Source organism: Halomonas sp. AOP13-D3-9, from assembly GCF_052379125.1.
Classification (GTDB): domain Bacteria; phylum Pseudomonadota; class Gammaproteobacteria; order Pseudomonadales; family Halomonadaceae; genus Vreelandella.
In genome coordinates this window covers 113381-171051 of sequence record NZ_JBQSYH010000006.1, presented here as the reverse complement: position 1 = coordinate 171051, position 57671 = coordinate 113381, and the positions used below count along the sequence as shown (strand labels likewise).

The window sequence follows — 57671 nt, the reverse complement described above, 5'->3', positions numbered from 1 at the left end:
TTACCGTTATGGGGGCCTGTGTGCTGGTGTATGCCGGCGGCTACCTTAAAGGTCACCCTGATCTACCACGCTTTCATATCGCCTTAGTCGCTTTCATGGTCTCGATGCTGGGGCTGGTATTAGCGGATGGGCTGTTGACGCTATTTATTTTCTGGGAATTGACCAGCATTACCTCCTATTTGCTGATTGGTTTTAATCACGCTGACATTAATGCGCGTAAATCAGCACGGCAGGGCTTATTCGTCACCGTGGCGGGCGGTTTGGCATTAATGGCTGGGTTGGTGCTGTTAGGGATTGCCAGCGGTAGCTGGTCGCTGGCGGAGATTCTGGGCCAGGAAGCCGACCTGCGCGAACATGCGCTCTACACACCCATGCTGATCTGTTTGCTGCTGGGCGCTTTCACCAAATCGGCGCAATTTCCGTTTCATTTCTGGTTGCCTAACGCCATGGCGGCGCCGACCCCGGTTTCCGCCTACCTGCACTCTGCCACTATGGTGAAAGCAGGCATCTATTTATTAGCACGTTTACACCCGGAGCTTGGCGGTACGGCGATGTGGGTCGGCATTCTTTCCGTGGTCGGCGCAACCACGATGCTGGTCGGGGCGTTTTTAGCGATTCACCACACCAATATCAAAAAGCTGCTTGCCTACTCAACCATAATGGCGCTGGGCACGCTGACGATGTTATTAGGCATCGGCAGCGAGTACGCGATGACCGCCTTCGTCACCTTCCTGTTAGCGCACTCGCTCTATAAAGGCGCGCTGTTTATGGTCGCCGGTATTCTTGATCACGAAACCGGTACCAAAGACGTCACTCAGATGGGCGGGCTACGCCAGCTGATGCCGGTCACCGCCACGGTTGCTTTGGTCGCAGCACTCTCGTTTGCTGGTGTGCCGCCGTTACTTGGTTTTATCGGTAAAGAGTTAATGCTTGAGTCAGTGCTCGGCGCCGATAGCTTCCGAACGCTAGTGGTATTGTTCGCCTTTCTGGCTTCAATATTGACTATCGCCGTTGCTTTTATTGTGGCGCTACGCCCTTTTTACGGTAAACGTCACCATACACCGCTTGAGCCTCATGAGGCGCCGTTTAGCATGCTAATAGGGCCTGCGTTACTCGCACTGGGATCGCTTTTACTGGGCCTGATGCCCGCTTTGTTGGGTGCTGATGCGTTATTAACGGCAACCGCCACGGCGATATCTGGGCAAGCGTTAGAGGTGTCGCTGTCGCTTTGGTATGGCATCAATGTCGCGTTGATCATGTCGATCATTAGCCTTGGCCTCGGCTTTTTACTGTTTAAGCGTTGGGATAGCGTGCGAGGCAAGCTTGCTGTGCTGGCACCGGTGATGCGTCATGGCCCCGAAGCAGGCTATGAAAGCATGATGAATGGCATTGTGCATTTCTCGGAGTGGCAAACACGGTTACTGCAAAACGGCTATATGCGTAACTACATCCTGGTGATGTTGACTACCCTTATTGGACTGATTGGTAATTCAATTCTGCTGCGCCACTCTCCGCAATTCGCCTTTGACCTGGATGTTCGTTTCCATGAGGTAGTGGTAGCGGGGAGTATGGTGATGGGAGCGCTGTTCGCGACTGTTTCCCGGTCTCGGCTGGGGGCAGTGGTGTCTGTCGGGATAATGGGGTTTTCTATCGCGCTGATTTTTATTCTGTTTAGTGCGCCGGATTTGGCGATTACCCAACTGCTGGTCGAAACCTTAACGGTCATTTTGCTGGTGCTCGTGCTGTTCCGCCTGCCGCGCTTTTCGAATCTTTCCACCAGTCTGGAACGTATACGTGACGGCGTGGTGGCCGCAATGGTAGGTATCTTGATATGCCTGCTGATTATGACTTCGTGGAGCATTCAACAGTTTGAACCCATTTCGACCTATATGATTGAGAACAGTGCGCCTTTGGCCTACGGCCGCAATATCGTCAACGTCATTTTGGTCGATTACCGTGCCTTGGATACGCTAGGCGAGATGTTCGTGTTAGCCCTCGCCGCGATCGGTGTTATCGCCATGTTAAAGCTGCGTCATGGAGAAAACAGCGACGCAAAAACCGCCGAGAGCAGCAAAGTGGCTGCCAAGGAGCCTTACGATGGTTAAGTCGGGCACGATTATTCTTAATACTGCTGCGCGCTTTTTAATGCCCCTGCAGCTGCTGTTTTCTGTTTTCCTGCTGTTAAGGGGGCACGACGAGCCGGGCGGCGGGTTCATTGCCGGGCTGGTAGCAGCGGGGGCGTTTACTCTCTACCTGTTTGCCTTCGGGGTAAGCGCCACAAAAGAAGTGCTGCGCATGGTCGACCCCCGTGACCTGATTGGCATTGGCTTATTGCTGGGGATGATTTCGGTGGTGCCGGCTTGGTTTATGGGCCAACCCTTTTTGACCGCCCAATGGTGGACCATCCCCATCATCGACTTTAAAGCGTCTACGCCGCTGATTTTCGATATAGGCGTCTATTTCGCCGTGCTGGGTTCGGTCACCGGTATGGTGATGACGCTTATGGAGGTCGACAAGGATGAACCTTGAGTTAACAGGAGGCAAAGCATGGAACCATTAATGGCAGTGGCCATTGGCCTGCTCTATGCGACGGCTATTTTTATGATGTTACGCCGCTCTATCGTTAAATTGGTGATTGGCTTAATGCTGCTCTCTAATGCTGCCAATTTACTGATTTTTACCACGGCGGGCATGACCCGTGGGGCACCACCGCTTATCCCTGAAGGTATGATGCAGCCCCCCAGCGGCGTGGCCGACCCCTTGCCCCAGGCGGTCGTGCTGACAGCGATCGTGATTGCTTTTGGGGTGCTTGCCTTTGCTGTGGTGTTGATTCGACGCGCCTACGAAGTGGTTAAGGCCGATGATCTCGATAAGATGAAGGATACTGATACGTGAGGCCTGAAGTTGCCCTTCCCGTCCTCTTGCCCTTGCTATCAGGGGCAATCTCTCTGCTGTTTTGGCGTTCGCGTCCCATGCAGCGCTTTATGGCCGTAGCAGGCAATGTTGCGCTGTTGATGGTTAGCCTTTGGTTGTTTGTAGCGACGTTGTCGGATGGCTACGTCACTATGCAGATGGGGAGCTGGCCAGCCCCCTTTGGTATTACCTTGATTGCTGACCTGTTTAGCGCGGTGATGGTATTGATGACCGCGATTATTGGCTTGGCAATGGGTATTTACTCGCTGGCCACTACTGGCCGAGGCCATGAGAAATTTGGCTACTATCCATTAATGCATTTGTTGCTCGCCGGCGTGATGGGCGCCTTTTTGACCGGTGATATTTTTAACCTCTACGTATGGTTTGAGGTAATGCTGGTAGCCTCTTTTGCGTTGTTAATCCTGGGTGGCGAACGGGCGCAGATGGAAGGGGCGATTAAATACGTCACCCTTAACCTGTTGGCATCGGTCATCTTCCTGACCGCGGTAGGGCTGCTTTATGGCATGGTAGGCACCCTCAACATGGCAGACATCGCGCTGCGCATGGACGAGGCGGAGCATACTGGCATGGTCGAAGTACTAGCGGTCATGTTTATGGTGGCCTTTGGGATCAAAGCCGCTGCCTTTCCGCTGTTTTTTTGGCTGCCAGCCTCTTATCACACTCCGCCAGTCGCCGTTTCAGCTCTGTTTGCTGGGCTGCTCACCAAGGTGGGTGTTTATGCCATGTTCCGTGTTTTCACCCTGATGTTTGATCAAACCATGGGCTATCTCCAGGACATCATGCTCTGGGGTGCTGCTTTTACCATGGTCACGGGTGTGCTCGGTGCAGCAGCTCAGCATGAATTCCGGCGTATTCTGTCGTTTCATATTGTCAGCCAGATTGGCTATATGATTCTGGGCTTGGCTCTTTATACACCGTTGGCTATCGCCGGGGGGGTGTTTGCCATCGTGCATAATATGGTGGTAAAGACCAACCTCTTCTTGATCAGTGGTATCACCCACCGTTTGCAGGGCACCTACCAGCTTAAAAAAATGGGCGGGCTGTATCGGGAGCGTCCGTGGTTGTCGGTAGCGTTCTTCCTTTCAGCCTTCTCGCTGGCGGGGATACCACCGCTGTCAGGCTTTTTTGCCAAGTTTGTGATTGTGCGTGCCGGTTTAGAGATTGAAGCCTATTGGGTTACCGGCATCGCGCTGGCCGTAGGACTAATGACGCTCTACTCCATGGTGAAAATTTGGAATGAGGTGTTTTGGAAGTCTCTCCCAGAAGATAATCACGTTCCTGAAACAACCACACCTACTGGCGATGACGGGCGGTTGCTAAAGCCCAGCCTGTGGATGATGTATTTGCCGGTAATGGTGTTGGCGTTATTTTCACTGCTCATCGGTGTGCTTGCCGAGCCCATTATGTGGGTGATGATGGGCATTGGTGATCAGTTGTTCGAACCCTCGGGGTATATAGAAGCCGTGCTAGGAGCATCAGCGAGCGTCGAAAATGTGCTGCTGGAACCTTCCACCACAGCAGAAAAGCAACCTGAGGCTGACGCCGGGGAGGCAGTGCAATGACTGGGGCCATTTGGAACCTGCTGCTAGGCCTTGCGTGGGTGCTTTTAAGCGGTGACTTCAGCGGCTTAAACCTCCTTGTCGGGCTAATATTTGGTTACATTACGCTGATACTCATTGAGCCTCAGCTCGACTCCCTGAAGGGCTACCCGGCGCGAGTCCCGCGTTTTATTGGTTTTATCGGTTTTTTTCTTAAAGAATTGGTGCAAGCCAACTTGCGCGTCGCTTTCGATATTGTCACTCCCCCTTGGCATATGAAACCTGGGGTCATTGCGATGCCGCTTTCTGCCCGCACTGAAATGGAAATTACCCTGGTGGCTAATCTCATTTCACTGACACCCGGCACTTTAAGCCTGGATGTGTCGGATGATCGCAAGGTACTGTATATCCATGCGATGTTTTTAGATAACGAGGAGGAGCTGCGGCGCAACTTAAAAGAGATGGAGCACCGGGCTTTGGAGCTGTTTCGCTAATGGATACTGTCATTTTAATAAGCCAAGTCATTATGAGCCTGGCACTAATTCTTACTTTTGTTCGTGTGGTGCGTGGCCCAAGCCTGCCTGATCGCGTCGTGGCGTTAGAACTGTTTTCAACTACCGTGGTGGGCTTAGTTGGGGTTTATGCCATCAAGTCGAACGTGGCTAGTTTTCTGGATGCGGCCATTGTGATTGCCTTGATGGGGTTCTTAGCGGCCATTGCGTTTGCACGCTTTCTGGAAAGGGGAGGCCCGCGAGATGATTGATTTTATAAAAGGCACATTGATCATCGCTGGCGCGCTGTTTATGTTGCTTGCCTCCGTCGGGCTGCTGCGGCTACCTGATCTGTTAACCCGTATGCATGCCACCACCAAAGCCGCGGCGCTCGGCGTCATTTTAATTATGTTGGCAGCCGCCATGCACTTTGCTGAAGTGGGTATCGTGGCACGTTCGTTTGCCATCATTGTGTTTATTTTGATGACCGCACCGGTAGCCGCTCACGTGATTGGCCGTGCCGGGTACTTTGTCGGCTCAAAGCTGTGGAGCGGTACTGTAAAGGATGAGTTACGCCCTAACTACGACCCTTTAACCCACGAGCTGAAAAGTGGCCTGGAAACCCAGGAAAATGCCAAGCGACAACCCCGTGAGACTGACCCTGACTAGGCTTGACTAGAGCTGGTCACATCGTTAGCGATTGAATAACGCAAAAAAGCCACCTTCGGGTGGCTTTTTTGCGTCTGGGATAGTGAGTGCTCAAGCAACCCTAATTATTTCGACAGAAGCAAAGTCTGTACAATAAAATAATGTACAATAGTTGTACTGTATAAGATAATGCGTTCATGTTTATTAACATGCTACGCAAAAGTGTGATGAGACGAGAGCATGCGACGCAAACAACATCTGCCGCAAAAAACTTGCGCTCATTGCCAGCGACCGTTCACTTGGAGAAGAAAGTGGGCGCGCTGTTGGGACGAGGTGCGCTACTGCAGCGAAAGGTGCCGCCGTAGTGCTAAGGCCTGCTGACGTTTCATCGAGATAGTGAGTGAAACGTCAGCAGGCCCTAAGCAGCTAATGCGCTTGGCACCCAGTTCTGGGTAGTCATGTACCCCTAGGAGGCACAAGCATGTACAGCACGATTGATATAGTCTGGTTGCAAGACGACCTGCGTGTTGCTGATAACCCGCTTCTACATTTCACCTCGCCCCCTAGTTATCTGCTGTGTCTTTATGTGTTAGATGAGCAGTGGTTCTCGCCGCTAATTGATGGCGAATCGACACCACGTATAGGGCCTGCGCGCTTGCGCTTTTTATGGCAAAGCTTAATGGAGTTGCGCGGGGAGTTACTGCAGCGCGGTAGTGACCTGCTGGTACGTATCGGTAAGCCAAGTGATGTGGTGATTGAGCTGGCATCAACGCTTAACGCCCGGCAAGTACGTGTAGCCGACCATGCTGGCGTTGAGGAAACCGCGCATATTGCCGCAGTTGCACAAGGTTTGCCCAGCCAGACTGCGCTAGATTGTTTAGAGAGTGGACGGCTGATTAATCGCCAGTCACTGCCTTTTGAACGCGAAGCGCTGCCTGGCAGCTTTTCTGCCTTTAGGCGCAGCGTGGAGGATGAATGCGCTGTCCCCGCCAGCCGCTGCGCCCCAGTAACGCTGCCCCCCTGGCCGGAGGCAGCTAGAGGTTTCCCACCGCTAAAAGCCGTTTGTGAGCAGAGCGCCAACTGGCAGCCTGATCCGCGCCAGGGTTATGCCTATTGGGGAGGGGAATCAGCGGCGCATGCGCGGCTGAAAGATTACCTTTGGCGCCAACAGGGCGGCGAAGCGTACAAAAAAACCCGCAATGGGCTGCTGGGGGCTAATTTCTCAACCCGCGTTTCACCCTGGCTGGCGCGTGGTTGCCTGTCGGCTCGCCAAGTCAATGACGCGGTGAAAGCGTGGGAAGTGGAAAACGGCAGCAATGAATCGAGCTATTGGATTACCTTCGAGCTACTCTGGCGAGAGTATTTTATCCGCGCTGCCCAATTGGAAGGTGAGAAGATGTTTGGCGCTCGGCAGACCGACAAGCCGTGTGCTGCTTTCAATGCTTGGCGTAATGGCACCACGGGGCTGCCGTTTGTGGATGCCGCGATGCTGGAACTTCGCCACACAGGTTGGCTATCCAATCGTGCCCGACAAAACGTTGCCAGCTTTTTGGTCAAAGACTTAAAGGTTGATTGGCGTTTGGGGGCATTATGGTTTGAGCACTGCCTGATTGATTATGACGTTGCCAGTAACTGGGGCAACTGGCGCTATATTGCTGGGGTTGGGCGAGACCCACGCCAGGATCGTTACTTTAATGTACTCAAGCAGGCGGGGCATTACGATCCTCAGGGGCTTTATGTGGCTCATTGGCTGAAGTCGCTTGAAAAACTGCCTCACGGTTTAGCGCGTCACCAGCCCTGGCGTTCAGCTCCCTTGGCGTTTGAAACTCCCTGCGTGGTACCCGAGCAGTGGGAACGGTGGTTAATTCCTCGCTGTGAAGTAGGCACTTCAGCCGAGCCGCACGCTGTGGCGAGCGTTATAAAGTAATTATCACCTTCGGGCAGCCCCTAGTATCTACCTCTTTTCTAGGCCATCATTCCAGAGATGCCAAGGACTGCCTAAGGATCGATATAATGTCTCGTAATTTCTCTATTGGGCGGCGCTGTAGCCCTCTTTTTTGTGTTTCCATAGTCGCAGCGCTAAGCGCTCCTTTTGCGGCAAGCGTAGCGGTCGCTAACCCTCAGCTAATGTCAGAAGTCGATACCCAGGCTGCTTCAGAGGTTAGCTACGCTAATTTCCAACAGTGGCTGCGAGATTTTCGCCAATATGCTGCTGGCCAAGGAATCAGCGAAGCGACGCTAAGTAACGCCCTGGATGGCGTTCGTTTCCGTGAGCGTGTGATTGAACTGGACGGCTACCAGCCTGAGTTTGTCCGCCCTATTTGGGAGTATCTTGATACTGCGGTTTCATCCACGCGTATTACTAACGGCCAAGAGAAATTGGCTGATCACCGTGATACCGCGCAGCAAATGGAGCAGCGCTATGGGGTGCCCGCTGAAATAATCGTCGCCATTTGGGGTATTGAGAGCAATTACGGCAGTAATTTTGGCGATTTTTCGACCTTGGAATCTCTCGCCACACTGGCTTACGATGGTCGGCGCCGAGACTTTGCTCGCGGCGAACTGCTCGCGGCTTTACGTATTATTGATCAAGGTGATATCGCCGCTGAACAGATGAAGGGCTCCTGGGCTGGGGCCATGGGCCATACCCAGTTTATTCCCAGCAGCTTTGAAGCCTATGCGGTTGATGGCGATGGTGATGGTCGGCGTGATATTTGGGACAGTATTCCCGATGTTATGGCGTCTACGGCCAACTATCTTGATCGGGCTGGATGGCAAGCCGGCCAGCCCTGGGGGGTTGAGGTACGCCTGCCCCAAGGCTTTGATTATGCCCAGACCGAGCGACGCAGCAGCGCCGAGTGGCGCAGTCAGGGCGTGCAGGCTCAGCAGGGCGAACTACCGAACTTTGATAGCGCCGCCATTGTGATCCCTGCAGGTGCTAACGGCCCAGCCTTTTTGGTAGGTGCCAATTTCCGAGCGATTTTACGCTATAACAACGCCACCAGCTATGCGCTGGCCGTCGCGACTTTAGGCGATGCGATCGCTGGGCGCGAGGGCATTCAACACAGCTGGCCGCGGGAGCAAGCGCCACTCACCCGTGACAATGTGCAAGAGCTGCAGCGCGCTTTAAACCGTGTAGGCTACTCAGTAGGCGGTGCGGACGGCATTATGGGGCCTAATACACGGCAAGGTTTGCGGAACTTTCAGCGTGATCAAGGGTTAATACCAGATGGGTTTGCGACCCAGACGCTGCTAGAACAGCTACGTCAGCGTTCACAGTAAGACGTATTGACAGGGTGCTTTTACTTTCCAAGGATGATGTTATGCAGTTGATAGGAAAAACTTTTTTTAGCAGTGTGATATTGGGGGGCGCGTTGTTAAGCACTGTGTCTGCCTCCACGGCGATGGCTGGTGATGACCAAGTATTCGGCTGGGTGGAAAAAGCCACCTTGCAACCTTGGGATATCGAGGTGAAAGCCAAGCTCGACAGCGGGGCATTAACTTCTTCGCTGGACGCCCGCGATATTGAGATGTTCGAGCAGGATGATGAGGAGTGGGTGCGCTTTCGATTGAAGCTTGAAGACGAGGCAAGTGGCGAAGTCTTTAGCGATCAAATCGAGCGGCCGCTCTACCGCGAGCTTACCGTGCGCGGCGCAGGTGGCCGTGATGAACGCCCCGTAGTGCTGATGGAAGTTTGTATGGGCGATACCATTTACGAAGAGCAGTTTAGCCTGCGTGACCGTGAAAATATGAACTATCCGCTGCTGCTTGGTCGCCGCACCATTAGCCACCTTGGCCTCCTGGATGTGCGTGAAACCTTTTTGCAAGAGCCGGGGTGCGGGGAAAACGCGACCGTTGTGCCCCACGACCCGGAAGATGATCAGTCCTGATGGGTTCATCCTTAAGATGTTTAAAACAGCCGTGACAGAAGTGCGGTCACGGCTGTTTCAACGCGTAAAATGCGTGGGCCAAGGTGCATTCCCTCGCAGCCTGCCAAGATGAGTTGCTCTACCTCCCAAGCAATAAAGCCGCCCTCAGGGCCTACCAATAGCAAGGTGGGGTCACTGATGCCTCTGGGGCAGGCATTGGGCATGCCTGGGTGGGCCACTAGTCCCCGGCGCTCGCTGAGCAATTCAGGCAGTTGCTGCTGCAAAAAAGGACGAAAGCCTTTACTTAGGGTAACCGAGGGTAGCTGGGTGTCGCGGGCTTGCTCTAAGCCAAGCACCAAGTGCTGGTGAATTTTATCCGGGCGTAACTCTGGGGACTGCCAGTAGCTCTTCTCAACCCGCTTAGTATGGAGGAGGGTGATCTCTTTAACACCTAGCGCGGTCACGTGCTCCAAGGTACGTGCCAACATGCGCGGGCGGGGTAGGGCCAATACCAAATGCACGGGGAGCGGTGGTGGTGGCGGTTCGACGAGGGTTTCCAGTTGGAAATAGGCACGCTCAGCGGTGAGTTCTTTTAGCAGCGCTTTACCCATCGCGCCGCCTTGAACACCGACGGTGAGCAGGTCGCCGGGTGCCGAGCGATGGACATCCCGAAGGTGTGTCAGTCGGCGTGGATCGGTAATGCAGACGTGGCCATCGTCAGTGAGATCGTTGGGATTGAGCAGAATCAAATTCATAATGATGGTCTATTGGTCACAAAGCAGGCACGGTACGCCTTGCTAAACTATTAAGGTGGCTTGCATGGGCGCGTAGTGCAGGCACAATATCAGTAACGGGAATAAAAAGTCCCTATCGCGTTTAAGGAGATGCGCCGTGCGCGTGATTCGCAAATATGCCAACCGCAGGTTGTACGATACTCAGCAGAGCCGCTATGTGACGCTGGAAGACCTGCGCCGTTTAATCATCGAAGAAGAACCGTTTCGGGTGGAAGACGCCAAAAGCGGAGAAGATCTAACGCGGACTATTCTGCTCTCTATCATTATCGAGCAGGAGCAGGCTGACAGCGAAGCAGAAGTGTTTTCTAACGACCTGCTGGCGCAGTTAATCCGGGTTTACGATATGACCTCACCGCTGCCGCTGTCGCGTTACCTTGAGCAGGGAACGCAACTGATGTTGGAGCAGCAGAAACGTCTGCAGAGCCAGTGGAAGCAGGCAATGCGTAACACACCGTTGGAATTTATGCGCGAGCTCGCCGAAGAGAACATGCGCTTTTGGCAAAATACCTTGAACCAGCCGGGTCAAGCCGATGAGTCGGGTAATACCGAGCAGCATGAGGGCGAAGCCAACGATGCCAGCAAAGATAACAAACCCTCCTCCTGACCCCACTTGGTGTTGCGCTGTGGCATAATGCCGCCGATATACGCTCTCCCGTTTGAGAAGGATGCACATGAAGGTTTTGATGATAGGCGGCGGTGGTCGCGAGCACGCCCTGGCTTGGAAATTGGCGCAATCGAATCTGGTTGAGCAGGTGTTTGTCGCCCCCGGCAATGCGGGCACCGCGACGGAAGCAACGCTGACCAACGTAGCGATTGCTGCAACAGATCTAGACAGACTGGTCGCCTTTGCCCGGGATGAGCAGATTGGCTTAACGGTGGTGGGTCCAGAAGCCCCCTTGGTAGACGGCGTTGTTGACCGTTTTCAGGCGGCTGGTTTAACTATCTTTGGCCCTACTCGAGCGGCCGCCCAGTTGGAAGGTTCAAAATCATTTACCAAGGACTTCTTGGCCCGACACAATATTCCTTCAGCGGACTATCAAACGTTTACTGAAGTTGACCCAGCGCTTGCCTATTTAGGCAAAATGGGCGCGCCGATTGTGATTAAAGCGGATGGTTTGGCGGCGGGCAAAGGCGTCATTGTGGCGCTGAGCGAAGCCGAAGCTGAGGCGGCTATTCGCGACATGCTGGAAGCTAACGCCTTTGGCGATGCGGGCGCGCGTGTCGTCATCGAAGAGTTTTTGGAGGGCGAAGAGGCGAGCTTTATTGTCATGGTGGACGGTGAAAATGTCGTCCCCATGGCTACAAGCCAAGACCACAAGCGTGCCTATGATGGTGATACCGGCCCCAATACCGGCGGTATGGGCGCCTATTCGCCAGCGCCGGTGGTCACGCCTGAAGTTGACGCACGTATCATGGAGCAGGTCATTCTGCCCACTGTGCGTGGTATGGCCGCAGAGGGCAATGCCTACACGGGGTTCTTATACGCCGGCCTGATGATCGACGCAGCCGGTAACCCCAAGGTTATTGAGTACAACTGCCGCTTTGGTGATCCTGAAACCCAGCCGATTATGCTGCGGCTAACCTCTGATTTCGCGGAACTCTGTTTAGCGGGTGCCCAGGGCAAGCTAGCTGGACAACGCTGCGAATGGGATCCCCGTGCCGCTGTGGGCGTGGTTTTGGCGGCTGGCGGCTACCCAGGCAGCTATCGCAAAGGTGATGTGATTCACGGTTTGGCAGCGGCCGAGCAAACGGGCTGCAAAGTATTTCACGCGGGCACCGCGCAAAATACCCAGGGCGAGATCACCACGGCAGGCGGCCGTGTGCTATGCGTCACGGCACTGGGTGACAGCGTCTCTGAGGCGCAGCAGCAAGCGTATCAAGGCGTTAACGCTATTCACTGGGACGGTGTTGAGTGTCGTCGTGATATCGCCTTTAGGGCGATTACCCGCGAGGGGTAAGCAGGCCTTACGCCAAGCTAAGACTAACGAGGAAACAGGCATGGAGCGTGTCAAGCTGGATTTTCCCGCTGAGGCGGTCATACATCGTCACCCTTTGACGGTGCGGGTAACCGACATGAACTATGGCCGCCACTTGGGGCATGATGCGTTGGTCTCGCTGCTTCACGAGGCGCGCATTCAAGCCTTCGCGGCCCTCGATCTGCCTGAGTGGGATATGCACGGGTATCCTACGGTGGTCGCTGATCTCGCCGTACAGTATCAAAGTGAAGCGCGCTGGCCCGATGCGTTAACAATTGCTACCGCCGTGCCTGAACCGCAAGGTAAAGCATTGACGATTTATCAGCGTATTTATCAAGCGGACTCCCAGCAGGTAGTTGCCACCGCGAGAGTCAATCAGCTATTGATCGATGTGACTACCGGGCGTCCTGTCGAGGTGCCTGAGCCGGTGAAACAAGCGCTTTCTCATGCGAGGTGTGGCTGATGTCACGGGAGTATCCGATTATCGCGGTGACCGGCTCTTCAGGGGCGGGGACGACCACCGTTCGGCGCAGCTTCGAGCGCATGTTCCTGCGCGAAGATGTGCATGCGGCGATGGTCGATGGTGATGCCTTTCACCGCTATACCCGCGATGATTTGCACCGCATCTTCCGGGAAGAGCCCGAGCGTAAGGATGAGCTTTCGCATTTTGCCGTAGAGGCGAACTTGCTGGACCGCTTGGAAGGGCTGTTCAGTGAGTATGGCGAGCACGGCTCGGGTACTTTTCGGCACTATATTCACGCCGAAGATAAGCAGAAAATCGAAGCGGGCTGCCGGGTAGGTACCTTCACCGAGTGGCAGTCGCTGCCTTGTGGCACCGACCTGCTGTTTTATGAAGGCTTGCACGGCGGGCTGGTTACCGAAGAGTATGATATTGCCCGCCATGTGGACTTGTTGGTAGGTGTGGCGCCGACCATGAATCTTGAGTGGATTCAAAAAATTGACCGCGACACCAAGCTGCGTGGCTACTCACAGGAAGCGGTTATCGACACTATCCTGGGCCGGATGGATGACTATGTACGCTATATCCAACCGCAGTTTTCGCGTACGCACATCAATTTTCAACGTGTGCCGACTGTCGATACTTCTAACCCTTTTGAAGTGCAGGATATTCCCACCGACGCTGAGTCCTTCGTGGTCATCCGCTTTCGGGATCCCTCCACCGTTGATTTCCCTTGGCTGCTGGCGATGATTAAGGACTCGTTTATGACCCGCCCGCATACGTTGGTGGTGCCGGGGGCGCGGATGTCGTTGGCGATGGAGCTAATTCTTGCGCCCTTGGTTCGCCACTTATTATCTCAGCGGCGTTTTCGTTAAGTGACAAGGAACTCATAAAAGGAGAACGGTATGGATTGTCTGTTTTGCAAAATCATCCAGGGTGAAATTCCCGCTGATATCGTTTATGAAGATGACCACGTGCTGGCCTTCAATGATATCAACCCCCAAGCGCCTACTCATCAGTTGATCATCCCTAAAAAGCATATCGCCACGCTCAATGATATCGAAGAGGCTGAGCTTGCCCTGATAGGGCGGCTTCAGTTTACCGCTGCCAAGCTTGCCCGTGAGCAGGGCTTTGCTGAGGATGGCTATCGTGTGGTGATGAACTGCAACGAAATGGGCGGACAAACGGTCTACCATATCCATATGCATTTACTGGGTGGGCGCGCCTTCACATGGCCTGCCGGTTGAGCTAAGCAGGCCGCTATCGCAAACAACGAGGTGTTGCCATGGATCGTCAACAGAGTCGTTCAGATCGCCTAATACATCAGCTTGATACCGTTTTACGAACGCTGATGCCTCATGCGGCTTCGTCCCAGCGTGCCAGCCCTGCTGATGGGATGGCTGAGGGAGCGCTCGACGATCATGAGCGCCGACATGCGGCGGGTTTAATGCGCATTAATCATACCGGAGGGGTGTGTGCTCAGGCGCTCTATCAGGGGCAGGGCGTGACCGCTAAACTTCCCCATGGGCGTCACCAGTTGGAACAGTCGGCACGGGAAGAGATTGATCATCTAGCCTGGTGCGATGAGCGTTTAGAGCAGTTGCAGAGTCGAACGAGCTACTTAAATCCGCTGTTCTATGTCGCCTCCTTTGGCATTGGCGCAGCCACTGGGGCAGTCAGCGATCGCATCAGCTTAGGTTTTCTCGCCGCGGCCGAGGAGCAGGCAGGCAAACAGCTTGAATCAGATCAACAGTCGCTACCCAGCGGCGACACCCGCTCGCGGGCCATACTGCGCCAAATGGCCGTTGATGATGCTCACCACGCCCAGCTGGCTTTAGAGGCTGGCGGTGTACGTTTCCCGGCACCGGCTAAGTGGGGTGTGCATCTGGCTGCAAAAATGGTGACCAAAGGCGTCTATCATTTTTGACGCGTACTGATAGCGCTATCGGTCTTACCATCCAGGCTTTAGAACCTAAGAGGCCCCGCTGTGCGGGGCCTTTGGGCTGTCAATGTCGACTGCCAACGTGATGCTGGTAATCAGGCATCAATGCGCTTGTACTTCATGCGCTTAGGCGTATCGTTACCTACCCGTTTTCTATGGTCCTCTTCGTACTCCGCGTAGTTGCCTTCAAATAAGACCACTTCGGAGTCACCCTCAAAGGCCATAATGTGCGTGGCGATCCGGTCAAGGAACCAGCGATCGTGGGAGATCACCATGGCGCAGCCAGGGAAGGCCAGAAGTGCGTCTTCCAGTGCCCGCAGGGTTTCAATATCCAGGTCGTTGGAGGGCTCATCAAGCAGCAGCACGTTCGCGCCTTGCTTAAGCGTTTGAGCAAGCTGTAAACGGCCGCGTTCACCGCCAGAAAGCTCCGACAAGCGCTTCTGCTGGTCGTTACCTTTAAAGTTAAAGCGACCCACATAGGCGCGCGAAGAGACTTCGTAGCCATTAATGTTAAGGATGTCCTGGCCATCGGAAACGGCTTCCCAAACGCTCTGCTTGTCGTCCAAGCCGTCGCGTAGCTGCTCGACGTAAGCGATATCGACCGTCTCACCCACCAGGACTTCGCCCTCATCTGGCTGCTCTTTACCAGTGATCAGTTTGAACAGCGTCGATTTACCCGCACCGTTACCCCCAACGATGCCGACAATCGCACCTTGGGGAATGGTGAAGGAGAGGTTCTGGTAGAGCAGCTTGTCATCGAAGCGCTTGGCCACATCACGAAACTCAATGACGTTATCGCCCAGGCGCGGGCCAGGCGGAATATAAATCTCATTGGTTTCATTACGCTTCTGGAAGTCGCCTGACTGCATCTCTTCAAAGCGGTTAAGACGCGCTTTGCTTTTTGCCTGGCGGCCCTTGGCGTTACTGCGCACCCACTCAAGCTCTTGCTTGATGGCTTTCTGACGCGAGGCTTCCTGCTTGGCTTCTTGATTCAGACGCTGATCTTTCTGCTCCAGCCACTGGGAATAGTTACCCTCAAACGGGATGCCCTGGCCACGGTCAAGCTCCAGAATCCAACCCGCCACGTTGTCCAGGAAGTAGCGGTCGTGGGTGATTGCCACGACGGTTCCGTTGTAGTCGTGAAGGAAACGTTCTAGCCAAGCCACCGACTCTGCGTCAAGGTGGTTGGTTGGCTCGTCAAGCAGCAGCATATCGGGGCTGGAAAGCAGTAGGCGGCAGAGTGCTACACGACGTCGCTCACCGCCCGAGAGATTGCCCACTTTGGCCTCCCAGGGGGGCAGGCGCAGTGCTTCCGCAGCCACTTCAAGCTTGCGCTCCAGGTTGTGCGCATCCGCGGCTTCGATAATATTTTCAAGCCGGGCCTGCTCACTGGCCAGCGCATCAAAGTCGGCGTCGGGCTCTGCATAGGCCGCATACACACCATCCAACTTCTCCTGCGCCTGTTTAATCTCCCCTAGCGCTTCTTCGACGGTGTCGCGGACGTTTTTCTCGTCGTCTAGCTGCGGCTCCTGGGGGAGATAGCCAACATTGATGCCGGGCATCGGACGAGCTTCACCTTCAAACTCTTTATCGACACCGGCCATAATGCGCAGCAGTGTGGATTTACCCGAACCGTTAAGACCCAGTACGCCGATTTTGGCGCCCGGGAAAAACGAGAGCGAAATATCCTTGAGAATTTGCTTTTTGGGTGGCACTACTTTGCCAACCCGGTTCATGGTGAAAACGTATTGCGCCATGGAGATCCGTTAAGTTGATGAAAAGAATAAAGCGACAGTAGCGGGCTACTGACTCTTATTACTAACTGTTATTACTGACCAGGGAGTGATGATAGTGGTCTGCGCCAGGAAAGGCTAGGAGCGTATAATTAGCTGGCCCGCTCATTCGCTGAGAAGGCCGAGCCGTAAAAAGTTTACTCTTCTTCGTCCCAGTCATCTTCAATGGCACGCTGGAGGCGGCGTTCTTCCAGCCATGCTTCAACTTGGCGTCGCGCGCGCAAGCTGTCAGCTTTGCTTGGTTTGCTTTTGCCGTAGTGGTCATCATTGACGGCGTCTAAGCTTTCGAACTCGTCTGATTCGAGTGCATCGGTAGTAAACGTTTCACGACTTAGGGGATCACGGCTCATGTGATGTCCTCCAACCCAGCCGGCGTGCCGGCGTAACAATGGCTTCATACGCGGACATGTGAGGTTCAAAAACACATGCCATCCGCAAAGTGAAGCACCTAGCGCAGTTTAAGCGCCTTGCCGCTATATAACGCCAGTTGGGATGAAGTTCAAGCTTTATAGTTTTTTTTAGTGAGAAAGTTAATGATTAGCTGTTTTCTCGCTGCTTCTGCAGCTCCGCTAGCGCAAGCTGCGCTTCCACGCGTTCGGTAACGTTTTTTTGCACGCCAATGTAATACATCAACTCATCTGCTTCGTCGTAGACCGGCGTAATGGACAGCTCATTCCAAAACATAGTGCCGTCTTTGCGATAGTTACGCAGTACTTCGCGAGAAGGGCGGCCATCTTTAAGCGCATCCCGGATAGCAACTAGCGCGTCCTGATCGCGGTCTTCATTTTGCAAGAAGCGGCAGTCGCGATACAAAATTTCATCCGCACTATAGCCGGTTAGGCGCTCAAAGCCTTTGTTGACGTAGATGAGGATGTTTTCATCCCCTTCTTGTTCGGCAACGACAATGCCGTCTTCCGATGCGTCAACAATTCGTTCGAGCAGTTCTGGACTGATCAATGGAGATCGTTTCATCAAGGGGTTCCTGTTGCAGCTCAAGTCCTTTTCCATCGTTCACGGCAGTTCAATTTGTCCGTGAAACTCCGGAATTTCCAATTGGTTATTATAGGCAGCGTAGCAAATGCTCCAATACCTTGCTGCTATTAGGCTCTATCATGGCGAGCGTTGTCACGCATTGCAATCTTGAGCAGCACCTTAACCTTGGCCGTCTTGTGGATAGCCGCTGTGATGCTCATTTTTTTGAGGTGAAAGCGCGCCATGTCATTCCACCTCAGGTAGTTGATGAGCGCTAAGGATAGCGCCCACAGCGGTAGCCGCTAGAATGAGGAGTAATACGCTACTACCAAACCACTGTGCAAAAGCGCCAATGATACCGCCTACGATGAGCATTAACACGCCGGTTAAAGTATTCGAAAGGGCCACATAAAGCGCACGGTTATCTTGGCTAGCCATATCGACGAGGTAGGTTTTACGCCCTAAGCGTACGCCGTGGTGAATGATGACTAATAACGCGTAAACTGCCGCATAGGGCCATATGCTGTGTGTCCATCCACCGGGGAGCCAAGTCAGGCTGGCGCCCAGTAAGCAGCAAATAGCGGTACCGATCGCTGCATCGCGCATCACACAACGACTCGACTGATCTGCCCGTTTTCCCCAGACCGGGCTTGCTATCATGGCAGCAAGCCCCGATACCACAACCAGTATACCCAAGCCCCCCAGGTCGGTGCCGCTTTGGTTTTGTCCTAGTAGTGCAATGTAGGGGAGGGCGAGGGCACTTGACAGCAGAAGTGCCCGGGCAAGGTTGAAATGTAAAAAAGTGCGGTCATTTTTTAGCAATGATAGGCCCAATTTAATACTGTCCCAGCCGTTTTCGCCGCCTTTTACTGCGCCGGGGGTCTCCTGAATACGGGCAGCGGCGATGGCATTCATTAGCCAGCCGCTAGCAGCTATGGCCAGCAATATCGCTAACACTAGATTGCCTGGGCGGCCATCAAACAGCATTAACACAGCCCCTGCCACTAGCGTGGCAGCGCCGGCAATGCTGCCGCTCCAGCCCATTAGCGTGCCGCGGCGGCGCTTGGCAATGGTTTTGCCCAGCACATCTTTTGTGGCAATTGAAGATAACCCTCGGGCCAGCGAGAGTAGCATTAACGCTGCGAGCACTAACGCACCGCCTAAGGTGCCGGTGGCGAATAACGCAAGCACGGCAAGGACTAACGCAGCGAGCCCTTGAACCAGCGCGCCGGCCACCCACACCCATTTTCGCTTAGGTTTTAAGCGGATAAACCCAGCTACAAAAATTTGCGGCAACAGGGCACCTGCTTCTCGAATGGGTACCAGTAGCCCTACCATCCAGACGGGAGCGCCAATAATCCCCATCAGCCAGGGTAGCACTAAACGCGCGCTAGACAGCTCGTCAGCCAGCTTATTACCCACAGAAGCCCATACGTGCAGAAAAAAATTGCGCGGCTGTTCGTTGCAAGCGCTTTCAGGTATGTCGTCGCACATGCGGCTATCGTCATCGCCCGTTAGCCACTCATACAGGCGAGTTTGCGAAACGTGATGCTCGGCCATCGGGGCTCCTTCTTAATCGACCTATCTCAGGCTAACTCAAAATGACAGAATGTCTGCTTAGGATGCCATATTAATTTGTCTAGGAGGCCAGGGATGTCACGTATTCAAATCCGTTATTGCACTCAATGCCAGTGGCTACTGCGTAGCGGTTGGTATGCACAAGAATTGCTCTCAACCTTTGGCGAAGGATTGAGTGAGGTATCGCTCTCCCCCTCCCATGGCGGTACGTTTGAGATCTGGTGTGATGATGAGCTGTTATGGGAGCGCAAGCGTGACGGTGGTTTTCCGGATATCAAGCTTCTCAAGCAACGTGTGCGCGACCAGTTGGAGCCAGGTAGAGATTTAGGGCATATCGATCGATGAACCAAGATCGATATGCCATCTTTTGCGGGCTGGGAGCAGTAGCGCTTTGGTCGACAGTGGCAACGGCCTTCAAAGTGGCGCTTGCTTGGATGAGTCCTGTGGAGCTGATGTGGCTCGCAGCACTTGTTTCCTGGGCATTGATGGGGGCGCTGGTCATCAAGCAGGGAAATGTCAGCACAGCACTACGCACCGGTTGGAAAACAGCCGCGTGGGCAGGGTTGATGAATCCTGTGGCCTATTATCTGGTGCTCTTCGCCGCTTATGCTCGCCTCCCTGGGCAAGAGGCTATGGCACTGAATTATACCTGGGCATTGGCGATGGCCTTTTTGGCTGTGCCTCTGCTTGGGCAGCGCTTGACGCGTATGGATATCGCTGCTGGGCTGGTCGCCTACGCAGGCGTATGGGTCATCGCTACCCGCGGCTCGGTTTTTAACGTCGCTTTTGCCGACCCGTTAGGTGTCATTCTGGCGCTTGCTTCGACGCTGCTATGGGCGCTTTATTGGCTGCTCAATGCGCGTGATAGGCGTCCACTCCTTGTAGGTCAGTGGCAGAACTTTAGTGTTGGCCTGCCCGTGTTGACCATCTTGTTACTGTTGGGTCCAGGATTGCAATGGCACGGTTGGCCCGCCTTTGGTGCCGGTGTCTATGTGGGCTTATTTGAGATGGGTGTGGCGTTTATTCTCTGGCAGTTGGCGGTACATAAGGTGTCGCGCACGGCCAAAGTCTCTAACCTGATTTTTCTCTCACCGCCTGTTTCACTGCTGTTACTTTTCCTGGTCGTTGGAGAGCCTATTTTGCCTTCAACGTTGATCGGGCTAGCGCTGATTCTGCTGGGGCTTGGGCTGCAGATGTTCTAGGGGTATTGTGTATTTTTGTGAATTAATATTTCAATTAGTGTTTTTATTTTTCCTAACCACTTGATAGATTGGGCTGCGTAAGATAAAAGTATTTAATATCGGATGGCGGTGTTAGGTCAGCTCTCATTCACAGAACGGTAGTAGTGTGAATGATTCGCTTAAGCTTAAATAGCCGTCGTCTCCGCTGCTACCCCTCGGTATGTAGGATAGAGAATATGCATAAAGATAATGATGTTGAAGCTTTAAAACACCAGTCATCAAGCGAATTCGACTACCAAAATTTCTCCGACGGTAAAAAAAGTACCAGCAGTAAACAGCGCTGGAAGTTGCTTGAAGGAGTTGCTAATTGGTCTCCAGGTATGGAGAAGCTGCATAAAAAGAGCTCAAGTGGGGCCCCCTCTGCAGAGAGAGACTTTAATGATGCAATGTCGAGACCTACCTCGCAAGCAACTACATCTCAGTCGACGTTAACTGGTCCGAACGCATACTTCAGTGGTGGTGCTCGTGAGCATAGGCTCGATGAGAGGGTTGGTACTGCCTCAGCGCCATCTAATGAGGGTGATGTACCCGCCGCTAAGCCCGTTAATCGACCATACACGTTGGACGAAACAGCATCGCGTGAATCTACACCCTTTAGTCACCTTTTCAAAGGTTACACTGAGAACGATCTTGACGATGAAAACCCTCCTACAACATCTTTAAAAGCGCTATTAAGGCAAATTGACTCATGACACTGATTTGTATGACATCCCCGAAAGGCGGAGTCGGTAAAACGACGTTAACAGCTAATCTGGCCTATACATTTCAACGTCAAGGTAAGCATGTCACCGTTATCGATTTTGACAGCCAAGACGCACTCAAGCTGCACTTTGGGCTCTCATTCGATGACACCGAGGGTGTTGTTACCGAAGGGCCACAGCTCTCCCATTGGGATAGCCTTACTGTCACCACAGACAGCGGTATTGACGTTCTCCCGTTTGGGCGAACTACCCGTGAAGAAAGGCGCTTTTTTGATCACTACTTATCAGATCCTAGGCAATTAGAAGAGGCGCTACGCTCATTTTACCAAGGCGAAGACAGGGTGCTTCTTGTTGATTTGCCGCCAGGCCATTCCACAGCACTCGATGCTGTTTCAAAATTGCAGCCTATATTTCTAACGGTACTAATGGCAGATAGTTCATCCGTTGCAGTGTTGCCTTCTATCGAGAATGGTGATTTTTTTCCAGCCGAAGTAGAAAGCGATATTTACTTCGTGGCTAATCAGTTAGACCTGCGTCAACGTTTAAGCGTTGACGTCTATGACTTATTGAAGAATCGTCTAGGTCCTCTATTGTTAGGTGCTATTCACAGGGATACTGCCGTTCCCGAGGCGCTTGCAGCTCAAACCTCTATCTTCCAACACGCATACTCATCTTCGGTCATCAGCGACTTAGAGCAGATTGTGGATAATCTCGCAAGGGTAATGCTAAACACGAACGCACACTCTATCAGCTCAGATAGGAGCGTATGAAGTGAAAGGTGCTATTTATAAACTCTGGATTGCCTTTTTTGTACTTCTTTATAGCATTGTGTTTATTGTGGTTGTCGCCACTCCCATGAGCCTAGCTAATCAATGGGTGTTCGGTGGTGTAACAGTATTGCTTCTTATTTGTATGGGGCAAACCACTTCCAGGCGAATTCGTTTGGCGATGGTGTTGCTGACTGCCATTACCTCAACACGGTATATGTATTGGCGTGTCACTGAAACGCTTGTGACTGAAGGGATAGCGGAAACTATTTTTAGTACAGGTCTGTTAGCCGCAGAGTGCTATGCGTGGTTGGTTTTGATTATTAGCTTCTTCCAAGTAGTAAGGCCTTTCGAGAGAAAAATTGTCCCACTCCCTGATGATACGTCACTGTGGCCAACTGTTGATGTCTATATACCCACTTACAATGAAAGTTTGGAGGTGGTGAGAGATACTGTTTTAGCGGCACAGAACCTTGATTACCCAAGTAGCAAGCTGAATGTTTACCTGTTGGACGACGGTAAAAGGGCAGAGTTTGGAGCATTTGCTTCACGAGCAGGTGTTGGCTACATAACTCGTGATGACAATGAGCACGCCAAAGCAGGGAATTTGAACAACGCTTTAAAGAAAACAAAGGGTGAATTAATTTGTATATTTGATTGTGATCACGTCGCTACCAGGGTGTTTTTACAAGCAACAGTAGGTGCTTTTTTAGATGATAAAGATTTAGCTCTTATCCAGACACCCCACCATTTCTATTCACCTGACCCTTTTGAGCGAAACTTGGTTAGTGGGCGGGACGTGCCTCATGAGGGCAGCCTTTTTTATGGTGCAGTACAAAAGGGTAATGATTATTGGAATGCCACCTTCTTTTGTGGTTCTTGCGCGGTTATTCGTCGGGCTGCGCTGGAGCAAACGGAAGGTTTTGCAGTAGAGACAGTTACCGAAGATGCCCACACTGCTTTAAAGCTACAGCGTAAAGGTTGGTCAACGGCATATCTTGGCATACCAATGGCCGCAGGCCTGGCAACAGAGCGGCTATCACTGCATATCGTTCAAAGAGCTCGTTGGGCCAGAGGCATGACGCAAATCATGCGGATGGATAACCCCTTGCTGGGTGGTGGGCTTACCTTTGCGCAGCGCTTGTGCTACCTGAATGCCATGCTCCATTTTCAGTTTCCCCTCGCGCGCTTTGTCTTTTTGACTGCGCCTTTAGCCTATCTACTATTTGGCCTCGATATTATTGAAGCTTCCCCCCAAGCAGTGGCTGCCTATGTTGTTCCGCATTTGTTTGGTGTTGTGTATACCAATGCCAAGCTTGTGGGTCGTTACCGCTATACCTTTTGGAATGAGATTTATGAAACAGTACTTACGTTTCACTTGCTTAAGCCGACCTTGGTAACACTGTTTGATCCAAAGCGTGGTAAATTTGATGTAACTGATAAGGGTGGCAAACTTGACCATAGCTTTTTCGATTTTAATGTGCTTAAGCCGCATCTCTTTGTATTGGTTTTACTCCTTGCTGGCGTCATATGGGGCACTGTTAGGTTGTTTTGGTGGAACGCCGGCGATGAACAGCTGAGTGTTCTACTTTTTAACGTTGTTTGGGCCTTTTTTAGCGCACTCTTTTTGTTGGCAGCGGTTGCTGTAGGTAGTGAGCAAAAGCAAGTGAGAGAGTATGTCAGAATTGATCTTAAACGACCCGCTGTGATCCATCTGGAGGGCGAATATACGTTAAGTACTTTTACGCATAATCTCTCTATGGGAGGCATTCAGGTGGAGGCGCCGACGGATCTTCCCAATGATGTCAATATTGATTACATAGAAATGTCTTTTGATAATCGTCCAATGCTATTTCCTGTTGCCTTGATAATGCGCGATAAAAAGCATGTTCGTCTGAAGTTTGATGAGCTAGATGTGAACCAAAGGCGAAAGTTGGTTAGATTAGTGATGGGGCGAGCAGATGCTTGGTTGGAAACAAGAGAAGTTCCTGCTGATAAGCCTATTCGCTCGATTATTACGGTTGTTAGGGCGGTTGCTGGCTTGTTCTTTAAGCGTTGGAAAGAGCGTGCCTTGTTCAATGGAGGTGATGGCAGCAGCCAACCCTCTTCTTCAGTTAAAAGCAACAGTAATGAGGCGGCAGTATCAACATCGAAAAGTGTATGGTTATGGCGGGCTCTATTCGTTGCGCTGATTGTCGTGGCGGTGATTTCTAGCCAACGAGCGTGGAGCCAGACTTCTGATGAGCGCCGATTACCTGCTGTTGACCAAAGTATCTTACCCAGCGATACAGGTACGACTGAGCAGTTGCAACAGGTAGATAGCTTGCCAAGTTCTTTTCTATCCAATGCGCTGCCATCCGTTAGGTTGAACCCAGATGGCGGATTAAACTTTAATAGTGAGGGGTCTTTCGGGCTTGAATCCCGCGAGCACGTTTTTCCTTTACGCCACTCAATGTCTGATAAAGGTGAAGAAGATCTGGTTAGGGTGCAGGGGAACGGATCACAGGTTGGGCTGGATTTTTCGATCAGCAGTAGTGAGGTGGTTACCGACGCGACACTTAACCTAGCCATTCAGTATTCAGATGCCATGCTAGAGGGCGTAAGCCGTCTGGACATTGCTCTCAACGGGGTAGTGATCGACACCATTCCACTGGATCGTTTTAATGCGGACGGTTATGTGGCTGAAATAGAGGTACCTCCCGAGCAAATTGTTACTTACAACACGCTGTTATTGAGTCTTGTCGGTCAAACCTTGTCGCAGTGTAACAACGTGCTCAGCGAAGATATCTGGGTAGAGATTGAGACCGAATCTTCATTAAGCGTTAATACGCAAGTGCTGCCACCCATCATTGATCTTTCACGGTTCCCAGCTCCTTTTTTTGATGACGCTGACATGGAGCGATTGAGCCTGCCTTTTGTGATGCCTGAGGCTCCTTCAGAATCGCTTTTGGCGGCAGCCAGTACAGCAGCTTCACAATTTAGTGTGCTTGCAGACTTCCGTGGTGCGGATTTCCCTGTTCACCATAATCAACTGCCAGATAGCCATGCCGTGGTCATGGGAACCCCAGAGGGGATGCCGCTAGGGCTGATGCTTCCCGAGGGTATTACGGGGCCGACAATACTGCAGATGCAGCATCCAGATAACCCTCTCTACCGGCTGCTGGTAATAACCGGCCGTAATGACCTAGAAGTAAGAACAGCGTCGCGCTATCTGGCACAGCGCTATGAGAGTTTGAGTGGGCAGCGGATAAGAGCCGAAGAGTTATCTATTGCTCCTCGTCAAGCCTTTGATGCACCTAAGTGGCAGTCATTGGATGAGCCTATTTATCTTGAACGGCTTGTGGATTCAGGCTCGATGACGGGAGAGGGTATTCGGCCATCCCCGCAAAATTATAGCTTCCGGCTACCGCCACTTTTTGTATGGGCTGGGGATGATGTCAATCTGCAGGTGAATTATCGATTTCCCGAGGGTGAGTGGCTGGATATTGATCACTCCCGCTTAGAGGTTAGTTTAAATGACCAGTATTTAGAGGGCTTGCCGGTTGAGAAAAATTCAATCGCCTGGGAACTGTGGAAGTTGCTAGGCAATGATATTCGCCAGGAGGAAGCCATTCTGGATATTCCCCAAGAGCAGCTTTATGGCAATAACCGACTGAGTTTTTATTTCAATATGGCGGTTCACACTCCTGAGGAGGGGTGTGATCTTGGCCTACCAGAACGTATTGAAACACGCATCATGCCAAGTTCTCATATCGACCTACGGGAGGCCCAAAAATTTGCCGCACTACCTGAACTCGCTTACTGGGTGAGTGCTGGCTACCCCTTTACCCAATGGGCTGATTTATCGCAAACGTCTTTACTTCTTCCCGAGGTGCCACATGCAAATGAGATAAGCGCAGCACTAGGTCTTGTGGGGCGAATGGCGAATGCGACGGGATATCCCAGTTACGGACTAGATATCCGAAAAGGGTTAAACATGAGTAGCGCCTTGGTTGATCGCGATCTTTTAGTGGTGGCCCGCGCAGATCACATTGAGCAGAGTGCTCTCAATGATCTCATGGATCCCTTTGCAGTTGTCGATGAGACGGTGCGCATTCAACCCTCAAGCCTATGGCAGCGCGTACAAGTTTGGGCGAAAGCCGATTTCTCTACCGAATCGGGACGAGCACGTAATGAACTCACCAGTCAGGCGCCGGAACAAGTTTTGTTGGCAACACGTTCGCCGATTAATGATGGCCGCAGTTTGATTTTGGCAACAGGCTTCAGTGATCAGGGCATTCAACAGTTAACGAGGGTCATTGATCAGCCAGAAATTAGCCGTCAGACCGTTGGAGATCTAGTTACCATCGATCAGGAGCAAAATGTTGAAGCCTATCGGGTTACGGAGCGAAATATACGAGGCAATATTAGCTGGAGTCGTTTAGTTCGCTGGTATGTGGGGCAGTACATCCTCCCCGCACTATTACTGATGATCATTATTGTGTTGCTTACGGCTGTTGTACTTCATGGCACATTGAATCGTCGAGAAAAATGGCGCACTCATCGCAAGTGATGAAAGAAAGGGTAGGGGAAACTTCATGCATAATTTATTTAGTATGCTTGCAAAAGCAAAGTACAAAAAAAGAGTATTGATTAGTGCGTTAGCATGTAGTTTTCCGGGTGGTCTGCTGTTGGCCCAAGAGAATATGTCGAGTGCTTTGGAAGCACTTTTAAATCAAGCTGACTACTGGCAAGAGAACCAGCGCCCAGATCTCGCCAGAGATGCCCTGGAGCGGTATCTTGATGGTCGGCCAGATCACCCAGAAGTGCTCTACCGGCTAGCAAGACAAGCGCTGATCAATGATCAGGTCGATGAGGCCCAGGAGTGGATTAACCGCCTAGAGCAACTGGATGGCAATGACCCACGGTTAGCCGACTTAAGACGCTTGGAGCGTGGGCAAAGTTTGAATAACTCGCAGCTTGAGAGTGCGAGACAGCTCGCCCGCAACAGTCAATACCAGGAAGCCGCGACGATTTATCGTGACCTTTTTGGTGGCCAAACACCGACTCGCGAGCTAGCTGTTGAGTACTACCAAACCCTTGCTGGCGCGGGAGATGACGGCTGGAGAGACGCGCGGGATGGACTTCAGCAGTTTCACAATGACTACCCTGGCGATAAACAAATAGAGCTCGCTTTAGGCGAGGTGCTCACTTACCGTGCAGGGACTCGGCGCGAGGGAATAGACACCCTCGCACGCTTGGCACAGAGCAGTGAATCCAGCGTGGCGAGCCGTGCCCAAGAGGCATGGAAGCAGGCGCTGGTCTGGCTTAGCGCTACGCCAGCTGATGAACAACTCTACCAAACATATCAGGATAGTTTTCCGCAAGACACCAGTGTGGCGGATCACTTTGAGGAAGCAACAACACAGAATCGTCGTGGGGCGGGTTACCTCGCGATGGAGTCGAACAACACTCGGGAGGCCGAGGCCGCTTTTCAAGCCGCTCTGGTAGAGAATCCCAACGATGCAGAGGCGAAAGCAGGCTTGGGGATTCTGAGGCTTCGTCAGCAACGCTTTAACGAAGCACGAGCTTTGCTACAAGAAGCGATGAATGAGGCCCCCAGTCGTCGTGATGAATGGATGCCTGCTTTTCAAAACGCCTCTTTCTACGCGCGTTTGTCGGAAGCACGTCGATTAGCTGATGCAGATAACCTTGAGCGGGCACTGTCCCAGGTGCGGCCATTAACCCAACAGGGTGGCAATGCTGGGCGTTCCGCGCGGCTATTAGAAGCCGATATTTTAAAGCGCCAGCGCCGACTGGATGCTGCAGAGCAAGCATATCGACGGATTCTCAGTGATTCGAGCAACAACGCAGATGCGCGTTTAGGGCTTGCTCAAGTATTGGCTGAAAAGGGCGATTGGGAAGAAGCACAGCAGATTGCACAAAACCTTCCAGCCAGCATGCGCGAGCAGTTAACTGGCGTGGCCTCAGGACAAGCAAATGAGCTACGTAATAGCGCGCAGAGTGGCGATGCTTTCGAAGCCGAGATAGCCCTTCGACAAGCGATTGAGCTAGTACCCAGTGACCCCTGGGCACGTCTTGATTTAGCGCGTTTGCTTCACGCCCAGGGGCAAGAAGAAGACGCTCGCCAGATCATTGCGGTGCTGGATCGCGCTGGCGCCACAGCTGAACAGAGATATGCTTACGCTTTATATGCTTCAGAGAGTGATCGATGGGATGAAGTGCAGCGTACATTGTCCGTCATACCTGCCGATGAGCTAACAGAGCCCATGCGCGCTTTGCGTCAGCAAGCTCGCTTACAGCAACCACTTCAGCAGGCGATAGCGCAAATAGAGCAGGGTAATCGAACGGCAGGGATTAATACACTAGAGCGGCTTTATGCCAGTGACAGCGACCTAAACCCACGCCAGGTTGGCCAAATTGCCAGCATGCTTAGTGATGCGGGTGAAACGCGCGAAGCTGCACGCTGGGTAGACAGAGATTTGCGGCAGGGATTCAACCCCGAGTATGCCAGCGCCTATCTAAACCACTCCTTAGTGTTGGCCCAAGATGAACGCCCTGGCGAAGCGCGTCAATTATTGAATCGCATTAATCAGCAAAAGGATGCCTCTCTATCCAGAGAGGATGTGAGCAGCGTTGAAACGGGCATTGCTGTAATTGAAGCGGATAGTTTGCGTCGCAATGGTCAGCTAGCCAGCGCCTATGATGCATTGGCCGCTCCCCTGCGTGAAAATCCAGAAGATGAGGCCCTGCTACTCGCGATGGGAAGGCTATATGCCGACGGGGAGCGCTATTCACAAGCGGAACAAATCTACACTTACGCATTAACGCGTCATCCTGAGAGTGACAGTGCGCTACAGGGAGCGGTGCAAACGACGCTTTCCGCAGGTCGTCCCAAAAAAGCGCAGCAATTACTTGACCGCTATATGACCGGTACAGATACGCCAGAAAGGTTGTTACTGCAGGCGCAGGTTGCTAGAAGCAATGGCGACTCTAGCCGGGCACTGGCGCTGCTCTCTGAGGCGCGCCAGTCCCTTGGGAGTAGCGGTGGTGCGCTGGGCGTCGCGTCATCAAATCCATTTAATGACCGCGCAGGCGGCCGCCCATCTGACGTCGGTGGACGTCCCAGCTGGTTGCCGGGGGGCAGTGGCAGTGAGCGTTACCGAGGCAGTGGCGAGCGAGCAGTGGCGAGTACGCCTAGCGTTAGGCAGCAAATCGATAATTTAGCCAGGGAGATTCGCTATGAGCGTGCACCGCGTATAACTGGCGAGTTTGCCTTTAACTTTCGGGATGGGGAGAGTGGCCTTAGCGAACAGAGCCGAGTGGAGGCGCCGGTGAGCTTCTCTGCCGCTCCATTCGGTGATGGGCGTTTTCAAGTGACAGTAACACCGACGTCCATTGATGCAGGCACTCCTACGGGTAATAGTGTTCAGCGATTTGGCCGCAGTGCATTAGCTGAAAGCGCAGGAACCTTAAACCAGTCTCTAAATGCACTAGACCCCATTCTGGATCAGGTTCAGGCGACGGTGACGGACTTTTTTACTGCCCAGGATCGTCTAGCCGCCGCGCAGGCGAATCCAGATATTCCTGAGTCTGAGGTTGCTCGCCTCACAGCCGATCTAGAGGCGGCTGAGTCGAATTATACCTCGGCGCTGGAGAGAAACCCTGTCTACGAGGCGGGCCTGCGTATTGAAGATCTCACTCAAGCGCAGCGGGCTGTTTTTGCCAATTACCTTGGTGAGCAAGGCGTGGATTTCGACAGCTTGGCGTTGAATGGCGAATCCCCTGAAAGTTTTGCCAGCAGCCGTGAATTGATCGAGACGTCACTGGAGGGGATTCAGTCTCGTCTGCAAAGTGCGTCACGAGCAGCGCGGCCTGGCAGTCAGCGGGAGTCAGGGGCCGCTCTAGCATTAGGGTACCAACATGGTGATGTGGAAATTGATGTAGGCAGTACGCCGTTAGGCTTCGACGAAACGAATATTGTCGGTGGAATCAACTGGACCCCTAACATCACTGAGAATACTGCGTTGTCGCTGACTGCCGAAAGGAGGGCCGTCAAGGATAGCGTCCTTTCCTACGCGGGGGCTTATGACGCCCAGACTGGTGATAGCTGGGGCGGTGTTGTGAGTACAGGTGGCCGGCTGGGTATCAACTACGATACCGCCGATGGTGGTCTCTATGCTAATGCGGGCATGTATGAGTACACGGGTAACAACGTAGCAGATAACACCGCCTACGATGTGTCCCTTGGTGGTTATCTGCGTCCCATCAATAATGAACGCCGTCAACTGCAAACGGGTGTGAACGTAACTGGGATGGCCTACGATAAAGATTTAAGTCACTTCACCTACGGGCATGGGGGGTACTTCAGCCCTCAAGACTACGTCAGTATCTCCTTCCCGTTACGCTACCAGGAGAACGTCAGCGAGGATCTATCTTGGGCAGCTCAGATATCACCCGGTTACCAAAGCTATAGCACCGATGATATTGACTATTTTCCAACTGACCCAGCCTCTCAAGAGCTGTTAGACGTTTTTGCAACACTAGGCGCAACCCCTGAATCACGTTACTCAGGCGAGAGTGTGAATGGGGTGGGCGTGTCGGTATCAGGTGAAATGAAATACAACATGACGCCCGAACTGTCGCTAGGCGGGCGAGTAGGCTTCAACAGCTTTGGAGACTACCAAGATACGTCCGCCGCGATGTTTATGAATTATACCTTTGGAGGTGGCAGTGACTAACCCTAACGTCGATACGCAAACTTACCTTGCCTACTACACGCAACACCATTGTAGTCCACAGTGGAAACGTTTTTTAACCCTCATGTTTGACGAGTTACTGACGCAAGCTGACCCCGAAGGGGCCGCAGGTTTTTTACGTCACATAGGCAGCCGTTTAGCGGCCGAGTGGCCGCTTGGCGAATACGCGACCCTGGAAGCGTTAGAGCAGTCGGTCAATACTGCGCTAGAGCAGTTAGATTGGGGCTGGGTAAGTATACGGCCGCAAGGCAGCCATTTGGTCATTCAGCATTACGCGTTTCCCGTTCCAAGCACTTCCGAAGCCTCATTTGAGCAAAGCTTTCAAGCCGTCGCTGCTGTGTTAGAAGGTGTGTATTCGACCTGGATCAATGAGCAGGGAGGCAGCGAAAAAACGCCGTTGCGGTGTGTTGATACAAACGTCACACTACGTTCATTGACCTTCCATTATGGTCGATAATATCAATGGCTACTTAAGGAAATCTTGCGATGAAGACGATGCTGCTCCGGGCTATAGCGGTGTTAACACTCACAGTAGGGCTATGCGGTATTGTCACCGCTAGCGCCGATGAAGTATCGCTAGATCGCGCATGGCAGGCATATTCCGAACGATTCATAACTGATGAAGGCCGAGTGATCGATACCGGCAACGGCAATATCAGTCACTCAGAAGGGCAGGGGTGGGGCATGATGCTGGCGCAGCATTACGGCGACCAGGAGACATTCCATAAGCTTTGGCAGTGGACTCGCCAGCACTTGGGTCGCCAGGACGTATCGCTTTTTTCGTGGCGTTACGACCCCAGCAAAACGCCTCCTGTGGTTGACAACAATAACGCTTCAGATGGTGACCTGTTCATCGCCTGGGCGCTATATTTGGCCGCAGAGCAGTGGGACAATCGCAATTACGCCAATGCATCGGGCAGTATCCGGCGCGCCATCGTGGATGAGCTCATCGTCGATATGGGCGGATACACGGTGCTGTTGCCTGGGATTGAGGGGTTTAAGCACAGTGATACGGCTGATCTTAACCCCTCCTACTGGTTTATTCCCGCTATGCTGGATTTTGCTGAGATCGCACCCGATGAGCCCTGGCAGGTCTTAATTGATGACGGGGTCGCTTTGCTAGACCAAACCACCTTTGGAAGGTACCGACTGCCCACAGACTGGATCACGCTTACTGCAGAGGGGGGGGTGTCTCCCGCAGAAGAATGGGAACCACGCTTTAGTTTTGATGCGGTGCGTATTCCTCTCTATTTTGCCTGGGGGGAGCGAGACGAAGCTGCGAGTCTTGGAAGCATCACGGCTTTTTGGAACGATCCGTCCTATCAACCTGCTTCTGCCTGGATAGATGTTACGACCGATGAGCGAGCAGAGTATCCCATCTCGCGTGGGGTGCGAGCGATCAATGCGTTTGCAAGCCATCAAGTTCTCCCTGACCCGGTTCCACAGCAAGAAGATGATTACTACTCCGCTACCCTATTGTTACTGACGCACATGGCGGATGATATGCGTTAATGCCAAGGCGTTGGCTTCAAGTTTGCTTCGCTGCAGTGCCACAACGGGATTATAATTTAGCCGTGTTTTGGAAATACCACTGGCCAAAGATGCTAATAGTCCTTTTTCATTGAAGCATGGGCTTCAACTCGGGCCACACATTATCCAAAATAATCGGCTGTGCATCGGCGGTAGGGTGAATGCCGTCGCTCTGCATTAGCGCGTCGTTCAGGGCGATATCCTCAAGTAAAAAGGGCACTAATGATACGTCATACTCCTCTGCTAGCGAGTAAAAGACGCCGGTAAAAGCATCCCGGTACGCTTGGCCATAATTGGGCGGAATATCGATTCCCAACAGCAGTACCTGAGCACCAAAATCCTGGCTCTGCTCAATCATACTGGCTAGATTCGCCTGCATCTGATTGGGTGATAGGCCGCGTAGACCGTCGTTGCCGCCCAGTTCAATGAGAACAATATCCGGCTGCCGTTGTCCGATAATCTCAGAGAACCTTTGTAGACCCCCGGATGTGGTTTCACCGCTAATGCTGGCGTTAATAACGTGCGCATCGCCTTCTAAACGCTCTGCTAGCAGGCTCACCCAGCCCTCATCACGCTCTATGCCGTAAGCGGCGCTTAAACTATCGCCCATCACCAATAGGGTGGGGCCTGCGTCTGCATTAACAGGCTCTGCGTTGATAGACGGTGAGGCAACGGTGACTATCAGCAGTACCAGCCATCCGGTTACCATGCGGTTCAGTCCATGCCATGCCATAGGGATGCCACGCTTCATGTCTTACTCCTCAAATTCCAGCTCTTCAAATTCCAGCTCCTCAGATCAAACTGCGAATTCATCTATCGATAAAACAGTGTCAAGCGAGTCACCCCAAGGCGAACGCCAGTCTACTACCGACAACCAAGCGGTTAACGATGTTCCCCACGGCGCTGTTAGGCCACCCGTTCTGCACGCGGACAAGCTGTCTAAAAAAGTCACCAGCGGTGAACGCTCGCTCACCATCTTACACGACCTTTCACTGAGCGTAGCGGCAGGAGAGAGCGTCGCCATTCTAGGTAAAAGCGGTGCGGGCAAATCAACTCTACTGGGGCTGTTGGCGGGTCTGGATACACCAAGCGACGGCGAGCTAACGCTATTTGGCCACGCATTAAGCCGTTTGGATGAAGATGGGCGCGCCGCACTGCGGGCTGGGCGAGTGGGGTTTGTATTCCAAAACTTTCAACTGCTGCCCACCTTGAGTGCGCTTGAAAACGTGATGCTACCTCTTGAACTGTCGCCGCGTGCCGGGGAGACACAGACGGCTGCTCAGTGGTTAACGCGAGTAGGGCTTGGCGAGCGGGTAAATCACTTACCCAAACAGCTATCCGGTGGCGAGCAGCAGCGGGTAGCCGTTGCCCGTGCTTTTGTTACCGACCCTGAACTGGTATTCGCCGATGAGCCAACCGGCAACCTGGATCCTGACACCGGGGCGCAAGTTATTGATCTGCTCTTCCAGCTTAATAGAGAGGCGGGTACCACGCTTATTCTAGTCACTCACGACCACGCTCTGGCGCGGCGCTGTGATCGTTGCCTGCGGCTAGACCATGGCAAGTTAGAGGCCGTCCCTGAAAACACCGTACCCACAGCGGCTGCGATTGATGAGGGCACGCAATGAGTGATGTGAATTGGCGTTTGGCGATGCGCAGTCTTAAGCGAGATCTGCGCGCTGCTGATGTGCGTGCGCTGTTTATTGCCTTGGTATTAGCCGTGGCAGCCTCCACCATGATTGCGTTTTTTCTTGACCGTTTAGAGCGCGGCTTGGAGCGCCAGGCGGGGCAGATGCTGGGTGGCGACCTGGTGCTGGAGCAGCGTGATCCGTTTTCCGAGGAGCTGCGCGAACGCTTGGAGAGCGCGGGCTTTGTCCTTAGCGATCAGATAGATCTGGTGTCGATGATTAGTCGCGATGGCCGTTTTCAGCCCGCCAGCTTAAAAGCCGTGGATGAGATCTACCCACACTACGGTGTCTCCTACGTGGATTTTGGCGATGGCACTGAGCAAATAGCCTCTGGTCCGCCGCCTGGAGAGGCATGGGCTGACCCGCGACTGATGGAACTGGTCGAGATCGAATTGGGCGACCGGGTGCAAGTGGGGCAAACCGAATTGATCGTTAGTGGGGTTATTGAGCGTGAAGCGGATCAGTCCGCGGGGTTTGGTAATTTTAATCCGCGCCTGATGATGAACACGGCGGATGTTGAGGCCACTGGACTGGTTCAGGAAGGCTCGCGGGTTGAGTTTGAAATTTTAGCTGCAGGCGCTCCTGCAGCGCTGGATCAAGTGCAGGGGCTGCTTGCCGAGCTCCGCCGCGACGGAGTAGAGGTGAGCGATGTGCGCGTTGATCGCCCTCAACTCGGCAATGCGTTGCAGCGTGCGGAAAGCTACCTGGGATTAGCTGGTTTAGCGGCGGTGCTGCTAGCGGGCGTGGCCGTGGCAATGTCTACTCGACGCTATGTGGAGCGCCATCTGGATACCGCTGCGCTACTGCGCTGCTTTGGCGCCAGTCAGCGCCAATTAGTGACAATTTTTACCCTTCAATTACTCGGCTTAGCCCTTGTAGCGGCAGTGATTGGGGCGCTACTTGGGCTTCTGGGCCAAGCGGTACTGATTTGGCTGTTGGTGAGCTTTCTACCCATGACGCTCCCGCCGCCGGGGCTAATGCCCCTGGGGCTAGGAGTATTCACGGCCCTTGCTGTGTTAGTTGGCTTTGCCGGGCCAACGCTGCTGCGTATCAAGCAAGTCAGCGCTCTCAAAGTACTACGTCGTGAGCTTGATCCACTGCCACCTTCGGCGTGGCTGGTCGTGGGCGTAGCGAGTGTCGTGTTTGGCGGGCTGCTTTGGCTCTATTCGGGCAGTCTGCCACTGGCGATTGGGTTATTAATCGGTGGTGCGCTTTTGCTGGGTGTGCTGTGGATGATTAGCGCGCTGCTACTTAGCGGCCTATTACGCGTTGTGCAGCGATTCTCTGGGCGTAGTGAGTGGTCACAGGCGCTGAGGCTTGGTGGCCGCCAGTTAGCGCGCAGGCGTCAAGCGGGGCTGGGGCAATTGCTGGCTTTCTCCGTGACTTTCTTTGCCATGGCGATGATCGTGTTGGTGCGTGGCGATTTGCTAAGTACTTGGCAGGATCAGCTACCCGAAAATACGCCCAACTATTTTGCTATCAATATTCAGCCCTCCGAGCGTGACCCCTTTGAAGCCGCGGTCTCACCACGAGTGGAAACCCAAAGCACCCTCTACCCGATGGTGCGTGGCCGGGTGATTGCGATTAATGATCAGCCGCCGAGAGACGCTGTTCCGCCGGATGCGCGGGGCGACAACTCACTGCGCCGTGAACTCAACCTAACTTGGCAATCAGAGGTGCCAGAAGGCAATCAGGTGGTGGCTGGAGAGTGGTTTACGCCAGCGCAGTTGGGCAGTAACTCAGGCAGTGAGAGCAGCGAGGAAAGCCAAGGCTGGATGGGCGCTGTGGAGGCAACGCAGCAGGTGGCTCCGGTGCCTATTTCCATGGAAGATGGACTTGCCGAAAGACTTGGGTTAAGCATTGGTGACGAGATGACGTTCTCTGTGGGTAGCGACGAGATTACTACCCAAATTACCAGCCTGCGCAGCCTCAATTGGGATAGCTTCCAGCCTAACTTCTTCGTTATCTTCCCGCCGGGGGTGCTGGAACAGTTTGGCCATAGCTACATTACCGCTTTTCACCTGCCAGAGGCGGAGCAGGGGCTGATTCGCGAACTAATCACTAACTTCCCCGGCGTCTCATTGCTTAACGTGGACGCGATTTTAGGTCAGGTGCGGGATGTGCTCGCCCAGGTTACCCGGGCAGTGGAATTAGTGCTTGCCCTGGTGCTACTGGCAGGCATTAGCGTGTTGTACGCCGCGCTGACCGCAAGCCTCCCAGTACGTGCCCATGAAAGTGGCCTGCTGCGCGTATTTGGCGCAGGCAGCCGGATGATTTCACGGGTACAAGGGGCTGAATACGCGTTGTTGGGCTTTGCCAGCGGTTTGATGGGCGCAGTGCTTGCGGAGCTAACGTCAGCAGTGCTGTATCTTTACCTGCTGGATCTCACTCCGCGTTTTCACCTGGGGCTATGGATATTCCTCCCCATTGGCGGGGCGCTGCTGATCGGCATCATTGGTCATGCGCTTTCGCGGGGGTTACGTCGTCAGGCACCGGCAGCCAGCCTGGGCCTGCTCGGTGAGGCCTAGTGTGCAACCGTTTATTTGGCGAGCCAAAAACCGACGACGGCGGCGCTGATGACAGCAACAAAAAAGGCCCAATTACGGGCGCGTGTATCGCGATGTGGTTTCATAACAGTACCAACACTATGTTGAGGTAAAATATGCCTAGCATGGTAACGTTTGTCGCTGATGCCGTCATCTTGCAGGCTCAGTGACGCTACCGGTTATTTTAGGATTACTAGCTGTTTATCCAGGACTGTTTTTATGCCCCAATCTAGCCCCACAGCGTCGTACTCTGTTGCGCCGCAGCCGCTTTCGCTTGCTCAAGGTCGCTTAGCGGCACTGAGTTGGGGTAGTGCCGATGCCCCAACATGGCTGGCCTTACACGGCTGGCTGGATAATGCAGCCAGCTTCATCCGTTTAGCCCCGCTGTTGGTAGAAGCATTGGATATTCGTATTGTGGCGCTCGATTTTCGCGGACATGGCCATTCGGCGCACGTACCAGGAGGTGCCGACTATGCCCTTTGGGACTATTGCCACGATGTACTCGATGCCATGGAATCACTTGGTCTTAATCAAGCCAGCTTGTTAGCGCACTCAATGGGCGCGGCAGTGTCCTGTTTGCTCGCCGCTTCGCTGCCCGAGCGTGTCGAGCGGCTAACGCTGATTGACGGTCTTGGTGCGCTCAATACCCCTGTGGAAGAGGCCGCCAGCCAACTGCGTAAAGGGCTAATCGCCTACCGTCGACCGCTTTCCCGCGCCCCGCGCTATGCCGATATCGAGAGTGCCGTGGCCGCCCGCGTGGTGGGTGGCGTTACGCCGATAGATAGCATTACGGCAACGCCGCTAGTGGAGCGTAATACCCAGCCTACCGCCGATGGCCATGTACAAATGCGTACTGATAGCCGACTGTTAAAGCCGTCCCTGGTGCGTTTTACTCCCGAACAGGTTATTTCACTACTGAAGGACATTACTGCTCCGCTGCTACTGATAGAAGGTGAAGAGGGGATTTTAGGGGAGCGCAAGTGGGCCCAAGAGGCGCGCCAAGCGGTCAAAGGATTAACGCGTCACGTGCTCAACGGCGGCCATCACTTGCACTTGGAGCCTCAGGCAGTGGCACAAGTCGCCTCGGTTATCGGCGGACACTGGGGTAAGCCTGATGCCGTTTAGGGAAGGAGCGCAGCATGAATGAATTGGCTCATTTGGATAGTGGCAATAGTAGCAGTGGCAATAAAGTCGCCCTGGTACTGGGTAGCGGCGGCGCCCGCGGCTACGCGCATATCGGCGTGATCGAAGCGCTGGAGGCGCGTGGGTTCGAAATTATTGCCGTGTCAGGCTGTTCTATGGGGGCGCTGATTGGCGGTATTTACGCCGCCGGTAAGTTGCCGGAGTACCGTGACTGGGTGTGCCAGCTCGACTACCTGGATGTGCTCAAACTGGTCGATGTGACCTGGAGCCCCATGGGCGCGATGCGCGCCAGCAAAGTCATGAACAAGCTGGAAGCGCTGGTGGGCGATATTTTGATTGAAGATCTGGCGATTCCGGTGACGACAGTGGCGACTGACCTGGTGCGTCAACGGGAAGTGTGGTTTCAAAATGGCCCATTACTACAGGCGATTCGCGCGTCAATTGCCGTGCCGGGGGTGATCACCCCAGTGCATATGGGGGAGCAGGTGTTAGTGGATGGTGGGTTGCTCAATCCGCTGCCTATCATGCCCGTAGTGGCAGCCCATCAGGCGGACTTTGTGGTGGCCGTCAACGTTACCGCCCATAGCCCGCTGCCAGTGACCTTAGAAGAGTTGCTGCCTGAAGCGCAGGAAGATACGGATAGTCGTAGTGAAAAAGAGCGCGAGCGAGACCAAAACATGGGCAATTGGTTTGGCGATGTACGCATCGCTACGCGTAAGCTATGGGCCGGGCTGGGTGCTGGGGAGGAAGATGAAGACGAGCTGACAGAGACCACTGAAGCGCGCGGCAAGCGCGAATGGAGCAAGCTGGATATGATCCTGGAGTCGTTTGATATTACCCAGGCGGCGCTGGCCAAATACAAAGTCGCGGGCTACCCACCCGATGTATTAATCGAGATACCCAAAACCGTCTGCAGTACCTATGAATTTCACCGCGGTAGAGATTTGATCCGCCTAGGACGGCACTTGGCCGACGAAGCACTAGAGCGGCGCATGCCCAGCATTGCTTCTGACGCTACCGAGTAGAGGCCTACTGACCACGCTTGCGTAGCAATATATACACCGCCCCGGTACCACCGTCGATATCAATGGCCGAGCAGAACGCCAGCACCCCGGGCCACTCCCGTAGCCAGGTATTGGTATGGCTTTTGAGTACCGGAAAGTCCGAGGTGGTGCCCCACGCCTTGCCGTGCACCACCAGCACGCAGCGCAAACCTTGCCCCGCTGAATCAAGCAGAAAACTCTCCAGCTCCGTGCGCGCCTCCTCCAGTGTATAACCATGCAGATCGAGCCCAGCCTGCCACGCCGTTTGGCCGCGTTTTAGCTGACTAAAGGTGCGCCATGGCAAGTCGGGCACACTGAACTCCAGGTACTCAGAGGGCCGCACAGGCTCTACGCGGCCATCCGAGGTACGCCCGCTAGCCTGCGGTGTGCTGTTCTCAACCGCCGCAGTGCGTCGCGCCTCATGAGCCTTACTGTCGCGTTTAGGCTTGCCGGGATCGGCCTGATTGGTGGCGATAGGGCGTACCCCCGCCGCCTTCAAGGCGTCGCGGAAGGCACTGATATCGTCATCATTTGGCAGGTGGCGGCGTCGCGTCATGTGCAGGCTCGGGTGGTCGAAAAGATGGCAAAAGGGTGAATCAACTAAAGGAGCACAGTATAGCGGGCTGAGCGTAGCTGTGAACCGGGCAGCGTGAAAGGTACAATCTTTTATTTATTGTATGGTTCAGGCTTTGTGGCCTGCCACTATGAGTATCGTTAACCAGGAGCCGCTGTGACCACGCATCTAAACGTTGAGCATTCACACTCAACCCTTTCCCTGTCGGAGTCGTTGCTGGTAAGCCAGCTATTTACCCTGCGCGACTACCTACGTTGGGTCTCCAGCGAGTTCTATCTGGCGGGCCTACACTATGGTCATGGTACCGATTCTGCCTGGGATGAAGCCGTAGCGCTCTGCTTAGGCGCGCTACACCTGCCGTGGAATATTGACCCCAGTGTCCTTGAGGCGCGACTGCTACCCGTTGAACGCCAGCGGATTATTGCCCTGGCACGAGAGCGAGTAACTAGCCGTCGTCCGCTGCCTTATCTGCTCGGCGAGAGTTTCTTTGCCGGTCACCCGTTTAGCGTTGATGAGCGCGTGCTGATTCCGCGCTCGCCGATTGCCGAGCTGATTGAGGATGGCTTTGCCGCCTGGTTCCCCGAAGAGCCGCCCGCCAGCGTACTGGATCTATGCACCGGTTCCGGCTGTATCGGCATTGCCACGGCGCTCTATTTACCCACCTGCGAAGTAGTGCTTGCCGATATCAGCCAGGATGCCCTCGCCGTGGCACGGCAAAATATTACCCGCCACGACGTGGGTGACCGGGTGCGAGCGGTCGAGTCGGATGTGTTCAATGGCTTGGAGGGGCGGCGTTTTGATCTCATCGTCTCCAATCCGCCCTACGTGGATGCCCGCGACCTTGCCACCATGCCCGCCGAGTTTCGCCATGAACCCTCATTAGCGCTGGGCGCAGGTAGCGATGGCCTGGATATTGTGCGGCGTATACTGCGCGAAGCGCGGGAACACCTAACCGATGAAGGCTGGTTGATTGTAGAAGTCGGCAACTCTGATCGCCATGTGGAAGCCGCGTTTTCCGACGTACCTTTCCTGTGGCTTGAATTCGAGCGTGGCGGCCAGGGCGTGTTTGCCTTGAGCGCCGCTGAACTCGACGCCCATGCGGCGTCTTTCCAGTGAGGAACTAACCGCCATGTCTGGCAATACCTTTGGCAAACTATTTACCGTCACTACCTTCGGTGAGAGCCACGGCCCTGCGCTCGGCGCGATCATTGACGGCTGCCCGCCGGGGCTAGCGTTAAGCGAAGCCGATTTGCAGCATGATTTGGATCGCCGCAGGCCGGGCAGTTCGCGGCATACCACCCAGCGCAAAGAGCCTGATCAGGTGCGCATTCTATCCGGGGTGTTTGAAGGCAAGACCACCGGTACCTCGATTGGTCTGTTAATTGAGAATACCGACCAGCGCTCCAACGACTACTCAAAAATTAAGGAGCAGTTTCGGCCAGCGCATGCGGATTACACCTACCACCATAAATATGGCCACCGGGACTACCGCGGTGGCGGGCGATCCAGTGCTCGGGAAACCGCCATGCGAGTGGCGGCTGGGGCGATTGCCAAGAAATATTTGGCCGCCCAAGGGGTGCAGATTCGCGGCTATATGAGCCAGCTGGGCCCGATCAAGATTGAGTTCAAACAGTGGGAGTCGGTGGGCCAGAATGCCTTCTTCTGCCCCGATCCGGAGCGCATAGCCGAACTGGAAGCCTATATGGATCAACTGCGCCGTGACCAGGACTCGGTCGGCGCTGAGATCACCGTGATTGCCGAAGGGGTACCGGTGGGGCTGGGCGAACCAGTCTTCGACCGCCTGGATGCTGATCTGGCGCATGGTTTGATGAGTATCAATGCGGTAAAAGGTGTTGAGATAGGTGCAGGGTTTGGCTGTGTTGATCAGCGGGGTAGTGAGCACCGTGACGAGATGACGCCCGAAGGCTTTCTCTCCAATCATGCGGGTGGCGTGTTAGGCGGTATCTCCAGCGGCCAGCCTATTGTGGCTCGCTTGGCACTAAAGCCGACGTCCAGTATCACCACGCCGGGCCGGTCTATTGATATCCATGGCCAAGCGGTGGAGGTGATTACTAAAGGACGTCACGACCCCTGCGTGGGTATTCGCGCAACGCCTATTGCTGAGGCGATGATGGCCATCACACTGCTGGATCACTGGCTGCGTCAGCGCGGACAAAATGGAGAGGTGAACGTTGATACGCCGCGTTTAACTCAGCGCTAACGCAACACGGTGGAGTTTGCAGTTCGCTGCTACACTCAAACAAAACAATGTAGCCCCCTGAGGGCAAACAAGGCAGGAGCCGCCTATGAAGATTAACGTTGAGTTTGATCTTACCCCAGATGAATTTCGCCGCTCATTGGGTCTGCCGGATGTCGAAGCTTTCCAGAAAAACCTGCTGGAAAATATTCAACGGCAGATGGAGTCTGGTGTAGAAGGTTATGACCCCATGAGTCTGATGCGGCCTTTCCTCCAGCAGCCGATGATGCAGCAAGGGCTCTCCCAGGGGTTATCTGAAGGATTGTCTCAAGGACTAGCCAACTTTGGCACTTACCAGCAAATGATGCTGGATATGCTGCGCCAAGCAGGTACCCCTGGAGAAACGGCGGCGACAGATAAACAAGCGCGTCACTCTGCGTCGAATGAAGCGTCGCCGGACTCCTCGGATAAAGCGTCATCAAGCGAGAAGAGTGCTAAGGCCAAAGCCAGCGCCTCTTCCCGCTCTCGAGCAAAAAGTTAGTAGGTAAGAGCGCGAACGGAAGTATGTTGCAATGCAGCATGGTAAAAGCTACTCTTTTTGCAGCGCAGCAAGTTAAAGTAAAGCAGGACAATGTAAAGCAGGATAAAGCTACATCACGATGAGTCACTCCAAGGCTCATGCCAAGGAACGAAACAGGAGCAGACACTATGCAAGACAATATGATGGACGCCTTTAACGCCCAAACTAAGCAAATGTTTGAGCCGATGCGCAAAATTAATTCGCTGATGCTCAACAACATGGAAAAAATGACCCAGTATCAGCTGGAAGCCATGAAGCGCTACAGCCAGATGGGTACCGAGCGCATTCGTAGCGCCACTGAAATTCAAGACGCAGAAAGTCTGCGTGATTTTGGCACGAAGCAAGCTGAAATGATGAACGAGCTTTCCCAGCAGATGCAGGAAGACGCGCGTGTAATGAGCGAGATGAGCCTGCAGTTCAAGTCTGAAATGGAAAAGATGTTCAGCGAAGCCGGTCAGCAAATGTCTGAGCAAGCCAAGGCGGCTACTAAAGGCGAGCAACCTGCCAAAGCCTCCAGTCAGTCCTCGCGCAAGAGCTGATTAGCGAACTCATCGCGGCGCCTAAGGGCGCCGCGATGCATTTATAAGCTTAAATTTATATATGCTTACATAGCCAAAGCGGTTGGTGCGCCCGAAGATAGGCGTGGGGAGAATAAGTATGCAGTCAGCGTGGCACAATCCGTTCCAGGCAATATCGCAGGGGCTCTCTGAAAGCCTGTCTCAGGGATATAGCGAAGGGTTATCTAAAGGGTTTTCTCAAGGACTGCCTGAAGGGTTATCTCCAGAAGAGATTGAAGCCTGGAATAATCAGCTTAAAGAGATAGGTGAACAGTACCAAGGATTGATGCAGGATCTGCTTTCCCGTATCGCACCCAGTGAAGCCGCCGACTCCATTTACAGTGATATGCGCGAAAGCTTTGAAGCGGGTGCTCAGTCGCTGATGCAAAACCCCACCCTGCTGTGGGAGACCCAAACCCGATTACTCCAAGATCAGTGGTTATTGTGGCAACAGGCCATGCGTAGTATGGCTGGTGAGCAGGTCACGCCGCTGATTATGCCCGACAAGGGTGACCGTCGCTTTAAAGACGACGCCTGGACGCAAGATCCAAACTATATGTCCATTATGCAGCAGTATTTGCTGTTCTCGCAGATGGTGGAAGAACTGGTTGAAAGCTTAGGTGGCTTGGACGAAACCCATAAGCGTAATTTGGGCTTTTACGCCCGCCAGTTGGTCAATGCGATGGCACCGACTAACTTTATGACCACTAATCCTGAGGTCATGCGGCGCACCATTGAAACCCGTGGTCAAAACCTGGTGGATGGTTTAGCCCGCCTACGTGAAGATTTAGGTAACTCTGGTGAAGGCATCAATGTCCGCATGACAGACCGGGCCGCCTTTGGTGTGGGCGAAAACATCGCCGTAACGCCCGGTTCGGTGGTGTATGAAAACGAATTGATCCAGTTGATCCAGTACACGCCAACCACGGAAAAGACCTTTAAAACACCGCTGCTAATGGTGCCGCCGTGGATCAATAAGTACTACATTCTCGATTTGCGTGAAGATAACTCCATGGTGAAATGGCTCGTGGATCAAGGTCATACGGTATTTCTGATCTCCTGGCGTAATCCTGGCCCGGAGCAGAGAGATATCACCTGGGCCGACTATATGCAGATGGGACCAATTAGCGCCATGGAAGCCATCGAACAGGCCTGTGGCGAGAAGTCGGTGAACCTGCTCAGCTACTGCGTCGGCGGTACGTTAACCGCCTCAACGGTGGCGTACCTGACCAGCACCCGGCGCGGGCGCAAAGTAAAGTCGGTGACCTATATGGCCACGCTGCAGGATTTCCGTGACCCTGGCGACATCGGCGTATTTCTTAATGAGCGGGTGGTTGAGGGGATTGAGCAAACGCTAGAAGCCAAGGGCTACCTTGATGGACGCTCTATGGCTTACACCTTCAACCTGCTCCGTGAGAATGATCTGTTTTGGTCGTTCTATATTAATAATTACTTGAAGGGCGAGACGCCCGCTGCCTTTGATCTGCTCTATTGGAATACCGATGGTACTAATTTAGCGGCAGGCACCCATGCCTGGTATTTGCGTCATATGTATTTGGAGAATCGCCTGGTTGAGCCAGGAGGTATCGAGCTGGATGGGGTGAAAATTGATCTGCGTAAGGTATCGGCGCCCAGCTACTTTGTGTCTACCAAAGAAGACCATATTGCCAAGTGGAACAGTACTTACTACGGGGCCTTGCTTCCCAAGGGGCCGGTTACCTTTGTACTAGGCGGCTCGGGGCATATCGCGGGTATCGTTAACCCGCCCCATAAGAACAAGTATGGCTACTGGACGAACGACGCACTGCCGGAAAGTCATGAGGCGTGGCTGGAAAGCGCTAAGGCTCAGGAAGGTTCCTGGTGGCCCCATTGGCAGGCGTGGATGACCGACAATGGCTATGCCGATAGCGAAAAAATGCTGCCTGTACGTCAACCCGGTGACGGCGAGCTCAAGGTGATCGAGCCTGCGCCAGGGCGCTATGTGAAAACCACCATTCCGGAAGTGCTGGGAGAAATCCCGTCTAAGTCTTAATGGCGTGTCTTAATGGCGTCGTCGCTGATATCAAAACCCAAAAAAGCCCGCTGAAATCAGCGGGCTTCGTTTTATCATGGTTCAATTACGAATTAAGTAGTCGAAAGCACCCAACGATGCCTTGGCGCCTTCGCCCATGGCAATAATGATCTGCTTATAGGGCACGGTAGTCACATCGCCCGCGGCGAATACGCCGGGTACGGAGGTCATACCGTGGGCATCGACGATGATCTCACCGCGGGGCGTCATCTCAATCGGAGAGCCTTTTAACCACTCGGTGTTAGGCACCAGACCAATCTGAACAAAGATACCTTCCAGCGCGATGGATTTGCTCTCATCAGACGTGCGGTCTTTATAGTTCAAGCCATTAACACGGCTACCATCACCAGTGACTTCAGTGGTTTGTGCGTTGAGAATAATCTCGACGTTAGGCAGGCTCTTAAGCTTTTTCTGCAACACCGCGTCTGCGCGCATCTCACCCATAAACTCCACCAGCGTGACATGGCCGACAATACCCGCCAGATCAATCGCTGCTTCAACGCCGGAGTTACCGCCACCAATCACTGCTACCCGCTTACCTTTGAACAGTGGGCCGTCACAGTGGGGGCAATAGGCAACGCCTTTGTTGCGATACTGCTGTTCGCCAGGCACATTCATTTCGCGCCAGCGGGCGCCTGTCGCCAATACCAGGGTTTTGCTCTTAAGCGCCGCGCCGGACTCAAAAGTGACTTCGTGCAAACCACCTTCCGTCTCGGCAGCTTTAAAGGCGGTGGCAAGCTGCAGGTTCATGACATCGACTTCGTACTCTTTCACGTGCTCTTCAAGCGCGCTAACCAGTTTTGGGCCTTCGGTATACGAAACCGAGATAAAGTTCTCAATGCCCAGAGTATCTACCACCTGACCACCGAAGCGTTCAGCTGCAACGCCGGTATTAATGCCTTTACGGGCAGAATAAATAGCAGCGGAAGCGCCTGCTGGGCCACCACCAATGATGAGCGTATCAAAAGCAGCTTTCTCGTTTAGCTTTTTGGCATCGCGTTCGGCGGCACCGGTATCCACTTTGGCCAAAATCTGCTCAAGGGCCATACGGCCTTGATCGAACGGCTTACCGTTCAGGTAGATGCTCGGTACCGACATGATTTCCCGCGACTCGACTTCATCCTGGAACAGCGCGCCGTCGATAGCGACATGGCGCACCTTCGGGTTGAAAATAGCCATCAGGTTAAGCGCTTGAACCACGTCAGGGCAGTTTTGGCAGGAGAGCGAGTAGTAAGTCTCGAAAAGCATCTCGCCGTCGAGCTCTTTAATTTGCTTGAGTAGCTCATCAGAGGTTTTGGGTGGATGGCCGCCGACTTGCAGCAGCGCTAACACCAGCGATGTGAACTCGTGGCCCATGGGGATGCCAGCAAACACCACGCCCGTCTCTTCGCCGGGGCGGTTGATTGCAAACGATGGCTTGCGGTCGTCCTGGCCGTCGCTGTGTAGCGTAATCTTATCGCTCAGGCTGCTGATGTCCTCAAGCAGGCCGAGAAGTTCTTGTGACTTGGCACCGTCATCGAGGGAGGCAACAATCTCGAACGGCTGAGTCACTTTTTCCAGATAGGCTTTCAACTGGGATTTTAAATTGGCGTCCAGCATGACAGTAGCTTCCTCGCAAGTAACAGACGTATTAAATACACGCGTGTGACGGTGCTAATCATTAATAATTTAAAACTGTTTTAAAACAGAACGCCCGGGCGAAACCCGGGCGTTGAACCTGCACGCTCTTGCGCCACGCAAATAAGAGCAAGCGCGTGAAAGCCGTAGGCGGTTTAGATTTTGCCTACAAGATCCAGTGAAGGTGCCAGTGTTTCTTCACCTTCTTTCCATTTGGCCGGGCATACTTCGTTCGGGTTGGCACGAACGTATTGAGCGGCTTTCACTTTACGCAGCAGCTCTTCAGCATTACGACCGATGTTGCCAGCGTTGATTTCAACAATCTGGATTTTGCCATCGGGGTCGACGACAAAGGTGCCGCGCTCAGCAAGCCCCGCTTCTTCAATCAACACTTCGAAGTTGCGTGAAATGCGCAGCGTCGGATCAGCAATCATCGGGTACTGCAGTTTGCCGATAGTTTCAGAGCTGTCGTGCCAGGCTTTGTGCGTAAAGTGGGTATCGGTTGAAACACTGTAGATTTCAACGCCCAACTTCTTGAATTCAGCGTAGTGATCGGCCAAATCGCCAAGCTCAGTCGGGCAAACGAAAGTAAAGTCGGCCGGGTAGAAGAAGAAAATAGACCACTGGCCTTGTAGATCCGTTTCAGTCACATCGACAAATTCGCCATTCAGGTAAGCGGTAGCTTTAAACGGCTTTACTTCAGTGTTGATCAAGGACATTGAGATAGTCTCCTGGTGTCATGAGTGTAGGGTTTATAAAGTATGGCTAATACTAACGGCTAGCGACTAATGTCTAAAATTAAAAAAAGCCATCCAGCCAATAGCGTTGCTCTATTGGCGGATAAAAGAGCATTGGTATCAAAGAACATCGTTTTACCTGCTACTTAATGGGGTCGGTAGGGCAAAATACAAGAATTTTTCACATTGGCTTGCGGTAGCCGTCACTGCACCGCAAAATTCGCACGGTCAGCATTATGGCCTACGCTATTGTTAGCCCCTGATGGCAGGCTTTGGAGCGCATTGGGTAAGAAGCACTTGATAGGCAACAATTGTGATAGGCAACACTTGGCAAATTATTTGGCTGAATCGTTTACTAAAATAGTTAGGAAAACAGGAGCAGTGATAATGGGGAACATCCACAAACTTTCCGCGGCCGTTGCGGCTATCTCATTCGCCGCAGCGGCTAGCGCTGCCCACGCCGAAGAGGTGCGGGTGTTTAACTGGTCAGACTACATTGCCCCGGAAACGCTGGAAAAATTTACCGAGCGTACCGGCATTGAAGTGACCTATGACGTTTATGACAGCAATGAAATCTTGGATGCCGCACTGCTCGCCGGGCGCTCCGGCTACGATGTGGTAGTACCCTCTACTTACTACTTTACCCGCCAAGTGAAGGCCGGTGTTTTCCAGCCGCTTGACCATGAGCTACTGCCCAATTTAGACAATCTCAACCCCGAACTGATGGCCAACTTGGAAACTATCGACGCGGGTAGCGAATACTCGGTTCCTTATATGTGGGGCACCAATGGGATTGGCTATAACGTTGATCGCGTTAAAGAAATTTTGGGTGACGACGCGCCGGTAGATAGCTGGGCGCTGCTGTTTGATCCGGAAATAACCGCCGCGTTGAGCGAGGCGGGCTGTGGCTTGTCGATGCTGGATTCCGCTGATGAAATGCTCTCGCCAGCCATGGCGTACCTAGGGTTTGATCCCCTGAGTGAAAATCTGGATGATATTGAAGCCGCTGGCGAATTGATTGCCGAAGTGCGCGACGACATGACCTACTTCCACTCTTCGCGCTATGTGTCCGATCTGGCCAATGGTGATATATGCGTGGCCGCAGGCTATTCTGGCGATATTTTCCAGGCCGCCGAGCGTGCTGAAGAAGCGGGGCGCGAGTTCAGTATTGGTTACAGCATTCCGAAAGAAGGCGCAGCGCTCTGGTTCGATATGATGGCGGTACCCGCTGACGCGCCGAACACTGAAAACGCCCATGCCTTTATCAACTTTATTCTCGACCCGGAAATCGCCGCTGAAATTACTGAGTACGTGCGTTATGCCAACCCTAACGCGGCGGCCAATGAATATCTCTCCGATGAGATCCTCAATGACCCGGCTATTTACCCGGAAACCGAGGTCATGCAAAACCTATACGTCCAGGCCGAAAAGCCTCAAGATGTGCTACGTGCCCGCACGCGTATTTGGAACCGCGTGAAGTCGGGGCGTTAAAGCGACACTTATCCGACGGCGAGCCTGGGGTTGATACGCAGGCTCGCTGTTCGTCTTTTTTAATGCCCGGATTTCCGGGCCTTTTGATGGGAGTGGCGAATGGTCACTACGCCCCTGTCGAACGAGCCTTCATCTGCTTCACCCATCACGCCTTTAACGTCGCGGCCCCAGGGTAAAACCCCGCGGTTCGCTGAGGATGTGGTGCTGGAAGTTAAACGCTTAAGCAAGCGGTTTGATGATGCGCTGGCGGTGGATGATGTCAATTTGCAGGTTAAGCGCGGAGAAATCTTCGCGCTATTGGGTGGTTCTGGGTCAGGTAAGTCAACCCTGCTGCGGATGCTGGCGGGCTTTGAAACCCCAACAGAAGGCCGCATTCTACTAGACGGTGAAAATATCACCGCGATGCCCCCGCACAAGCGGCCTATCAATATGATGTTCCAGTCCTATGCGCTATTTCCGCATATGACAGTGGCGCAGAATATTGCCTTTGGCTTAAAGCAGGACAAACTGCCCAAAGCGGATATCGACGCTCGCGTCGAGCAAATGCTCAAACTGGTGCATATGCAGCGCTTTGCCAAGCGCAAGCCGCATCAGCTCTCGGGTGGCCAGCGCCAGCGAGTGGCACTGGCGCGTTCGCTGGCCAAACGGCCCAAGCTGCTACTGCTAGACGAACCGATGGGCGCGCTGGATAAAAAGCTGCGCACGGAAATGCAGCTAGAGGTGGTGGAAATCATCGAGCAGGTCGGCGTTACCTGCATTATGGTCACCCACGATCAGGAAGAGGCGATGACCATGGCCGACCGTGTGGCGATTATGGCCGATGGCTGGATCGAACAGATAGGCTCGCCCATCGATATTTATGAAAGCCCGGTGAGCCGCATGGTGGCGGAATTCGTCGGCACGGTGAATCTGTTCGAAGGCGAGATTATCGAAGACGCAGCCGACCACTGCCGCATTGTTGCCCCCGCGCTTGAGCGCCCCATCTATATTGATCATGGTATTACCACTCAGGCGTCGAATCGTCGGGTTTGGGTCGCACTTAGGCCTGAAAAAATCTGGCTTACCCGCGAGAAACCCACCACTGAATATAACTGGGCGGAAGGCAAGGTGGACGATATCGCCTACTTAGGTGGTTTCTCGCTCTATTACGTGCGCACACCGTCAGGCCAGATCATTAAGGTCAGTATGGCCAATACCGAGCGTCGCGGTGATCGCCCCACCTGGGAAGACAACGTCTATGTCTACTGGGAAGATCACAGCACGATTGTACTCAATCGCTGATGGCAGGGTTTCTCATGACTGGACTTCTTACCGCAGGGTTTCTTTCTGGGAGGAGACTGCCTTAAATGATGCCATCTCGTGTTTCAGCATTACTCAAGCGCTGGCAATTGGGGCGAAGGGCAGTGATAGCGTTTCCACTAGTGTGGTTAACACTATTTTTCTTGCTGCCCTTTGTACTGGTACTCAAAATCAGCCTCTCCGAGGCGGCGATTGCCATTCCGCCCTATGGGCCGCTGCTTGAGTACGCCGATCAGACGTTGCATGTCTTTCTTAATTTAGGCAATTACCTCTTTCTGCTCTCGGACTCGCTGTATATCGCCGCCTACTGGGGCTCGGTGAAGACGGCGTTTATCGCCACGCTGGTCTGTTTGCTGCTGGGTTACCCGATGGCCTATGCCATGGCGCGGGCACCGGCGCGCTGGCAACTGTTATTACTGCTGCTGGTGATGTTGCCGTCGTGGACGTCTTTTCTTATTCGTGTCTACGCCTGGATGGGGATTCTCAGTAACAGCGGCCTAATCAATAACTTCTTGATAGGGCTTGGCTTAATTGATTCGCCGCTGCGCATGATGAATACCCAGTTTGCGGTCACCATTGGCATTGTTTACGCCTACTTGCCGTTTATGGTGCTGCCGCTCTATGCCCACTTAACCCGTATGGACAACTCTCTGTTGGAGGCTGCGGCCGATTTGGGTTCGCGTAAACTTAACACCTTTATCAAAGTCACCTTGCCGCTCTCGATGGGGGGGATCGTCGCGGGTTCGATGCTGGTGTTTATCCCGGCGGTGGGGGAGTTCGTGATTCCTGAACTGCTTGGCGGCCCGGATACGTTAATGATTGGCAAAGTGCTATGGGAGGAGTTCTTCCTTAACCGTGACTGGCCGGTGGCGTCGGCGCTGGCAATGGTAATGCTGCTGTTGTTACTGGTACCGATTGTCTGGTTTCACCGCTATCAGTCTCGGGAGCTGGCATCATGAATAGAGTGCCGCGGATTAATTTCTCCACCACTATGCTGGTGCTTGGCCTGCTGTTTCTCTATCTGCCGATGTTTGTGCTGGTGGTGTATTCTTTTAATGCATCGAAGCTGGTCACGGTGTGGGCGGGGTTTTCCACTCAGTGGTACGGCGAGCTGTTTCGTGACCAGCAAATTTTATCGGCGGTATGGACGAGCCTGCGTATCGCCTTTTTTGCCGCCAGTATGGCGGTTTGTTTGGGTACCGTGGCCGCCTTTGTAATGACCCGCTATGGCCACTTTCGAGGCAAAACAGCCCTCTCTAGCATGGTGACGGCACCGCTGGTCATGCCCGAAGTCATCACGGGGCTTTCGCTGCTGCTGCTATTTGTGCAGATGGCGCAAATTACCGGTTGGCCTGCAGACAGGGGGATGGCGACCATCTGGATTGCGCACACCACCTTTTGCAGTGCCTACGTGGCGGTCGTGGTGGCCGCAAGGCTGCGGGAAGTGGATCATTCGATTGAAGAGGCCGCTATGGATTTAGGCTCGCCGCCACTTAAAACCTTCTTCTCCATTACGCTGCCGATTATTACTCCCGCGTTGGCGGCGGGCTGGCTACTGGCGTTTACGCTCTCCCTCGACGACCTGGTGATTGCCAGCTTTGTCTCGGGTCCTGGGGCGAATACGCTGCCCATGGTGGTGTTCTCGTCGGTGCGGATGGGAGTGTCACCGAAGATTAATGCGCTGGCCACGCTGATTATTTTGACCGTATCCCTGGCGACGTTATTGGCGTGGTTTTTTATGCGCCGCAACGAAACCAAGCGCAAGGCTGCCTTGCGAGACGTTTAATACAAGACGTCTAGAGAACGTCATCGTCGCGTCCGGCAACGACGCTGTCGAGTTCGCCGGTGACGGGTGAGACAACAATTTGCAACTGGATGGGCGCACAGCACTGGTGGCAATCTTCCCAGGTATCGTGACTGCCTTGGGACGTATCGATCAGGAAGGTCAGCGGCGAATCGCAGTAGGGGCAGTGAAAGTCATAATTGACCAGAGCGTCGTCTTGCATTGTTGGCTACCTTGTATAGCGGGTGCGCTGAATAAGCTTGTTATTCGTTCAGTGTAGCAGTGTGGTCGTTGGGTAGGGCATCGTGGGATTGAATCAGGTAGGATACCTAGGCTCTAAATTCCTAAAGCAACGCAGTGAGAGTAGCGATGATGTTACGTAACATGGCAGTAGCGGCCCTAGTGGCCTTTCCGATGGTCGCGTTGGCTGAAACCCCTAATGTGACCGCTGGTGAGTGGGAGTTTGTTAGCAAAACCAGCGTCAGTGGTGAAATGGAAATTCCGGATCAAACTGAAACTGAGCGCCAGTGTATTAGCCAGGAAGAACTTGATGATGCCGAATTCGGTTTCATTGAGGAAGAAGAAGGCTGTGAGTTGCTTGACCAGGACATGAACGCGGATGGCCTAAGCTACAGCATGGTGTGCCGCGCTGAGGGTGGCGAGGCGACTATCGATGGCGAAATGCGTTTTATGGGTGAGCGTATTGAAGGTAACGTCGATATCCTGACCCAGTCACCCATGGGCGAGCTAAGCATGAATACCGTGATCGAAGGCGAGTATCTTGGCGAGTGTGAGTAATCGCTAGCTCTCTTTTAAAGGGTGCCGATAGGCACCCTTATCCGCTGCGCTTGCTCTAACGATGAGACGCCAGCAGCCCTAGTTGTCATTGAGAAAGTTGCTACGCTTCGCTTGTAATGACACCCCAAATGCAACTCCAGATTACCGAGCTTCGACTCGTTCTCCCAGACAGATTTATGTTAGCTTATCCTGCAAAGGTAAGGCGCTTATCTGGCCTCTGGAGTGGTAATGCACGAATTACTCGATCCCACCAATGACTATGTCTTCAAACGCCTGTTTGCAGAAGCGCCTGATCTGCTAGTCGATTTGATCAATGACCTGCGCCCTGACTTACCCGATATTACTTCGGTAGAGATACTCAACCCAACGATTGAGCCTTCAGAACTGAACGGGAAATATATCATTCTTGACGTACTCGCTCGTGATAGTGAAGGACACTGCTATAATGTTGAGATACAGGTTCGTCGCTACGGTGCTTGGCACAAGCGTGGGCTGTTTTATTTAGCCCGTATGCTAGGAAGTCAGCTCGGTGCAGGCGAGGATTACCAAACACTTAACGCTACTGTGGGCTTACACTTACTCGACTTTGATTTGTTCACAGCGACGGACGCAGAACGTCAGCAGGCAACATGGCGGTTTGAAATGCGCGATGAGTACCAGCCGAATGTATCGCTGGGGAACATTCTGCAGATGAACTTAATCGAACTAAATAAGGCGGATCGTCTCGGGGTGCCGGAAGGCGCACTGCGCGCTTGGATCACCTTCTTTAAGCATTGGCAGGAGGAGCTTACCATGGCCAATATCGCCCACGAACCGGTTAAAAAAGCGATGAGCCGCATCCGCGAGCTGAGCGCCGACGAAGAGACACGCCGATTGGCGTTTGTACGGGAACGGGCGCTGCGTGATGAGGTTTCATTTATTAATGAAGCTAAACAGGAAGGGCGTCAGGAAGAAGCGCAGCGCATCTTGCGTAAGCAGCTAGGTCTTAAATTTGGCGATTTACCTGTTTGGGTGGAGCAGCGCTTAGACCAAGCGACAGCTGAGCAGTTGGATGATTGGTCTGCCGCTGTGTTGACTGCCAATGCCCTTGATGAGCTGTTCAAGCATTGATTTAAAAGTGGCTGATAGCTGGGTTATTGGCTGCCTCTGCACTCTTGTGTCATTGCAAGCCACCTGCGACAAGGCAATCTCAAGCCAGTGGCTGCATCTAAAACGAGATTGCCTCGCTTCGCAATGACATCAGTCAGATCGCGCGTTAGCTATTTCCTCCTCTAACTGGCGTTTCACCGCTCCTGGTGAACCGGTATGGCGTGCCAGCAAGTCGTAAGCGACGGGTACGACAAACAGCGTAAACAGCGTTGCCGAGCCTACCCCCGCCATAATCACGGTGCCGATGACCAGGCGCGACTCAGCCCCGGGGCCGGTCGAGACAATCAATGGAATGGCGCCGGCCATGGTCGTTACGGCGGTCATTAAGATTGGCCTTAAACGTGTCACAGAGGCTTCAATCAGCGCCGCTCGAAACGCTTTACCTTCATCGCGCAATTGGTTGGCAAACTCGACGATCAGAATGCCGTTTTTAGCTGCCAGGCCAATCAGCAGGACCAGGCCCACCTGGCTATAGATATTCAGTGATTGACCGCTAAGCAGTAGCGCAAGCAGGGCACCACTCATCGCTAGCGGCACTGTGAGCATGATCACAAAGGGATGAATCAGGCTCTCAAACTGCGCTGCTAGTACCAAAAAAACCACTAGCGCGCCAAGTATCAACAGGAAAGCGGTGGCGCCGCTGGCCTGTTGGAAATCCCGTGAAGCCCCTGCCACATTGGTTTGCGCTTCTTCCGGCAGTAGCTCCGCGGCGCTCTGCTCCAAGTAGGCCAAGGCTTCGCCGAGGGGATAGCCATCCGCCAAGTTAGCCTCAATAGTGATGGCGCGAATGCGGTCAAAGCGGTTCAAGGTGCTGGCACCCGCAAAGTCTGAGAGGGAAACCAAGCTTGCCAGGGGAATCAGTTCACCTGTGCGCGCAGAGCGGACCTGTATGTTATCTAGCGTCCTTGGGCTGTTTTGGCTGCCGCGGTCGCCTTCCAAGATCACATCGTACTCTTCACCGTCATCCACATAGCGCGTGACATTACGGCCACCTAATAGGACTTCCAGCGTTCTACCGATCTCGGTCACGGTAACGCCTAGCGACGCCGCCCGCTCGTAGTCAATATCGACCCTCAACTGCGGCTGGGTTTCGTTATAGTTGCTCTCCAGTGCCATTAAGCGCGGGTTGTTTTCGCGCACATGATTCATCAAGGTGTCGCGCCACTGGGCAATTTCATCGTAACTACCGCCGCCCAGGACAAACTGCACTGGCTTCTCTGTTCGTTGACCAAACCCTTGGCGCATCACCGGGAAAGCTTGCACACCTGGCAGTGAGCTAAGGCTTTGGCGTACCTCGGCCATAATCTCCCAGGCGCTGCGTCGGCTGCCCCACTCGGCCATATTGACGATAATAAAGCCGCTATTAAAATTCTCGATGTTGCCGTAGCCACGTGGGGCGCGAACGACTACACGCTCCAGCTCGCCGCTTTCTACTAACGGCGTCATTCGCGCTTCGATCTCATCCATATAGTCCATCATGTAGTCGAAGGTGGCGCCTTCAGGGCCATTGACTAGCACAATAAAATTGCCGCGGTCCTCCTGAGGGGTGTATTCGTTGGGCAGCTCCGTGGCCAGCCAGGCGGTGGCGGCAATCAGCAATGCAAACGCGGCCACCACCAGCCAGCGCATTGTGAGCATCCACTCTAACGCCGCCTGATAGCGGCGCTGGGTGCCGCTGAGCAGCCACTGCACCGCTTTGCCAATACGGCTGTCGTGCATACCTGGCTTAAGAATTTTAGACGCCATCATCGGCGTCAGCGTCAGCGCCAGCAGGGTAGAGACCACCACCGCGGCGGCCATGGTCAGCGCGAACTCGGAAAATAGCCGACCAATATCGCCTTGCAACATACTGAGTGGCACGAAAACCGCCACTAACACCAGGGTGGTCGCAATCACGGCAAAGGCGATTTGGCGAGTGCCGCGGAAGGCGGCGACGAGCGGCGTTTCGCCGTAGTCGTGCATACGCCGGTTAATGTTTTCAAGTACCACGATGGCGTCATCGACAATCAGGCCGATTGCCAGCACCAGCGCTAGCAGTGTCAGCAGGTTGATCGAAAAATTCATTGCCGCCAAAGCGGTAAAGGCGCCGATGACGGCAATCGGTACGGTCACCGCGGGGACCAGGGTGGTGCGCAAATTACCTAAAAACATAAAGATCACCACCACGACCAGCCCCATGGCGATAAACAGCGTCATGACCACCTGCTCAATGGCGCCTGAGACAAATAGCGAGGCGTCGTAATTCAGGCTCAATGACATGCCTTCTGGCAGCGTGCCCTGCAGGCGTTCAAGCTCCCCCTGCACCGCTTCGGAAAGCTCTATCACATTGGCCGTGGACTGCATGATCATCCCCAGCCCAACCATGGGGATGCCGTTGGAGCGGAACACTGAACGATCCTCTACCGCGCCCACTTCTACCCTGGCCACATCAGCAAGGCGCACCAAATAGCCGTTTTCCTCCTGATTGAGGGAGGCGCTGCGGGGCGAATTGAGAGCAAGGCGCTGAAAATCTTCGGCGCTGGCAAAGCTGCGGGGTAGGCGCACAATAAACTGACGATCTTCAGATTCAATCGAGCCAGCAGGTAGTTCAACGTTCTCGGCTCGTAGCGCATCTTCAATATCGCTGACGGTGAGCTCGCGTGCGGCTAAAGCGTTGCGGTCTAGCCACACGCGCATAGCGTAGTCGCTGCCGCCGCCGACACGCACCCTTGCCACTCCTGGCTGAACGGAAAGGCTGTCGACCAGAAAGCGGTTAGCATAGTCGGTCAGCTCGGTGATCGAGTAGTCTTCACCGGAAAGGCTGAGCCACACGACGATCTCTTCGCTACTATCGGCTTTGGTGACCTCGGGGTTGTCAGCGTCGTCGGGCAGGTTGCGCAGCGCGCCGGAAATGCGGTCGCGAATATCGTTGGCGGCGGCATTAATATCCATATCAATGCTAAATTCGATCTCAATCTGAGAGCGGCCATCCTCGCTTTCCGAGGTGATCAGCTCAATGCCTTCAACACCCGCAATACGGTCTTCTAACACCTGGGTAATGCGTGTTTCGACGACGCTGGCCGAGGCGCCGGGATAGCGGGTATCGATGGTGACCACGGGCGGGTCGATGGTGGGGTACTCTTGCAGCGGCAGGCGATTGAGCGCTAGAAGACCAAAGGCAATAATCAGCGCTGCGATCACCATCGCCAGGACGGGGCGCTGAACCGAGATATCCGATAAGCGCATCAGCGGTCGGCCTCCAGCAGCGCGCGTATACCCGTCTCGTCATCGGCAATCCCGATTAACCTCGCCTCTTGCCCATCGCGGGCAAGCTGTAGACCATGAAAGACAATTAAATCACCCTGGGCTAACCCTTCGAGAATTTCCACCTCGCCATTGCGCCGCTCGCCAATCCTGACTTCACGTTGGGCTAGGCGCGTGATGCCATCTTGCTGTTCTATCAGCATAACGAAATGCCGATCACCGCTAGGTTCGATGGCCGCTTCGGGGATCACAATGGTGTCGCGGACGCGCTGCTGAACGATCACTTCCATCAGCATACCAGGACGCAAGCGCCCATCAGCATTATCGAGCTCCGCACGAACGCTTACGCTGCGTGTTAGCGGGTCTACACGCGTGCCGATGGTGGCAATTTCGCCGCTAAAGAGGTCTTCAGGGTAGGCTGCAGTGGTGGCATTGAGCATCAAACCTGGCGAGAGGCGGCCCAGAAATACCTCGGGTACGCTGAAATCGAGCTGCATAACATCCAGTTTATCGAGCGTCACCAAGTCCATGCCTGGAGTGACCAGAGCGCCGATACTGATAGTGCGAAAACCAACGCGGCCGCTGAAAGGCGCCTCTATCCGATAATTGGATAGCTCCGCTTCAATTGCTTGTATATCGGCGTCTGCCTGGCGCAGCCGTGACCGACTATCTTCTACATCGGCGCGAGCCGCAAGGTTGCGCTCTTGCAGCTGCGCAGCACGATTTGATGCATTGAGGCGCTCTTCGCGAAGTGCCTGGGAGGCCCTGAGTTGTGCTTGCTCTTCCGCGTCTTCTAAGCGAATAAGTAGCCGCCCCTCTTCGACCTGCTGCCCATCACTGAAATTGATCTCGGCAACAATATCCGTGACGGTGGCGGATAGTGTGACACTCTCATCAGCGCTAAGGGTGCCTAAGGCTTCCAGTGGATCCGACCAAGTGGTCATGACCGCTCGTGTGCCGATGACTGACGGCGCCGTTTGGGCAAACGCCACGATGGATAGCAGCAGGGTGAAAGGTACCAGCGCGAGTCGCAACAGCCGTCCTTGAAAGGGCAAAAGCATAGTATTCTCAGCGTTAGATATTATTTATACAGTTATTGTATAGAGGAATTCGATCATATAATAATTTTTAAGCCTGATCCTGTTAGAATGCCTGCTTTTTA

Annotated in this window: 52 protein-coding genes (1 of these 52 cut by a window edge); 40 read left to right on the top strand and 12 right to left on the bottom strand. The window is 53.6% G+C overall.

Annotated elements, in window-relative coordinates; translation table 11 throughout:
- The 11 genes from ACT3UM_RS08690 to rloA3 all read left to right on the top strand — a co-directional run.
- Positions 1-2105, top strand: the 3' portion of a protein-coding gene (locus tag ACT3UM_RS08690) for a putative monovalent cation/H+ antiporter subunit A (protein WP_498898030.1). Its footprint begins 247 nt before the window's first position; 2105 of the gene's 2352 nt are visible here — the last part of the coding sequence; its start codon lies off the left edge, out of view; the stop codon is at positions 2103-2105.
- On the top strand, positions 2098-2529 hold the full coding sequence (locus ACT3UM_RS08685; RefSeq protein ID WP_035563150.1) for a Na+/H+ antiporter subunit B: 432 nt from the start codon (positions 2098-2100) through the stop codon (positions 2527-2529). The genes ACT3UM_RS08690 and ACT3UM_RS08685 overlap by 8 nt, the downstream gene beginning before the upstream one ends.
- An 18-nt stretch (positions 2530-2547) precedes the next feature.
- Positions 2548-2895: a Na+/H+ antiporter subunit C gene (locus tag ACT3UM_RS08680; RefSeq protein ID WP_007113325.1), complete on the top strand. Its 348-nt coding sequence runs from the start codon at positions 2548-2550 to the stop codon at positions 2893-2895.
- A complete protein-coding gene (locus ACT3UM_RS08675; RefSeq protein WP_498897916.1) occupies positions 2892-4496 on the top strand; it encodes a Na+/H+ antiporter subunit D in 1605 nt (534 codons plus the stop codon). The genes ACT3UM_RS08680 and ACT3UM_RS08675 overlap by 4 nt, the downstream gene beginning before the upstream one ends.
- On the top strand, positions 4493-4966 hold the full coding sequence (locus ACT3UM_RS08670; RefSeq protein ID WP_022522734.1) for a Na+/H+ antiporter subunit E: 474 nt from the start codon (positions 4493-4495) through the stop codon (positions 4964-4966). The genes ACT3UM_RS08675 and ACT3UM_RS08670 overlap by 4 nt, the downstream gene beginning before the upstream one ends.
- Positions 4966-5235 carry an MrpF/PhaF family protein gene (locus tag ACT3UM_RS08665; RefSeq protein ID WP_035584108.1) on the top strand — a complete coding sequence of 90 codons (270 nt, stop codon included), beginning with the start codon at positions 4966-4968 and terminating at the stop codon, positions 5233-5235. Before ACT3UM_RS08670 ends, ACT3UM_RS08665 begins: the two co-directional genes overlap by 1 nt.
- Positions 5228-5632, top strand: a complete 405-nt coding sequence (mnhG, locus tag ACT3UM_RS08660) for a monovalent cation/H(+) antiporter subunit G (protein WP_035584105.1) — start codon at positions 5228-5230, stop codon at positions 5630-5632. Before ACT3UM_RS08665 ends, mnhG begins: the two co-directional genes overlap by 8 nt.
- Before the next feature lie 219 nt (positions 5633-5851).
- Positions 5852-5992, top strand: coding sequence for a DUF2256 domain-containing protein (locus ACT3UM_RS08655; protein WP_081899156.1), 141 nt, complete (start codon positions 5852-5854; stop codon positions 5990-5992).
- 100 nt (positions 5993-6092) lie between these two features.
- Entirely contained in the window at positions 6093-7538 is a 1446-nt protein-coding gene (locus ACT3UM_RS08650) for a DASH family cryptochrome (protein WP_498897913.1), read from the top strand.
- A gap of 86 nt (positions 7539-7624) precedes the next feature.
- A complete protein-coding gene (locus ACT3UM_RS08645; protein WP_498897911.1) occupies positions 7625-8893 on the top strand; it encodes a lytic murein transglycosylase in 1269 nt (422 codons plus the stop codon).
- 41 nt (positions 8894-8934) lie between these two features.
- Positions 8935-9501 carry a retropepsin-like aspartic peptidase RloA3 gene (rloA3, locus tag ACT3UM_RS08640; RefSeq protein WP_498897909.1) on the top strand — a complete coding sequence of 189 codons (567 nt, stop codon included), beginning with the start codon at positions 8935-8937 and terminating at the stop codon, positions 9499-9501.
- A 20-nt stretch (positions 9502-9521) separates the two neighbouring features.
- On the opposite strand, the gene ACT3UM_RS08635 is transcribed toward rloA3, so the two are convergent.
- Entirely contained in the window at positions 9522-10235 is a 714-nt protein-coding gene (locus ACT3UM_RS08635) for a 16S rRNA (uracil(1498)-N(3))-methyltransferase (protein WP_498897907.1), read from the bottom strand.
- Positions 10236-10371: 136 nt separating this feature from the next.
- On the opposite strand from ACT3UM_RS08635, the gene phaR reads away from it, so the two are divergent.
- The 6 genes from phaR (at position 10372) to coq7 (ending at position 14637) form a co-directional block, all read left to right on the top strand.
- Positions 10372-10878 (top strand): polyhydroxyalkanoate synthesis repressor PhaR, encoded by a 507-nt coding sequence (phaR, locus tag ACT3UM_RS08630; RefSeq protein WP_498897905.1) that lies wholly within the window; start codon positions 10372-10374, stop codon positions 10876-10878.
- 67 nt (positions 10879-10945) lie between these two features.
- A complete protein-coding gene (gene purD, locus ACT3UM_RS08625) occupies positions 10946-12232 on the top strand; it encodes a phosphoribosylamine--glycine ligase (protein WP_498897903.1) in 1287 nt (428 codons plus the stop codon).
- Between the two features lie 40 nt (positions 12233-12272).
- On the top strand, positions 12273-12713 hold the full coding sequence (locus tag ACT3UM_RS08620) for an acyl-CoA thioesterase (RefSeq protein WP_498897901.1): 441 nt from the start codon (positions 12273-12275) through the stop codon (positions 12711-12713).
- Positions 12713-13585, top strand: coding sequence for a phosphoribulokinase (locus ACT3UM_RS08615; protein ID WP_035584077.1), 873 nt, complete (start codon positions 12713-12715; stop codon positions 13583-13585). Before ACT3UM_RS08620 ends, ACT3UM_RS08615 begins: the two co-directional genes overlap by 1 nt.
- A gap of 30 nt (positions 13586-13615) precedes the next feature.
- Positions 13616-13957: a histidine triad nucleotide-binding protein gene (locus ACT3UM_RS08610; protein WP_498897899.1), complete on the top strand. Its 342-nt coding sequence runs from the start codon at positions 13616-13618 to the stop codon at positions 13955-13957.
- A 38-nt stretch (positions 13958-13995) separates the two neighbouring features.
- Positions 13996-14637, top strand: coding sequence for a 2-polyprenyl-3-methyl-6-methoxy-1,4-benzoquinone monooxygenase (gene coq7, locus ACT3UM_RS08605; protein WP_498897897.1), 642 nt, complete (start codon positions 13996-13998; stop codon positions 14635-14637).
- Positions 14638-14747: 110 nt separating this feature from the next.
- Here the strand turns inward: coq7 and ettA are convergent, their stop codons facing one another.
- From ettA to ACT3UM_RS08585, 4 genes are all read right to left on the bottom strand, one after another.
- Positions 14748-16409, bottom strand: a complete 1662-nt coding sequence (gene ettA, locus ACT3UM_RS08600; protein WP_035584069.1) for an energy-dependent translational throttle protein EttA — start codon at positions 16407-16409, stop codon at positions 14748-14750.
- 173 nt (positions 16410-16582) lie between these two features.
- Complete coding sequence (locus ACT3UM_RS08595; RefSeq protein ID WP_064234679.1) at positions 16583-16795, bottom strand: PA3496 family putative envelope integrity protein; 213 nt, start codon at positions 16793-16795, stop codon at positions 16583-16585.
- Between the two features lie 187 nt (positions 16796-16982).
- Complete coding sequence (locus ACT3UM_RS08590) at positions 16983-17417, bottom strand: PAS domain S-box protein (protein WP_498897894.1); 435 nt, start codon at positions 17415-17417, stop codon at positions 16983-16985.
- Positions 17418-17663: 246 nt separating this feature from the next.
- Positions 17664-18977 carry an MFS transporter gene (locus tag ACT3UM_RS08585; protein WP_498897892.1) on the bottom strand — a complete coding sequence of 438 codons (1314 nt, stop codon included), beginning with the start codon at positions 18975-18977 and terminating at the stop codon, positions 17664-17666.
- A 93-nt stretch (positions 18978-19070) separates the two neighbouring features.
- Between ACT3UM_RS08585 and ACT3UM_RS08580 the strand changes: the two genes are divergently transcribed.
- The 8 genes from ACT3UM_RS08580 to ACT3UM_RS08545 all read left to right on the top strand — a co-directional run bounded on the left by ACT3UM_RS08580 (position 19071) and on the right by ACT3UM_RS08545 (position 31975).
- Positions 19071-19340: an Rdx family protein gene (locus ACT3UM_RS08580; protein ID WP_035584056.1), complete on the top strand. Its 270-nt coding sequence runs from the start codon at positions 19071-19073 to the stop codon at positions 19338-19340.
- Positions 19337-20197, top strand: coding sequence for a DMT family transporter (locus ACT3UM_RS08575; protein ID WP_498897890.1), 861 nt, complete (start codon positions 19337-19339; stop codon positions 20195-20197). Before ACT3UM_RS08580 ends, ACT3UM_RS08575 begins: the two co-directional genes overlap by 4 nt.
- Before the next feature lie 215 nt (positions 20198-20412).
- The gene (locus tag ACT3UM_RS08570) at positions 20413-20928 is read left to right on the top strand and encodes a hypothetical protein (protein WP_498897888.1); all 516 of its coding nucleotides are present in this window, start codon (positions 20413-20415) and stop codon (positions 20926-20928) included.
- Complete coding sequence (gene bcsQ, locus ACT3UM_RS08565; RefSeq protein ID WP_498897886.1) at positions 20925-21707, top strand: cellulose biosynthesis protein BcsQ; 783 nt, start codon at positions 20925-20927, stop codon at positions 21705-21707. The genes ACT3UM_RS08570 and bcsQ overlap by 4 nt, the downstream gene beginning before the upstream one ends.
- A gap of 1 nt (position 21708) precedes the next feature.
- Positions 21709-26256 (top strand): UDP-forming cellulose synthase catalytic subunit, encoded by a 4548-nt coding sequence (gene bcsA / locus ACT3UM_RS08560; protein WP_498897884.1) that lies wholly within the window; start codon positions 21709-21711, stop codon positions 26254-26256.
- Positions 26257-26389: 133 nt separating this feature from the next.
- The gene (locus ACT3UM_RS08555; protein ID WP_498897882.1) at positions 26390-30445 is read left to right on the top strand and encodes a cellulose biosynthesis protein BcsC; all 4056 of its coding nucleotides are present in this window, start codon (positions 26390-26392) and stop codon (positions 30443-30445) included.
- The gene (gene bcsD, locus ACT3UM_RS08550; protein WP_498897880.1) at positions 30438-30920 is read left to right on the top strand and encodes a cellulose biosynthesis protein BcsD; all 483 of its coding nucleotides are present in this window, start codon (positions 30438-30440) and stop codon (positions 30918-30920) included. The genes ACT3UM_RS08555 and bcsD overlap by 8 nt, the downstream gene beginning before the upstream one ends.
- Positions 30921-30949: 29 nt before the next feature.
- Positions 30950-31975 carry a family 8 glycosyl hydrolase gene (locus tag ACT3UM_RS08545; RefSeq protein WP_498897878.1) on the top strand — a complete coding sequence of 342 codons (1026 nt, stop codon included), beginning with the start codon at positions 30950-30952 and terminating at the stop codon, positions 31973-31975.
- A 106-nt stretch (positions 31976-32081) separates the two neighbouring features.
- Here the strand turns inward: ACT3UM_RS08545 and ACT3UM_RS08540 are convergent, their stop codons facing one another.
- Complete coding sequence (locus ACT3UM_RS08540) at positions 32082-32744, bottom strand: arylesterase (protein WP_498897876.1); 663 nt, start codon at positions 32742-32744, stop codon at positions 32082-32084.
- 169 nt (positions 32745-32913) lie between these two features.
- Between ACT3UM_RS08540 and ACT3UM_RS08535 the strand changes: the two genes are divergently transcribed.
- The 4 genes from ACT3UM_RS08535 (at position 32914) to ACT3UM_RS08520 (ending at position 38395) form a co-directional block, all read left to right on the top strand.
- Positions 32914-33621: an ABC transporter ATP-binding protein gene (locus ACT3UM_RS08535; protein WP_498898028.1), complete on the top strand. Its 708-nt coding sequence runs from the start codon at positions 32914-32916 to the stop codon at positions 33619-33621.
- The gene (locus tag ACT3UM_RS08530) at positions 33618-36209 is read left to right on the top strand and encodes an ABC transporter permease (RefSeq protein ID WP_498897875.1); all 2592 of its coding nucleotides are present in this window, start codon (positions 33618-33620) and stop codon (positions 36207-36209) included. Before ACT3UM_RS08535 ends, ACT3UM_RS08530 begins: the two co-directional genes overlap by 4 nt.
- Positions 36210-36446: 237 nt before the next feature.
- On the top strand, positions 36447-37352 hold the full coding sequence (locus ACT3UM_RS08525; RefSeq protein WP_498897873.1) for an alpha/beta fold hydrolase: 906 nt from the start codon (positions 36447-36449) through the stop codon (positions 37350-37352).
- Positions 37353-37366: 14 nt separating this feature from the next.
- Entirely contained in the window at positions 37367-38395 is a 1029-nt protein-coding gene (locus tag ACT3UM_RS08520) for a patatin-like phospholipase family protein (RefSeq protein ID WP_498897871.1), read from the top strand.
- 4 nt (positions 38396-38399) lie between these two features.
- On the opposite strand, the gene ACT3UM_RS08515 is transcribed toward ACT3UM_RS08520, so the two are convergent.
- Entirely contained in the window at positions 38400-38969 is a 570-nt protein-coding gene (locus ACT3UM_RS08515; RefSeq protein ID WP_498897869.1) for a Smr/MutS family protein, read from the bottom strand.
- Between the two features lie 174 nt (positions 38970-39143).
- On the opposite strand from ACT3UM_RS08515, the gene prmB reads away from it, so the two are divergent.
- The 5 genes from prmB (at position 39144) to phaC (ending at position 44353) form a co-directional block, all read left to right on the top strand.
- Positions 39144-40103, top strand: coding sequence for a 50S ribosomal protein L3 N(5)-glutamine methyltransferase (gene prmB / locus ACT3UM_RS08510; protein ID WP_498897867.1), 960 nt, complete (start codon positions 39144-39146; stop codon positions 40101-40103).
- A 13-nt stretch (positions 40104-40116) separates the two neighbouring features.
- The gene (aroC, locus tag ACT3UM_RS08505; RefSeq protein ID WP_498897865.1) at positions 40117-41208 is read left to right on the top strand and encodes a chorismate synthase; all 1092 of its coding nucleotides are present in this window, start codon (positions 40117-40119) and stop codon (positions 41206-41208) included.
- A gap of 85 nt (positions 41209-41293) precedes the next feature.
- On the top strand, positions 41294-41725 hold the full coding sequence (locus ACT3UM_RS08500; protein ID WP_498897863.1) for a hypothetical protein: 432 nt from the start codon (positions 41294-41296) through the stop codon (positions 41723-41725).
- Positions 41726-41892: 167 nt separating this feature from the next.
- A complete protein-coding gene (locus ACT3UM_RS08495; protein ID WP_035584005.1) occupies positions 41893-42303 on the top strand; it encodes a phasin family protein in 411 nt (136 codons plus the stop codon).
- A gap of 118 nt (positions 42304-42421) precedes the next feature.
- The gene (gene phaC, locus ACT3UM_RS08490; RefSeq protein ID WP_498897860.1) at positions 42422-44353 is read left to right on the top strand and encodes a class I poly(R)-hydroxyalkanoic acid synthase; all 1932 of its coding nucleotides are present in this window, start codon (positions 42422-42424) and stop codon (positions 44351-44353) included.
- Between the two features lie 81 nt (positions 44354-44434).
- Here phaC and ahpF read toward each other — a convergent pair whose 3' ends face one another.
- The gene (gene ahpF / locus ACT3UM_RS08485) at positions 44435-45991 is read right to left on the bottom strand and encodes an alkyl hydroperoxide reductase subunit F (RefSeq protein ID WP_498897858.1); all 1557 of its coding nucleotides are present in this window, start codon (positions 45989-45991) and stop codon (positions 44435-44437) included.
- 173 nt (positions 45992-46164) lie between these two features.
- On the bottom strand, positions 46165-46728 hold the full coding sequence (gene ahpC, locus ACT3UM_RS08480) for an alkyl hydroperoxide reductase subunit C (protein WP_498897856.1): 564 nt from the start codon (positions 46726-46728) through the stop codon (positions 46165-46167).
- A gap of 405 nt (positions 46729-47133) precedes the next feature.
- Here ahpC and ACT3UM_RS08475 point away from each other — a divergent pair, with 405 nt between their 5' ends.
- From ACT3UM_RS08475 to ACT3UM_RS08460, 4 genes are all read left to right on the top strand, one after another.
- A complete protein-coding gene (locus ACT3UM_RS08475; protein ID WP_498897854.1) occupies positions 47134-48237 on the top strand; it encodes a polyamine ABC transporter substrate-binding protein in 1104 nt (367 codons plus the stop codon).
- Positions 48238-48336: 99 nt separating this feature from the next.
- Positions 48337-49518: a polyamine ABC transporter ATP-binding protein gene (gene potA, locus ACT3UM_RS08470; protein ID WP_498897853.1), complete on the top strand. Its 1182-nt coding sequence runs from the start codon at positions 48337-48339 to the stop codon at positions 49516-49518.
- A 65-nt stretch (positions 49519-49583) separates the two neighbouring features.
- Positions 49584-50495: an ABC transporter permease subunit gene (locus ACT3UM_RS08465; protein ID WP_498897851.1), complete on the top strand. Its 912-nt coding sequence runs from the start codon at positions 49584-49586 to the stop codon at positions 50493-50495.
- A complete protein-coding gene (locus tag ACT3UM_RS08460; RefSeq protein WP_498897849.1) occupies positions 50492-51322 on the top strand; it encodes an ABC transporter permease subunit in 831 nt (276 codons plus the stop codon). Before ACT3UM_RS08465 ends, ACT3UM_RS08460 begins: the two co-directional genes overlap by 4 nt.
- A gap of 10 nt (positions 51323-51332) precedes the next feature.
- Here the strand turns inward: ACT3UM_RS08460 and ACT3UM_RS08455 are convergent, their stop codons facing one another.
- Entirely contained in the window at positions 51333-51542 is a 210-nt protein-coding gene (locus tag ACT3UM_RS08455; RefSeq protein WP_035583993.1) for a zinc ribbon domain-containing protein, read from the bottom strand.
- A 146-nt stretch (positions 51543-51688) separates the two neighbouring features.
- Here ACT3UM_RS08455 and ACT3UM_RS08450 point away from each other — a divergent pair, with 146 nt between their 5' ends.
- Together ACT3UM_RS08450 and ACT3UM_RS08445 are read left to right on the top strand one after the other, a co-directional pair.
- The gene (locus tag ACT3UM_RS08450; RefSeq protein WP_498897847.1) at positions 51689-52117 is read left to right on the top strand and encodes a DUF3617 domain-containing protein; all 429 of its coding nucleotides are present in this window, start codon (positions 51689-51691) and stop codon (positions 52115-52117) included.
- 228 nt (positions 52118-52345) lie between these two features.
- On the top strand, positions 52346-53227 hold the full coding sequence (locus ACT3UM_RS08445; protein ID WP_498897845.1) for an Rpn family recombination-promoting nuclease/putative transposase: 882 nt from the start codon (positions 52346-52348) through the stop codon (positions 53225-53227).
- A 129-nt stretch (positions 53228-53356) separates the two neighbouring features.
- On the opposite strand, the gene ACT3UM_RS08440 is transcribed toward ACT3UM_RS08445, so the two are convergent.
- Both ACT3UM_RS08440 and ACT3UM_RS08435 read right to left on the bottom strand, forming a co-directional pair.
- Positions 53357-56491, bottom strand: a complete 3135-nt coding sequence (locus ACT3UM_RS08440; RefSeq protein ID WP_498897843.1) for an efflux RND transporter permease subunit — start codon at positions 56489-56491, stop codon at positions 53357-53359.
- Entirely contained in the window at positions 56491-57570 is a 1080-nt protein-coding gene (locus ACT3UM_RS08435; RefSeq protein ID WP_498897841.1) for an efflux RND transporter periplasmic adaptor subunit, read from the bottom strand. Before ACT3UM_RS08435 ends, ACT3UM_RS08440 begins: the two co-directional genes overlap by 1 nt.
- Positions 57571-57671: the final 101 nt, after the last annotated feature.

Excerpts from the sequence above, each read along its gene's own strand:
- ACT3UM_RS08495 (WP_035584005.1), top strand. The coding sequence starts at position 41,893 with ATGCAAGACAATATGATGGACGCCTTTAACGCCCAAACTAAGCAAATG.
- ACT3UM_RS08645 (WP_498897911.1), top strand. The coding sequence starts at position 7,625 with ATGTCTCGTAATTTCTCTATTGGGCGGCGCTGTAGCCCTCTTTTTTGT.
- ACT3UM_RS08610 (WP_498897899.1), top strand. The coding sequence starts at position 13,616 with ATGGATTGTCTGTTTTGCAAAATCATCCAGGGTGAAATTCCCGCTGAT.
- ACT3UM_RS08665 (WP_035584108.1), top strand. The coding sequence starts at position 4,966 with ATGGATACTGTCATTTTAATAAGCCAAGTCATTATGAGCCTGGCACTA.
- ACT3UM_RS08655 (WP_081899156.1), top strand. The coding sequence starts at position 5,852 with ATGCGACGCAAACAACATCTGCCGCAAAAAACTTGCGCTCATTGCCAG.
- ACT3UM_RS08520 (WP_498897871.1), top strand. The coding sequence starts at position 37,367 with ATGAATGAATTGGCTCATTTGGATAGTGGCAATAGTAGCAGTGGCAAT.
- ettA (WP_035584069.1), bottom strand. The coding sequence starts at position 16,409 with ATGGCGCAATACGTTTTCACCATGAACCGGGTTGGCAAAGTAGTGCCA.
- ACT3UM_RS08570 (WP_498897888.1), top strand. The coding sequence starts at position 20,413 with ATGCATAAAGATAATGATGTTGAAGCTTTAAAACACCAGTCATCAAGC.
- ACT3UM_RS08585 (WP_498897892.1), bottom strand. The coding sequence starts at position 18,977 with ATGGCCGAGCATCACGTTTCGCAAACTCGCCTGTATGAGTGGCTAACG.
- rloA3 (WP_498897909.1), top strand. The coding sequence starts at position 8,935 with ATGCAGTTGATAGGAAAAACTTTTTTTAGCAGTGTGATATTGGGGGGC.
- ACT3UM_RS08615 (WP_035584077.1), top strand. The coding sequence starts at position 12,713 with ATGTCACGGGAGTATCCGATTATCGCGGTGACCGGCTCTTCAGGGGCG.
- ACT3UM_RS08685 (WP_035563150.1), top strand. The coding sequence starts at position 2,098 with ATGGTTAAGTCGGGCACGATTATTCTTAATACTGCTGCGCGCTTTTTA.
- ACT3UM_RS08465 (WP_498897851.1), top strand. The coding sequence starts at position 49,584 with ATGATGCCATCTCGTGTTTCAGCATTACTCAAGCGCTGGCAATTGGGG.
- ACT3UM_RS08515 (WP_498897869.1), bottom strand. The coding sequence starts at position 38,969 with ATGACGCGACGCCGCCACCTGCCAAATGATGACGATATCAGTGCCTTC.
- ACT3UM_RS08680 (WP_007113325.1), top strand. The coding sequence starts at position 2,548 with ATGGAACCATTAATGGCAGTGGCCATTGGCCTGCTCTATGCGACGGCT.
- ACT3UM_RS08525 (WP_498897873.1), top strand. The coding sequence starts at position 36,447 with ATGCCCCAATCTAGCCCCACAGCGTCGTACTCTGTTGCGCCGCAGCCG.
- coq7 (WP_498897897.1), top strand. The coding sequence starts at position 13,996 with ATGGATCGTCAACAGAGTCGTTCAGATCGCCTAATACATCAGCTTGAT.
- ACT3UM_RS08455 (WP_035583993.1), bottom strand. The coding sequence starts at position 51,542 with ATGCAAGACGACGCTCTGGTCAATTATGACTTTCACTGCCCCTACTGC.
- ACT3UM_RS08435 (WP_498897841.1), bottom strand. The coding sequence starts at position 57,570 with ATGCTTTTGCCCTTTCAAGGACGGCTGTTGCGACTCGCGCTGGTACCT.
- ACT3UM_RS08590 (WP_498897894.1), bottom strand. The coding sequence starts at position 17,417 with ATGAAACGATCTCCATTGATCAGTCCAGAACTGCTCGAACGAATTGTT.
- ACT3UM_RS08460 (WP_498897849.1), top strand. The coding sequence starts at position 50,492 with ATGAATAGAGTGCCGCGGATTAATTTCTCCACCACTATGCTGGTGCTT.
- ACT3UM_RS08595 (WP_064234679.1), bottom strand. The coding sequence starts at position 16,795 with ATGAGCCGTGATCCCCTAAGTCGTGAAACGTTTACTACCGATGCACTC.
- ACT3UM_RS08650 (WP_498897913.1), top strand. The coding sequence starts at position 6,093 with ATGTACAGCACGATTGATATAGTCTGGTTGCAAGACGACCTGCGTGTT.
- potA (WP_498897853.1), top strand. The coding sequence starts at position 48,337 with ATGGTCACTACGCCCCTGTCGAACGAGCCTTCATCTGCTTCACCCATC.
- ACT3UM_RS08445 (WP_498897845.1), top strand. The coding sequence starts at position 52,346 with ATGCACGAATTACTCGATCCCACCAATGACTATGTCTTCAAACGCCTG.
- ACT3UM_RS08575 (WP_498897890.1), top strand. The coding sequence starts at position 19,337 with ATGAACCAAGATCGATATGCCATCTTTTGCGGGCTGGGAGCAGTAGCG.
- ACT3UM_RS08450 (WP_498897847.1), top strand. The coding sequence starts at position 51,689 with ATGATGTTACGTAACATGGCAGTAGCGGCCCTAGTGGCCTTTCCGATG.
- ACT3UM_RS08440 (WP_498897843.1), bottom strand. The coding sequence starts at position 56,491 with ATGCGCTTATCGGATATCTCGGTTCAGCGCCCCGTCCTGGCGATGGTG.
- ACT3UM_RS08540 (WP_498897876.1), bottom strand. The coding sequence starts at position 32,744 with ATGAAGCGTGGCATCCCTATGGCATGGCATGGACTGAACCGCATGGTA.
- ACT3UM_RS08635 (WP_498897907.1), bottom strand. The coding sequence starts at position 10,235 with ATGAATTTGATTCTGCTCAATCCCAACGATCTCACTGACGATGGCCAC.
- ahpF (WP_498897858.1), bottom strand. The coding sequence starts at position 45,991 with ATGCTGGACGCCAATTTAAAATCCCAGTTGAAAGCCTATCTGGAAAAA.
- ACT3UM_RS08580 (WP_035584056.1), top strand. The coding sequence starts at position 19,071 with ATGTCACGTATTCAAATCCGTTATTGCACTCAATGCCAGTGGCTACTG.
- ahpC (WP_498897856.1), bottom strand. The coding sequence starts at position 46,728 with ATGTCCTTGATCAACACTGAAGTAAAGCCGTTTAAAGCTACCGCTTAC.
- bcsQ (WP_498897886.1), top strand. The coding sequence starts at position 20,925 with ATGACACTGATTTGTATGACATCCCCGAAAGGCGGAGTCGGTAAAACG.
- ACT3UM_RS08670 (WP_022522734.1), top strand. The coding sequence starts at position 4,493 with ATGACTGGGGCCATTTGGAACCTGCTGCTAGGCCTTGCGTGGGTGCTT.
- mnhG (WP_035584105.1), top strand. The coding sequence starts at position 5,228 with ATGATTGATTTTATAAAAGGCACATTGATCATCGCTGGCGCGCTGTTT.
- purD (WP_498897903.1), top strand. The coding sequence starts at position 10,946 with ATGAAGGTTTTGATGATAGGCGGCGGTGGTCGCGAGCACGCCCTGGCT.
- ACT3UM_RS08620 (WP_498897901.1), top strand. The coding sequence starts at position 12,273 with ATGGAGCGTGTCAAGCTGGATTTTCCCGCTGAGGCGGTCATACATCGT.
- ACT3UM_RS08555 (WP_498897882.1), top strand. The coding sequence starts at position 26,390 with ATGTCGAGTGCTTTGGAAGCACTTTTAAATCAAGCTGACTACTGGCAA.
- ACT3UM_RS08545 (WP_498897878.1), top strand. The coding sequence starts at position 30,950 with ATGAAGACGATGCTGCTCCGGGCTATAGCGGTGTTAACACTCACAGTA.
- ACT3UM_RS08500 (WP_498897863.1), top strand. The coding sequence starts at position 41,294 with ATGAAGATTAACGTTGAGTTTGATCTTACCCCAGATGAATTTCGCCGC.
- ACT3UM_RS08475 (WP_498897854.1), top strand. The coding sequence starts at position 47,134 with ATGGGGAACATCCACAAACTTTCCGCGGCCGTTGCGGCTATCTCATTC.
- aroC (WP_498897865.1), top strand. The coding sequence starts at position 40,117 with ATGTCTGGCAATACCTTTGGCAAACTATTTACCGTCACTACCTTCGGT.
- phaC (WP_498897860.1), top strand. The coding sequence starts at position 42,422 with ATGCAGTCAGCGTGGCACAATCCGTTCCAGGCAATATCGCAGGGGCTC.
- ACT3UM_RS08530 (WP_498897875.1), top strand. The coding sequence starts at position 33,618 with ATGAGTGATGTGAATTGGCGTTTGGCGATGCGCAGTCTTAAGCGAGAT.